This window comes from Gordonia sp. NPDC003424 (assembly GCF_053588655.1).
The window spans coordinates 1-57671 of record NZ_JBSFQJ010000018.1; the positions used below are offsets into that span (position 1 = coordinate 1).

43 protein-coding genes and 3 pseudogenes (1 of these 46 running past the window's edge) are annotated in these 57671 nt (G+C 63.8%); 24 read left to right on the top strand and 22 right to left on the bottom strand.

Annotated elements, in window-relative coordinates; translation table 11 throughout:
- Positions 1 to 552 precede the first annotated feature (552 nt).
- The 3 genes from ACWDTI_RS21430 to ACWDTI_RS21440 all read right to left on the bottom strand — a co-directional run bounded on the left by ACWDTI_RS21430 (position 553) and on the right by ACWDTI_RS21440 (position 2387).
- Positions 553 to 1823, bottom strand: a protein-coding gene (locus ACWDTI_RS21430; RefSeq protein ID WP_449740148.1) for an IS3 family transposase whose coding sequence is annotated in 2 segments (ribosomal slippage) — positions 553 to 1544 and positions 1544 to 1823 — 1272 coding nt in all. Because the reading frame shifts where the segments join, the coding sequence is not laid out codon by codon here.
- Between the two features lie 48 nt (positions 1824 to 1871).
- Positions 1872 to 2234, bottom strand: coding sequence for an ISAs1 family transposase (locus ACWDTI_RS21435; RefSeq protein WP_449740149.1), 363 nt, complete (start codon positions 2232 to 2234; stop codon positions 1872 to 1874).
- Positions 2235 to 2264: 30 nt separating this feature from the next.
- Entirely contained in the window at positions 2265 to 2387 is a 123-nt protein-coding gene (locus tag ACWDTI_RS21440) for a transposase family protein (RefSeq protein ID WP_449740150.1), read from the bottom strand.
- Between the two features lie 1730 nt (positions 2388 to 4117).
- Between ACWDTI_RS21440 and ACWDTI_RS21445 the strand changes: the two genes are divergently transcribed.
- The 7 genes and pseudogenes from ACWDTI_RS21445 to ACWDTI_RS21475 all read left to right on the top strand — a co-directional run bounded on the left by ACWDTI_RS21445 (position 4118) and on the right by ACWDTI_RS21475 (position 12191).
- Complete coding sequence (locus ACWDTI_RS21445; RefSeq protein ID WP_449740151.1) at positions 4118 to 5887, top strand: ATP-binding cassette domain-containing protein; 1770 nt, start codon at positions 4118 to 4120, stop codon at positions 5885 to 5887.
- Between the two features lie 140 nt (positions 5888 to 6027).
- Positions 6028 to 6765 (top strand): vWA domain-containing protein, encoded by a 738-nt coding sequence (locus ACWDTI_RS21450; protein ID WP_449740152.1) that lies wholly within the window; start codon positions 6028 to 6030, stop codon positions 6763 to 6765.
- 497 nt (positions 6766 to 7262) lie between these two features.
- Positions 7263 to 8594 carry a protein phosphatase 2C domain-containing protein gene (locus ACWDTI_RS21455; RefSeq protein WP_449740153.1) on the top strand — a complete coding sequence of 444 codons (1332 nt, stop codon included), beginning with the start codon at positions 7263 to 7265 and terminating at the stop codon, positions 8592 to 8594.
- Entirely contained in the window at positions 8591 to 10135 is a 1545-nt protein-coding gene (locus tag ACWDTI_RS21460) for a hypothetical protein (RefSeq protein WP_449740154.1), read from the top strand. Before ACWDTI_RS21455 ends, ACWDTI_RS21460 begins: the two co-directional genes overlap by 4 nt.
- 517 nt (positions 10136 to 10652) lie before the next feature.
- Positions 10653 to 10807 (top strand): annotated as a pseudogene (locus ACWDTI_RS21465) (IS1634 family transposase); the annotation flags it as partial.
- Between the two features lie 327 nt (positions 10808 to 11134).
- Positions 11135 to 11494 (top strand): hypothetical protein, encoded by a 360-nt coding sequence (locus ACWDTI_RS21470; protein WP_449740155.1) that lies wholly within the window; start codon positions 11135 to 11137, stop codon positions 11492 to 11494.
- A gap of 7 nt (positions 11495 to 11501) precedes the next feature.
- Positions 11502 to 12191, top strand: a complete 690-nt coding sequence (locus tag ACWDTI_RS21475) for a Fic family protein (RefSeq protein ID WP_449740156.1) — start codon at positions 11502 to 11504, stop codon at positions 12189 to 12191.
- Positions 12192 to 12258: 67 nt separating this feature from the next.
- Here ACWDTI_RS21475 and ACWDTI_RS21480 read toward each other — a convergent pair whose 3' ends face one another.
- Positions 12259 to 12705: a hypothetical protein gene (locus ACWDTI_RS21480; RefSeq protein ID WP_449740157.1), complete on the bottom strand. Its 447-nt coding sequence runs from the start codon at positions 12703 to 12705 to the stop codon at positions 12259 to 12261.
- Positions 12706 to 12910: 205 nt separating this feature from the next.
- A complete protein-coding gene (locus ACWDTI_RS21485) occupies positions 12911 to 13129 on the bottom strand; it encodes a hypothetical protein (RefSeq protein WP_449740158.1) in 219 nt (72 codons plus the stop codon).
- Positions 13130 to 13326: 197 nt separating this feature from the next.
- Here ACWDTI_RS21485 and ACWDTI_RS21490 point away from each other — a divergent pair, with 197 nt between their 5' ends.
- The gene (locus ACWDTI_RS21490) at positions 13327 to 13842 is read left to right on the top strand and encodes a hypothetical protein (protein WP_449740159.1); all 516 of its coding nucleotides are present in this window, start codon (positions 13327 to 13329) and stop codon (positions 13840 to 13842) included.
- A gap of 62 nt (positions 13843 to 13904) precedes the next feature.
- Here ACWDTI_RS21490 and ACWDTI_RS21495 read toward each other — a convergent pair whose 3' ends face one another.
- Together ACWDTI_RS21495 and ACWDTI_RS21500 are read right to left on the bottom strand one after the other, a co-directional pair.
- On the bottom strand, positions 13905 to 16259 hold the full coding sequence (locus ACWDTI_RS21495; protein WP_449740160.1) for an SGNH hydrolase domain-containing protein: 2355 nt from the start codon (positions 16257 to 16259) through the stop codon (positions 13905 to 13907).
- An 11-nt stretch (positions 16260 to 16270) separates the two neighbouring features.
- Positions 16271 to 18112: a glycosyltransferase family 2 protein gene (locus ACWDTI_RS21500; RefSeq protein WP_449740242.1), complete on the bottom strand. Its 1842-nt coding sequence runs from the start codon at positions 18110 to 18112 to the stop codon at positions 16271 to 16273.
- Positions 18113 to 18273: 161 nt separating this feature from the next.
- Between ACWDTI_RS21500 and ACWDTI_RS21505 the strand changes: the two genes are divergently transcribed.
- The 6 genes from ACWDTI_RS21505 to ACWDTI_RS21530 all read left to right on the top strand — a co-directional run bounded on the left by ACWDTI_RS21505 (position 18274) and on the right by ACWDTI_RS21530 (position 25554).
- Positions 18274 to 19428 (top strand): alpha/beta hydrolase, encoded by a 1155-nt coding sequence (locus ACWDTI_RS21505; protein WP_449740161.1) that lies wholly within the window; start codon positions 18274 to 18276, stop codon positions 19426 to 19428.
- 137 nt (positions 19429 to 19565) lie between these two features.
- Positions 19566 to 20402 (top strand): SGNH/GDSL hydrolase family protein, encoded by an 837-nt coding sequence (locus ACWDTI_RS21510; RefSeq protein ID WP_449740162.1) that lies wholly within the window; start codon positions 19566 to 19568, stop codon positions 20400 to 20402.
- 258 nt (positions 20403 to 20660) lie between these two features.
- A complete protein-coding gene (locus ACWDTI_RS21515) occupies positions 20661 to 21971 on the top strand; it encodes a nucleotide sugar dehydrogenase (RefSeq protein ID WP_449740163.1) in 1311 nt (436 codons plus the stop codon).
- A gap of 135 nt (positions 21972 to 22106) precedes the next feature.
- Complete coding sequence (locus ACWDTI_RS21520; RefSeq protein ID WP_449740164.1) at positions 22107 to 23318, top strand: glycosyltransferase family 2 protein; 1212 nt, start codon at positions 22107 to 22109, stop codon at positions 23316 to 23318.
- Positions 23315 to 24829: a polysaccharide deacetylase family protein gene (locus ACWDTI_RS21525; protein ID WP_449740165.1), complete on the top strand. Its 1515-nt coding sequence runs from the start codon at positions 23315 to 23317 to the stop codon at positions 24827 to 24829. Before ACWDTI_RS21520 ends, ACWDTI_RS21525 begins: the two co-directional genes overlap by 4 nt.
- Entirely contained in the window at positions 24826 to 25554 is a 729-nt protein-coding gene (locus ACWDTI_RS21530; protein WP_449740166.1) for a hypothetical protein, read from the top strand. The genes ACWDTI_RS21525 and ACWDTI_RS21530 overlap by 4 nt, the downstream gene beginning before the upstream one ends.
- Here the strand turns inward: ACWDTI_RS21530 and ACWDTI_RS21535 are convergent.
- The gene (locus ACWDTI_RS21535) at positions 25532 to 27478 is read right to left on the bottom strand and encodes a flavin-containing monooxygenase (RefSeq protein ID WP_449740167.1); all 1947 of its coding nucleotides are present in this window, start codon (positions 27476 to 27478) and stop codon (positions 25532 to 25534) included. The two genes, ACWDTI_RS21530 and ACWDTI_RS21535, sit on opposite strands and share 23 nt — an antisense overlap.
- A gap of 142 nt (positions 27479 to 27620) precedes the next feature.
- Between ACWDTI_RS21535 and ACWDTI_RS21540 the strand changes: the two genes are divergently transcribed.
- The 3 genes from ACWDTI_RS21540 to ACWDTI_RS21550 are packed head-to-tail and all read left to right on the top strand — an operon-like array spanning position 27621 to position 30480.
- Positions 27621 to 28259 carry a nitroreductase family protein gene (locus tag ACWDTI_RS21540; RefSeq protein WP_449740168.1) on the top strand — a complete coding sequence of 213 codons (639 nt, stop codon included), beginning with the start codon at positions 27621 to 27623 and terminating at the stop codon, positions 28257 to 28259.
- Positions 28256 to 29860: a class I adenylate-forming enzyme family protein gene (locus ACWDTI_RS21545; protein WP_449740169.1), complete on the top strand. Its 1605-nt coding sequence runs from the start codon at positions 28256 to 28258 to the stop codon at positions 29858 to 29860. The genes ACWDTI_RS21540 and ACWDTI_RS21545 overlap by 4 nt, the downstream gene beginning before the upstream one ends.
- Positions 29861 to 29865: 5 nt before the next feature.
- Complete coding sequence (locus tag ACWDTI_RS21550; RefSeq protein ID WP_449740243.1) at positions 29866 to 30480, top strand: TetR family transcriptional regulator; 615 nt, start codon at positions 29866 to 29868, stop codon at positions 30478 to 30480.
- Between the two features lie 115 nt (positions 30481 to 30595).
- On the opposite strand, the gene ACWDTI_RS21555 is transcribed toward ACWDTI_RS21550, so the two are convergent.
- Positions 30596 to 34525 (bottom strand): DUF3376 domain-containing protein, encoded by a 3930-nt coding sequence (locus tag ACWDTI_RS21555; protein ID WP_449740244.1) that lies wholly within the window; start codon positions 34523 to 34525, stop codon positions 30596 to 30598.
- 294 nt (positions 34526 to 34819) lie between these two features.
- Here ACWDTI_RS21555 and ACWDTI_RS21560 point away from each other — a divergent pair, with 294 nt between their 5' ends.
- The 3 genes from ACWDTI_RS21560 (at position 34820) to ACWDTI_RS21570 (ending at position 40604) form a co-directional block, all read left to right on the top strand.
- Positions 34820 to 35689 (top strand): 1,4-dihydroxy-2-naphthoate polyprenyltransferase, encoded by an 870-nt coding sequence (locus ACWDTI_RS21560; protein ID WP_449740170.1) that lies wholly within the window; start codon positions 34820 to 34822, stop codon positions 35687 to 35689.
- A gap of 29 nt (positions 35690 to 35718) precedes the next feature.
- Complete coding sequence (locus tag ACWDTI_RS21565; protein ID WP_449740171.1) at positions 35719 to 36279, top strand: YdcF family protein; 561 nt, start codon at positions 35719 to 35721, stop codon at positions 36277 to 36279.
- A 362-nt stretch (positions 36280 to 36641) separates the two neighbouring features.
- On the top strand, positions 36642 to 40604 hold the full coding sequence (locus tag ACWDTI_RS21570) for a DUF3376 domain-containing protein (protein WP_449740172.1): 3963 nt from the start codon (positions 36642 to 36644) through the stop codon (positions 40602 to 40604).
- On the opposite strand, the gene ACWDTI_RS21575 is transcribed toward ACWDTI_RS21570, so the two are convergent.
- Positions 40534 to 41307 (bottom strand): glycerophosphodiester phosphodiesterase, encoded by a 774-nt coding sequence (locus tag ACWDTI_RS21575; protein WP_449740173.1) that lies wholly within the window; start codon positions 41305 to 41307, stop codon positions 40534 to 40536. The genes ACWDTI_RS21570 and ACWDTI_RS21575 overlap by 71 nt on opposite strands.
- 305 nt (positions 41308 to 41612) lie before the next feature.
- Positions 41613 to 42212 carry a LuxR C-terminal-related transcriptional regulator gene (locus ACWDTI_RS21580; RefSeq protein ID WP_449740174.1) on the bottom strand — a complete coding sequence of 200 codons (600 nt, stop codon included), beginning with the start codon at positions 42210 to 42212 and terminating at the stop codon, positions 41613 to 41615.
- Between the two features lie 177 nt (positions 42213 to 42389).
- On the opposite strand from ACWDTI_RS21580, the gene ACWDTI_RS21585 reads away from it, so the two are divergent.
- Positions 42390 to 43115, top strand: a complete 726-nt coding sequence (locus tag ACWDTI_RS21585; RefSeq protein ID WP_449740175.1) for an MSMEG_1198 family transcriptional regulator — start codon at positions 42390 to 42392, stop codon at positions 43113 to 43115.
- A gap of 158 nt (positions 43116 to 43273) precedes the next feature.
- Here ACWDTI_RS21585 and ACWDTI_RS21590 read toward each other — a convergent pair whose 3' ends face one another.
- On the bottom strand, positions 43274 to 43426 hold the full coding sequence (locus tag ACWDTI_RS21590) for a hypothetical protein (RefSeq protein ID WP_449740176.1): 153 nt from the start codon (positions 43424 to 43426) through the stop codon (positions 43274 to 43276).
- Between the two features lie 219 nt (positions 43427 to 43645).
- Here ACWDTI_RS21590 and ACWDTI_RS21595 point away from each other — a divergent pair, with 219 nt between their 5' ends.
- Positions 43646 to 44386, top strand: a complete 741-nt coding sequence (locus ACWDTI_RS21595; protein WP_449740177.1) for a hypothetical protein — start codon at positions 43646 to 43648, stop codon at positions 44384 to 44386.
- Positions 44387 to 44399: 13 nt separating this feature from the next.
- Here the strand turns inward: ACWDTI_RS21595 and ACWDTI_RS21600 are convergent, their stop codons facing one another.
- The 3 genes from ACWDTI_RS21600 to ACWDTI_RS21610 form a co-directional block, all read right to left on the bottom strand.
- The gene (locus ACWDTI_RS21600; RefSeq protein WP_449740178.1) at positions 44400 to 45521 is read right to left on the bottom strand and encodes a ThiF family adenylyltransferase; all 1122 of its coding nucleotides are present in this window, start codon (positions 45519 to 45521) and stop codon (positions 44400 to 44402) included.
- The gene (locus ACWDTI_RS21605; RefSeq protein WP_449740179.1) at positions 45518 to 46585 is read right to left on the bottom strand and encodes a diguanylate cyclase; all 1068 of its coding nucleotides are present in this window, start codon (positions 46583 to 46585) and stop codon (positions 45518 to 45520) included. The genes ACWDTI_RS21600 and ACWDTI_RS21605 overlap by 4 nt, the downstream gene beginning before the upstream one ends.
- Before the next feature lie 183 nt (positions 46586 to 46768).
- Positions 46769 to 47290, bottom strand: a complete 522-nt coding sequence (locus tag ACWDTI_RS21610) for a sugar transferase (protein WP_449740180.1) — start codon at positions 47288 to 47290, stop codon at positions 46769 to 46771.
- 216 nt (positions 47291 to 47506) lie between these two features.
- Here ACWDTI_RS21610 and ACWDTI_RS21615 point away from each other — a divergent pair, with 216 nt between their 5' ends.
- Entirely contained in the window at positions 47507 to 48409 is a 903-nt protein-coding gene (locus ACWDTI_RS21615) for a LysR family transcriptional regulator (protein WP_449740181.1), read from the top strand.
- A gap of 13 nt (positions 48410 to 48422) precedes the next feature.
- Here the strand turns inward: ACWDTI_RS21615 and ACWDTI_RS21620 are convergent, their stop codons facing one another.
- The 6 genes and pseudogenes from ACWDTI_RS21620 to ACWDTI_RS21645 form a co-directional block, all read right to left on the bottom strand.
- Positions 48423 to 48683: a hypothetical protein gene (locus tag ACWDTI_RS21620; RefSeq protein ID WP_449740182.1), complete on the bottom strand. Its 261-nt coding sequence runs from the start codon at positions 48681 to 48683 to the stop codon at positions 48423 to 48425.
- A gap of 142 nt (positions 48684 to 48825) precedes the next feature.
- A complete protein-coding gene (gene ltrA / locus ACWDTI_RS21625) occupies positions 48826 to 50199 on the bottom strand; it encodes a group II intron reverse transcriptase/maturase (RefSeq protein WP_449740183.1) in 1374 nt (457 codons plus the stop codon).
- Positions 50200 to 50977: 778 nt separating this feature from the next.
- A pseudogene (locus ACWDTI_RS21630) lies at positions 50978 to 51641 on the bottom strand (LuxR C-terminal-related transcriptional regulator).
- A 13-nt stretch (positions 51642 to 51654) separates the two neighbouring features.
- Positions 51655 to 53928 (bottom strand): sensor histidine kinase, encoded by a 2274-nt coding sequence (locus ACWDTI_RS21635; protein WP_449740184.1) that lies wholly within the window; start codon positions 53926 to 53928, stop codon positions 51655 to 51657.
- Between the two features lie 163 nt (positions 53929 to 54091).
- Entirely contained in the window at positions 54092 to 55000 is a 909-nt protein-coding gene (locus ACWDTI_RS21640; RefSeq protein WP_449740185.1) for a Clp protease N-terminal domain-containing protein, read from the bottom strand.
- Positions 55001 to 55002: 2 nt separating this feature from the next.
- Positions 55003 to 55271 (bottom strand): annotated as a pseudogene (locus tag ACWDTI_RS21645) (helix-turn-helix domain-containing protein); the annotation flags it as partial.
- An 11-nt stretch (positions 55272 to 55282) separates the two neighbouring features.
- On the opposite strand from ACWDTI_RS21645, the gene ACWDTI_RS21650 reads away from it, so the two are divergent.
- Entirely contained in the window at positions 55283 to 56386 is a 1104-nt protein-coding gene (locus tag ACWDTI_RS21650) for a hypothetical protein (RefSeq protein ID WP_449740186.1), read from the top strand.
- A gap of 54 nt (positions 56387 to 56440) precedes the next feature.
- Here the strand turns inward: ACWDTI_RS21650 and ACWDTI_RS21655 are convergent, their stop codons facing one another.
- A protein-coding gene (locus tag ACWDTI_RS21655) for an FtsX-like permease family protein (RefSeq protein ID WP_449740187.1) crosses the window boundary here: on the bottom strand, positions 56441 to 57671 show its end. It continues 1313 nt past the right edge of the window; 1231 of the gene's 2544 nt are visible here — the last part of the coding sequence; the start codon falls outside the window, past its right edge — the gene reads right to left on this strand; its stop codon occupies positions 56441 to 56443.

Sequence of the window (57671 nt, forward strand, 5' to 3'; positions counted from 1 at the left end):
CATCACTACGCACCCAAACACCGAAAACTACAGACCACAACACAATTCAGGCCCCAACACAATCAGCCCGAATCAGCGCGAAAAATCTAGGCTAGCCTCAACCTTGAAGACCAGCAAATCCCTGTTGACTAGCTTGTGATGGAAGTCGAAGGACCGAAATTCCCGGCCTGGGATTTGTGGGTCACCGAGACGCGGTAAGCATCGGGGTTCACGGCCCGTGGAATAGGCTCTTTTCTGGGTCGAGTGACAGGCCAGCCTGGTGTTCACGCTGCCGCGGGAAGCGCTGCGAGCCTTGCTATCCCGTCGAGTAGAAGTCCACGTAGGGTCTGTGTCGCCAGTCTTCGACCGGACACGCCAGGAGTGGTGGCTCATCCTGGCAGCGATGCTGAACACGCGCTGGCGCAGTCGTCTGAGCTGCGGTCGGCGGGCGGGGTCCCATTGAACGCCAACCGCTGGTCAGCCAACCGACTCACAGACGAGCGCCACGATGGCACACCAGACCAGGTCTGGTGTGCATCGGATTGAATCGCCCCGGGTTTGGTGCACACCTGGTTACTGGTGTGCCTCCACGGATGTGACGGCACGTTGAGTGTAGTAGTTCTGCTCAGCCTCGATCGGCGGGATACGCCCGAGTCGATGCATGAGCCGACTGACGTTGAACCAGCCGACCCAGACCGCGGTCAGATGCTCGACATCCCCGACATGACGTAACGGACCACTCCGAAACGGCGAATCATCCCGTACCGCTTCAGTTTTGAACAAACCTATGGTCGTCTCCGCGAGGGCATTATCGTAGGCGTCGCCGACCGATCCGATCGACGGCATCAACCCGGACAGTTCCAGCGTTTCCCCACACCGCACCGAGGTATACTGACTACCTGCGTCCGAATGATGAATAGTGTTGCCGAACAACGGATTACCTTCCTGCTGTCGTAGTTGTGCAGCCTGCCGGATCGCATCACGGACGAACCGGTCAGTCTTGGACGCCGAACACTCCCATCCGACGATCCGGCCGGCGAACGCGTCAATCACGAACGCGGTGTACACATGCGTGCCGTTGGCCAACGGAACGTAAGTGAAATCCGCCACGACCAGCATGTTCGGTGCCGGTACCCGGAACTGGCGGTCCACCAGATCCGGAGCCCGCGACGCGCCCGGATCCGGAATCGTGGTGCGGACCTTCTTCCGCCGAGTCACCCCGCGCCAGCCGTTGGCCCGCATCAGCCGTTCCACCGTGCACCGGGCCACCTCGATACCCTCCCGCTGCAGGTGCGCCCACATCTTCACCGCCCCGTACAGCGATTCTGGGCGGCGTTTACCCTCCTCGTCGGGTTCGTAGTAGCCGGCCAGGATCTCGGTGATCGTGGTGTCCCACAGGACCCGTTTCGACGGTGGCCGCGCCACCCAGGCGTGGAAGGTTCTCGGGGAGATCGGTGCGCCGTGCGCGGTGAGCACACGGCAGATCTGAGCGACCCCGAACCGAGCCCTATGCTCGGCAATGAACTGGCAGATCACTGGTGTCGCGGGTCGCTCTCCCGCGCGAAGAAAGTCGTTGCCGCCTTGAGGATTTCGACCGTATCCTCCAACTCGGCCACCTTGCGTTTCAACGCCCGAACCTCCGCGGCCTCCTCCCGCGTCACGCCCGGCTTCTGACCTTCGTCGACCTCCTGCTGACGCACCCACTTGCGCAGCGTCTCCGGCGTCAACTTGAGCCGTTTGGCTGTCGCGGTGATCGCCGCATACTCACTCGGATACTCATCACGATGCTCGATCACCAACCGCACAGCCTTGGCCCGGGTCGCCTCGTCGTACTTCTTCGGCATGATGCCAACCTTCCCTCACAAAGAGGTGTGCACCAAACCCGGGGACGTTCACCCCGGCCGGACGATGTAGTCGGCGGTGGCGCGTTGCGTGTGCAGTGCATCGAGGGTGATGAGGGCGTCGGTGATGTCGATCGGGTCGAGCAGATCGATGAGTTTGGGGATCTCGTTGGTCTTCGCGCCCACGGCCACCTGACCGATCACCGCGGTGCTGGCGTGGTCCATCGCCGCTAGCAGATGCGGCCGATCCCCGGCGTCATCGACACTGCCACGCAGCGTCTTGCCGTCGGCGGCCACGATCCGGCGGCCATCACTAGCGTTGAACGCCAGCATCATCCACGTGTTGACGACGCGATCGAAGTCATCACCGTCGAGGCGCTCGAGGGTGCGGCGAATTGTGGACTCCGAGGGCACACCACCAATGCTGTCCAGGGCGGCGAGGACCTAGTCGCCGATCGCGGCAAACGAGCGCGCACCGCCCAAGACCGCCGCCGCGGCAATAACCAAAATCTCGAGCAGCGGGTGCCGGACACCGCGAGGATCGCGCGGGTCGGGAATCCTCGCCAACGCATCGACGATCTCCCGCGGCGCTGCGGGGCCAACTCGCCGAGCAGGGGGTCGCTGTCATCAACGACATGGATAGGGGACACTGGAGCGGCGAGCATGACCGGCTTTCGTCAGGTGGTTGTGTAGGAACTCTCATCCTCGAACACCTGGTCATGCTCGCCCCACACGACACACCGGTCACACACAACAGCAGGTCAGCAGGCCCTTGAATCTACTTTGCCAGGATCCCTGGCTACCCGACCCTGTTATCCCCCAAACGGAGGAACATAGGAGATCGTGAGAGAATTCGCGGGCGCGTGACTGCGTGCTGGATTAGACTAGCACGCATTCAAACGTTCCTATTCTGGAGACTCCCATGGCAAATCTCAAACTCCGACCGCTCGCAGTTATATTTGCCACCCTCGTGGTTGCTTTTTCAGTGATATGCACGGCTGCTCCAGCGAATGGCGCAATCCCAACAAATCTGTCCGGAATTTGGAGGGGCACGATCAGTTGGCGAAACGGAGCGGAGTCACATCCCGTTGTCGTGACAGTGACACGGTCGAATCCTTTGTCTGCCACGATTGACGTCGTAGGTGTGTGTCGTGCCGACTGGACGGAAAGAAGCCGATCGGGCGACTCGATCGTCGTTCGGGCCCATGTGGTCGCCAGCGGTCGATGCGGTGATAACACGTGGAACTTAAGGGTCACAAGCCGGCAAATGAGCGGACCTGATGGAGGTGGTTCATTCATTAGCATCAGTCGCGCCGTGAACGAACCAAAGTCGGGTGGCTCAGGTCCTACGTTCGGATCTCTGTCCGGGTTCTTTGGCAGCTAGCCTCGTTCGAGGGCCATGCGGCAAGTGTCGACTTCTGGCCCATAATGCCGTAGCGCGAAGATATTGGCAGGCGGATGGAAAGATCATCACGGACCAGATTCCGCCAGGATGTCGGCACGCCCCCTTCTCAGCGGCCTCTAAAGGTAAGTTGCGTAAATGCTAATTCACGCCAATCTCCTCCGGCATCAGGTGCACTGATCACACAACACACGCGGAGCGTAACGCATTTATGGGATCTGTCCATTGGGCACTGACTACAGACCAGGTTGTCTTCATTGGGTACGGGACGGCAGGACCGAATATCGGGGCCACCGAGTCCGACGTGGCAAGTCCACGAGTGTCGGCGCGCTGGGATGGACGTGTGCTTGAGATCCGTGCCGTTGGACGAACCCAACGCCCGCTCGTGGACGGCCTCCCGGTCTTACATGCACGGGTGAAGGTCGGCGACGACTTCGTACTCGGTGACTATCGTTTCTCTCTACCGCAACCAGCTTCACTCTGTGCCGAGCGCTTAGTTTCACCGCAAGCCCCATCGTCAAATCGGAACTCGAAGCCCACGGGTGTCGGAACGGCCACCCGTGTACCCCGTCAGTGGGTGTCGGCCGAGGGCCAAGCGAGGGGAAAGGGCCGACTGGGCACGCATCGGCAACAGTCCGGGCAGGTGGTACACACTGCTCTCAATCAATCGTCTTCACAACAGGTTTGGCATCTTCCTCAGAACTCTTGCTTGACAATTGGCCGGGACGACGGCCCAGCCGAGATCGCACTGAACGGACTAGATCTCGCCCAGCGGCATGCCACCGTCATGTGGACGGGTCGCACCGTCGAAGTCAGATCCCTCACCCCCCATTCTCGCCCGTTCGTCAACGGCGGTCCCATCCTCCATGCCCGTGTCCCTGTCGGCGGTCAGTTCATGGTTGGAAAATACATCTTCGCCGTGGCAGCACCGGCGCGACTCGAACTCGTACCAGTTCGAGTCGATGCCCGGGCACCGTTACTGCGGTTTGTTGACGTCAGCCTGCGATACAAAAGGCGCCCAGAGGCGACCTTGAAGAACATCTCGTTCGAATTGTCCAGCGGAGAAGTGATGGCCATCATCGGACCCTCGGGAGCGGGGAAGTCGACAATGTGCGGCGGCTTGCTCGGTGAGGTCGGCGTCGAGTCGGGCGTGATGCTTCTTGGCCAAGCCAATCTCGGTGTCGCCGGCGCCCAGACGAGTCATCTGGTGTCCTTCGTTCCGCAACAACCTGCCATGTTCAGCAATCTCACGGTCCGGCAAACTTTGTCCTGGGTGGCGAAACTGCGTCTTGCGACTGACGTTAATCAGCGTGCAAGAGACGCACAAATCTCTGACGTGGTAGCGGCAATGGAACTGACGAATGACACTCAGAAGCGAATCGAAGAACTGTCCGGAGGACAACGCAAGCGCGTATCGACCGCGATGGAACTTCTGAGTGATCCGCTTCTGCTGGTACTCGACGAGCCGACATCGGGCTTAGACGAGGGGCTTGATCGCAAGATGATGGAGTCGCTTCGATCCGTAGCCCGCAGCGATGGGCGCGCCGTCATTGTGGTGACACATTCGATGGTGAACATCGACCGCGCCGACAAGCTTCTCGCACTGACGCAACGCGGTGGGCTTTCGTACTTCGGTCCTCCCGCTGGCTTGCTCGAGGCCTTCGGGGCCGGCAACTATGCAGAAGTCATGGACATGCTGAGGGCGAATCACGTTACCACCGCTCTACCGCCGGTCCCACCTGCACCATCGCTGAGTGCGGACGTCGCGCGAACCCCACCAAAACGCAGTTCAGTCAATCGCCATCTGGTGACTCTGGTGGGTCGGGAATTTGAGCGTCAATGGAATAGCAAGAACCACCTCGCCGCCAGCCTTGGTGTGGGTTGCGTGCTTACCGCACTGCTCAGTGCCGCCGCATCGACCGACGGCCTCGCCGCGAATCCGAAAGGAATCAGCTCAATGCTGATCGCCTTCATCGTGTGTTTGACCTTCTTTTCCATGGCACAATCGTTCGCCGCCATAGTCGATGACCGCGAGACCATTGAGCGCGAGTCACGTTGGTCAATTTCAGCGACTTCAATGGTGCTGGCGCGCGCCATCACATGCACTCCGTTGGCGGTCGCGCTCGGCCTGTTCTCGACGCTGTTGTACCTCCTTCTCAAGGAGCAGGCTCCCGTCGATTCAGTATTGCCGCACCCGTTTGGGCTTCTACTGTTCGCGGTGTTGCTACCCATCGCAGCTATGTGTTCCGGGATACTTGTCTCGACAGTTTCGAGATCCTTGCGGCAGGCCGTCTTTGTTCTGATGGGCGTTCTGGCGCTACAGGTCGTGATGACTGGTCTGGCACCACCGTTCGAAGGAAAACCGGGTGATGTACTTAAAGCAGTTGCGTATCTGACGCCATCACGTTGGTCATCGGCTGGTCTTGGCGCCGATCACGGGATCACCCGTTCCTTCTTTGTCGATTCGAACACCGGCAAACCCCTTGCTGCCGGGGTCGCTCCGAATCAACTGAGCCAGAGACAGCCGAGCCCCTTTCAGGATGGCATTTGGTCGCACGATGCAAGTCACGTCTATACCGCCGCCGTCGCTTTGGTGATACTGGGGATAGTGGCCCTGATCGTCAGTACGTGGTTGCTGCGTAGGCAACTCGCGCGGACGCGCTAAGAGCACGAGACCGAAGATTAGCTGGGTTCCCCAGCGAGCTTGGTCTGAGTCTAATTTGCGCAAAGGCACTAACCCATGTTTGCTTCCACTACCTGCTCTGTACTCGATGTCGGATAGCCTTGACGACAGGATCATCAGCGATGCGATCTGAAAACGGGTTTGGGATAATCCCATCCGAAAAGAACTCGACGAGAGTGTTCGCCTTCTACGTCGTGTGCGACGTTTCCCGATCGATGTGGGACCCACAATTCACGGAGAGCCAACACCTCACACCGATCAGCGTCATCGAGGACGCGCTCCCCGATATGCTCAGCGTCCTGGAAGACGACCCAACGGTTCGAGATACAGCGCACCTGAGCGTACTGGCATTCGGCGACACAGCTAAGGTCGTGGTTCCGCTGACACCGCTGAGTGATGATCCATCAATTCCTGCGTTACCTCGGCAGACGAGCACGGACTACTCGGCGGTGTTCGGCTTCCTGGATCAGCAGTTGCGGTCCGATCACCGTGCTCTCCAGCAGTCCGGCCTCGCCTTCTACACGCCGGTGATCTTCTTTCTCACAGATGGAAACCCACAAGTCAACGGGCACGAACAACCCGAGTCGGTTTGGATGGGTTCCCGCGTCACGCTTGAGGCCGAAGACCATCCATTCCGTCCTGTCGTGGTGGCACTCGGTATCGGATCTGTGTCGGAAACGACGGTTGCAAAACTGCGGTCGACCAAACCCGTCGGTATCGCATGCGTGGCCGATCGGGGTGTCGCACCCGGTGACCTGCTGCGCGCCATCATCAATAGCATCCGATTCTCGATCAGCCGCAGCGCCGGCCAGGGCGAGTTCGAATTCCGGACGCCAAAGGGAATGCGCAGGTTGGCATAGTAATGTCGGACAACGCCGGCCGTGGAGGCTCAAGTCAAATTTCTCTCATACCTGTGGCCTTGGGTGTGGCAGCGATCTTGGCACTACTTTTCGGTTCGGTGGCATCGTTTCTGGCGCCTGGGTCACAGGTCCAGACGATGGCGGAGGCAATGGCTGCAGTGCAGACCAGTGGCTGCGCCCAAGAAATGGGAGCTACTCCTTCGGAGGGATTGGCGCACTCGGCGACGCCGACAGTCGTTGCCGAGAGTTCAGAACCTCCCGCCGAGGACTCATCAGCGACCCAGGAAGCGTCAGGATCGCCGACTTCCACCACGTCGAGCACTGAGGAAAAATCGCACCCGACGGCCCAGGAATCTTCAGGGAATTCGTCTCCGGACCAACGGCACCCCGTCACTTCTCGCTCTTCGGTCCAGGCAGAAACTTCGCCCGCGGTTCAGCATGACGTCACCGCGTCCTCCTCGGACGGAACCACGGGCGGTCAGCTGGATGGCGGGACTGTGGTGGTCACCCAGATCGTCGATGGCTCCGGCCACAGGGTCTGCCGCATCTTGCTTGGCTCAGGTTTCGACCCAGCCGCAGCCGATGCCCAGGCCCCAATCGCGGGCACACGGGATTCGCTGCAAGTTCAGGTCGACGGGTCCATGAAGAACTCCTACAAGTTTAAGGCGTTCTCCGTCACGTTCATTGCAACTCTGGTGACCGGATTGGTTTGCGTAGCGCTGCTCTTCATGGACCAGCAGAATTCAATTGTGAGGCAGAGGCGATCAGCCCGTGTGTTCACGCGCAGCGAGGCATCCATCTTGGAAGGCCCTCGAAATGACCGTGCCCCCATGCCCGTCCAGCAGACACCTTCGGTGCGGCCGGATGACCGGTCGGCCAGGGGTAACCGTCCGGCGTACCCTGGCGTGAGACCGGACTTGAGCCCAAAGACGGCGCGGTCCGTGGAACTCGCTTCACTGACTACCTCAGGAGTCAGCGGCCTGACGATCGATCGCGGAAGCTGCGGGCAATTTGACGTATATGCCGCGACGCAAGTCGGACTGCAGCACGCGCACGAGGGTGGCACGCGCGAAGATGCTTATGCAGTCGGAGGTCTTCCCGACGGCAGTTGGGTCTTGCTCGCCGTGGCCGACGGCCTTGGCGGAGCCCGAGACTCCCACGCGGCAGCACAGCTGGCAGTCCGCGCCACGCTGCAGATACTTCACACGAGACTTGAGAGCGCCGCGCCACCTGAGATAGCCGAACAGTGGAATTTGATAGCGGCCAACCTGGTGGACACCGTCGCGGGATTACTCAAGCCTGAGGCAGTTCACCAGCTCGCCGTCGGTTTGGGATATGTGTCGCCTCATCCTACTGACAGTGGAAAATCCTTCGACCCAGCAACAACCCTTGTATTCGCCGCGCTCGGCCCCGTGACCGACGGCGCCTACACAGTGTTGTGGGGATCAATCGGCGACAGCGACGCGTTGACTGTAGACGTGGGTTCAGGACAGATCGATTGGCTGACCAGCAACCCCACGAAGCAGACAGGTGGGCTGGTAAGCAATGTGACTCACTCACTCCCACGCAGTACGAGGCAATTGGTGACGGGCGCGGTTCGAATTGCCGCAAACAAGATGGTCGTGTTGGCCACCGACGGCATGGCCGACGCGATCAGGCAGGAACCTCGGCAGTTCGGTGCCCTACTGCCGCGAGTGGCGGGGCCGAGTCCGGCAGAGTGGGCATTCGGTGAGCTCGTCGGATTCGAACTGCCGGGCTTGCACGATGACAGGACGCTTGCGGCCGCATGGCCGAGGATCGCGGCGAACAACCGCGGGCGCACGCCGTGACCAACAACATCCCTAGCTTCCAGCTAGACAGTATTCGATACGATACCGACGAGGTGCTCGGCGAAGGTGGTACCGCAGAGGTGTACCGCTGTGTCACGCCCGATGGGCAGCATCGAGTCCTCAAGTTGTACCGCGAGGAAGATCTTGACGACGTGGACGTCGATGCACTCCGGGATAACATCACCTGGCCGTCCTCACTGTGTGATGAAGACAGGACCGTACTCGGGACCATCAGCGCATGGCCCCAAGCGCTGGTGCTCCTTGACGAAGCAGTAGTCGGGATTATCCTGCCTGAAGCCCCCGGCAAGTACTTCATGCACCACAACGGGGTAAGCAAACCCCGTCATTTGGTCCGCCTGGCAGTCACCAAAGAGGAAGCAGACAAGAAGGGCTACGAATATTTCGACTTCCCACACAAGATAGCCCGCCTGGGGCACGTCCTTGCGGGCCTCCAGTTCCTTCACGATATCGGCATCGTCGTCGGCGACCTGCAATTCAACAACCTACTGACCACGGGTCTGAGTCCATTCGACGGCGAAATCCGATGCGAGGTCTACTTTCTAGACTGCGATTCGTTCATCATCGACGGACGCGCGGGATTGGCCAATCGAGACCCGTTGTTATGGCGTCCAGACGAAGCAAGCGATGGTTTCTCAACGAGCCTTGATCTGTTCAAGTTCGCATTGATGGTTATTAGAAGTTTGAGCGAGCGGACAAACCATTTTTCGATTGCGTTCTCCGACTACCGGGAACTCTTACCCTCAGCCGATTTCAGGACGCTGCAAGAAATCCTCACCGCGCGCTCACAGAAGATTGCTACACAGGATCTCAGCGCCATGGCCAGAGCCTGGCAATCATCAGTCCGGAACGACGGTAGAATGTACCGCCGAACCGACGAATACGCACACCAGAAGTGGACACCACAGATCCGTGCCACCCATCTACAGGCCGTTGCATCCGCAGCTTCGAACGTCGGCGGGGTCCCTGGAACAGAATCGGTTACCACCAGTTCCCCGCAACTGGCTCAATCGAAACCTGATCTGACCCCAACGTATCCACCACCGAGTACTGGCCGCCGCCGAACTCGCCTTACCGCTGCGCTTGTCGTCGCCGCAATGACTGCATTACTTGGATTCATCTGGCTTGCAATGGTTTTTCACTTCAACTTAGGCGCCGAATCCTCCACCCCCACCGCTCCGAGCGCAGGTTTCCCGACAACGTCAACGACTACGGCCCAAATGACAACGACTACGACTCCAGCCCAAATGACTAGGGCAACGGCGCCAGCGGTCTCACCACCGGTAATGACCTACCCAGTTCGGAGTGCCCGAGTCGGCGACTGCATACATCGTGAACTAGGGGCCCCGAATGGAGACGGCAGCTATAAGGTCGACGTATATACGGCAACCTGCGGAACGAATTACGCTACGGACCGGATAACCAAAGTGGGCTCCTCGACCTCAAATTGTGGTTCAGCAGGGTGGATTATGAACGCGTCGCCCACCGTGATCGTTCTATGCCTCGCCCCTGACGTAGCCTGATGAGTCCCGTTGCTCCCAGCTAGGACCCCTAGTCACCCACTGGCGTGAGATATTGTCAAGACCTGTGGATGAGCGAGTTTCACCTGACTTTTATCAATTAGTGCGCACATCCCGGATGGCGTCGAGGGCGTCCTGAAGTTCGACGGGGATCGGATCGGCGGCGGTGACGATTTGTTGGCCGGCTGCGATGCTGATGGTGCGATACCTGCGAGTGGTGGTGACGAATGACGAGGCTCAAGAAAATTCCCCAGGTGTGCTCACTGAAATTCCCCACCTGTGGGCGGTTTCTAGGCTCTTCCGGAATGACGGCTCTTCAAGGTTGAGCGGGCAATGCCTGGTCAAGCTTGAAGAGCCGGTTTCAGGGTCTGCTCCACTCTGAGGAATTGGCAGAACACCTGGATGCCTTCTGGCAACCTGACTTGGCTCATCTTCCAGAAAAATCGGAGACAGATGGGGTCTGAGCTGGGGTGATGGGTTGGCGTGTGGACACTAACCGGAGCCTCGTAGGCTGGCGGGCGTGGCATTTGTGCGCACGGTGAAGACCAAGTCGGGGGCGACGGCGGTCCAGATCGTGCACGCCAATCGCCGTGGATCGCGCACGATCGAGCACATCGGTTCGTCACCCACGACGACCAGGAGCTGGCGGCATTGAATCAGAAGTGCGAGGGCCGTCCTGATTGGCGGCACTCGGAATCATGAAGAGCCGATTAACAGCCCCGTACACATCGCCGGCAGCTGCGTGATCGGATGATCAATACGCGAACGGACTTTCCCGCTACACCACCTCCGAGCCCTGCCAGGCAGCTGCCAGTCACGGGTGCTGTCACCATGCCGAAAGGTAATGGGTCCTACGACCTTAGTGCTGCCGATAGGTGGTTCCGCCAACTGTCATGTCGATGCCTTGAACGAACCACAATCGCGACCCAGCCCTGGCCTGGTACCATATATGCTACTTTGGTATCACTAGCCGCAGCGATGCCACCGGCTGAAGGGTTTGTCATGTCTTCTAACCAGTTCCACCTTCGTCTGCGCAGTCCAGAGCTCCGCGAGCTGGTCCGGGAAGTTGCCGAACACGCCAACATCAGTCAGAACCAGTTAATCGAGGAAGCCGTCGCTCACGAAGTGCTGCTCCGCGGCGCGACGATCGCCTCGGACTTGGAGCGTGCAGCAGACCGCATCGCCGAGCTTTCCAACGCCGAATACCAACGAATTGTTGCGCGGAGTGTCGCGGAATATGCCGACGGCGAGGGTACGCCACAACTGCTGCAAGAGAGGATGATCAGAATTGACACGGCCGTCGACGAGTCAGCAGTTGACGGCCTAGGAGTAATGGCGGCCTTCGATTCGCCGCAGGTCTGACACCGCGATGCCGGGGCCGTCGTGGGATGGGGATCGCCCATCAGACCTTGGGCGTATTGGAGCCAACGCCAAAGCGCTGATCAGCGAAATCATGAATAACGCGCACGACTGGTCACGCAAGCCCGACACCGACACTCCTCTGCGCTGGCACAAGAGTCTATTCGCGGGGTGCAGGGTTCCTGTTGTTGGCTACGTCGGACACTATCGCGGCGATCCCACCGTAACCGAGCTCGTCGGGTATGAGGTTGGAATCGGAAGTGAGTTGCAAGCTGACGGGCTTCCAGAGAAGGTCGGTGTGTGGTCATACCAACTCAGTCGAGAAATACCGGCGCTGATACAGCGTATTCGAGCCGGTCTCGAGCAATTGGATTCGCTACTGATACCCGGTGAGCGGCCCCACCACGAAGCGGTCGAGTCAATAGTGCTACTCGCCGCGCGCGTGCACGCCGAGTGGATCCGTCTTCATCCATTTGCAAACGGAAACGGCCGCACGGCGCGTGTGTGGGCGAACTATGTCGCGCTGCGCTACTCACTGCCGGCTTTTGTTCAGGTCAAGCCGCGCCCAGAGGTTGTCATGTACGGACGGACCGCACACATGGCGATGGGCCGACCACCTGGCTTCGTCGGCGATCCAGCGCCGACCGCCGCACTATTCGCACGGATGTTGAACGATGCGCTTGGACCTGGATCGACGTGATCTACAAGAGTTTCCTTCGCACCTGCGGGCTCAACTCGCTACAGAAGTCCGACGCACCTCGCACCCATCAGTCCGCACGAAATACGGCAGCAAACGCACCAGCGAGCCAACCAAGAACGCCGAGCGCAAAGGCACTTATCATGTCATTCGCCTCTGACGACTTTGCGAAGTACACAAGTAGAACGAAAATCCCTACTACCGCATAGGCAGCGATACCCGCGAACAGCATCCATGAGTCCTGCGCTGCATGGCCGATGCGGACCGCAACCGTTTCAGCCTGCCCCGTGGCCCCGGTTGTCGGCGCCTTCTGGATTTCGATCCCGAGAACCGACGCGGTTCCAGCGCCAACAGCCGAGGACAAAAACCCTGCAATCATGACCTGCGCGTCTGCAAACTGAATTTTGGGCTCCGATGAGGTTGGATGGAAGGCCAACATTTTGAACCCAATCCAAATCCAAACAGCAGCGAACAGAATGAGAACAAGCGAAGCCAATATCTGTACCACTCGGCTCATCTAATCAAACCTCGACGAGACGTCAGTGCGTAAATCCATGTCATGGTAGAAACTTACAACACCGCGTCGTAACCCAACCGCAAGTCCTTCGAGATGGCCCACCTGCTCAGTTCCAAACTAGCTAACTAGCTAGCGGCGTTCGTGGACGCGTGTGCCTATTGTTACGTCAATGTCTGGAGTTGACGTAACAGCGAGCCGATGCCAGTTACAGATCGTCCTTGAGCGTAGCGATCCCCCGGCGCAGCCGATCACGTTGCGCTGCAAGTTCACACTCGATATCGCTGGGCGACTGGAGTCTGAGCATACCGTCGTTGACCAGCCGATGTGACAGATCCGACATAGAAACGTCCAGCACGTTGGCCAGTCGCCGAAGAAGTTCGTAGTCACTCGGACTGATCTTCAAAACGTACGTCGCGTCATCCATCGAATAGCCTCACTGCCGGAAGTCACATTCCTACCATGAGGCGACGCGTTCTTGGCCCAACCGGACCAGCATGTCGCCTAGTATCGTCAATCAGAGCTGGTCTCAGCGGATCACTGGCCCAGTCCTCGTCATACCGATGCATGGGAGTACCACCGCCGACATGGGTTGAGCGCCACTACAAAGAGAAATGATGTCCAGTGTCCGATGACAATGACCGCCTTTTTATTGAATTTCAGCCAGATGACGAAGGTGCGAGATACGTTTACATGCCCATTGGCATAGACCTGTACGAGCTCCTGAAAACGCTGCAGTCCTTTTACAACAATGACTTGAAAGACCTGGCCACGAGCGATTTAAACAATCTTCCTTCGTCCCTGGCGACGCATATTGACAAGCTGGGCGTGCTGCGGGCCGTCGATATCGACAAGCTGAAAGAAGTACAGAGTCCGGGCATGCGGAGGATGATCGAGGACTGGATCGAGGAGCTACTGAGGCGCGTTGCAACCGATCTGCCGATCCTATTACTTGCCAACATAGTCGCGTTGGAAATGTTGCTCGCGATCGACGACGTGGTTGTTGCGAGTCTCCGAGAGATCGATGATGAAGAACTGAAGGTTGCTCTCATCGACCGCCTCGAATTCCTCGTCGGTGACGGGTTCGAGTCGTGCCGAGAAGAGATCGTACGGCAGTTGAATCAGCAATTGAATGGCTGACTCACGACGGTAGAAGTAATTCGGATTCAGGAAGTTTGACTCGCCGATGTCATTGTCGGTCATCACCCCGCCCGATAATCAAACCCCGCCGCATCCAACCGATTCACCAGCGCCGGCTCCAACACCCTCGCCGCAGTCGCCGTCAGATGCGACTCGTCCCGATAGAACATGATCTTGTTGCGCGCCGGAAAGCACGTATTGCCCTGGCACAGGAGATCATTCACCGAGATCGTGACAATCCTCCGCTTTCCCCGCCCGGCCGGCATCTCAAGCACCGGCTCGAAACGCGGCACGTCGTCGAACGCGAAGTCGCACTTGCTCCAGTTGTCGAGTGACCCCGACATACAGTCGGCCACTTGGAAGTTCGGGTATGGGGTGTCGGCGATGTAGACCAGCCGCGCTCCGGTGGCGCGCAGGGTGGTGAGTGTGTCGTTCCATGCCGTCTCGGCCATCGCCTTCGATGGCACGTAGGTCGAGAGCGACGACACGATGATGATCTTCGGGTGCAGTGCGGCGATCTGCTCGAGCGAATCTCGGCGCCAGTCAACGCAATCCTGCTTGGCGTAGGGATCGGGCATGCCGTGCGGCGGCAGATTCTGTGCCGGACAGGCGGCCTTGGTGAACTGGTGGATTTGCCAGTTGTGGTTGGAGCCGATCTCCCGGATGGACTCGACCCACTGCTCGGCGTGGCTGTCGCCGAAGAGCACCACGGGGATTCCGTCGTCGGGGCCGAATGTGCACGACCTGGTGGGTGTCCGCTGGCTGACCGGTAGGAGGCACTCGTTGGGTGAGGGTCGGTCGTCGTAGGCCTGGAAGGGGTTGGGCACCACGGCACCTGATGTCGTTTGGTTGTCGGTGCCGAAAACAGATTGGTAGGTCAACGCCGCGTTCGCGACAGTGTCGCGGCTGGCTACCTTCACCGTGAGGATGCCGGCGGTCATCGTGACGGCTAGTGCGACGACGAGGCCGGTGATGCCGACGGAGATGGATGCGGAGGTGTTTCGGCGGAGTTCGCGGTTGGCGATGATCGGTTCTTCGAACCAGAGGGTTGAGGCGGTGGCTATGAGGAATGAGACCACGGAGACGGCTAGGAGGGCTGGCCAGGCGGAGATACCGGTGGCTTGTTCGAAGAGGACGATCGCCGGCCAGTGCCAGAGGTACCAGGCGTAGGAGATTCGGCCTAGGAAGCGGAGGGACGGGAGGGCGAGGAGGGTGGTGGGGGTGAGGGTGGTGAGGAGCCTGGTTGCGGCGACCCTTCGTGACGCACGCTCGCTAGCGCTCGCGGGCTCCTCAGGGAGCGGGGAAGGTCGCGTTTCTGGGCTCGCGGGGTGGTCAGGGGGCGTGGGGTCCGTGCCTTCGACACGCACGCTCGCTGCGCTCGCGGGCTGCTCAGGGAGCGGGGGGTGTGCGCTGGCTGGCTCCGGCTGGGGGTCTCGATACGCTCCCTCCGCTAGCGCTCCGGGTGCTACTCGACCAGCGGAGGGGGGCGTCGCGGTGGGCCTTTCGACGGGCTCAAGGGTCGAATGGAACATCTGGCCGGCGGCGATGATGAGGACGGCGGCACCGGTGGGGAGGAGGGCGGCGGTGCCGGGGTAAGGGGTTTGGGGGGTGATGGCGAAGGCGCCGTAGAGGAGGCCGGCCAGGCCGAGCCAGCCGAGGGTGAAGGCCAGCGGGGTGGTGAGTTTGGCGGTGCGGCCGTGGCCGACGAGGGCGGGGGCGACAACGGCGAGGAGGGCGCCGGCGCCGAATTGCCAGGCGCGGGTGTGGGTGGCCATGTAGGCGAGGGACGGGTCCGTCGACGTGAGGCGGACGGCGGCGAACAAGGATGCGGCCGAGATCAATCCGACGACGATGCCGACGGCCATGCGCATGGACAGATACCGGCGCAGCGGGGTGCGCGACACCAGCGCGGCCGCCGCGAACACCGTGAGCGGCCAAACGAAGTACAGCTGCTCCTCGATGGACAGCGACCAGAAGTGGGTGGCGAGGCTGCCGTCGATCGAGCCGGACAGGTAGTCGGCGTTCTGAGCGATGAAGTGCCAGTTGGCCATTTGCGCGGCAGCGGCCAGGAGGTCGATGGCCTGCTTGAACACCTTCAGCAGCGGCATCGTCAGCGCGGCACCGATGATCGACACCACGATCACCAGTGCGGCCGCCGGAATGATGCGTCGGGCGCGGCGGGCGTAGAAACCCTTGAACGACACCGTGCCTCGGCGCTCGTACTCGCGGACCAGCAGCCGCGTGATAAGGAAGCCGGAAATCACGAAGAAGACGTCGACGCCGATGAATCCGCCGTCGATGAACGGGACGTGCGCGTGGAACAGGACGACGAGGAGGACTGCGATCCCGCGGAGTCCGGCGATGTCGTCGAAAAAGGTTGCGCTGCTCGGCTGACGGTCGGTGGTCGGTGGCGACATTTCAGCGAGGGTCACGAAACGTCCCACGGCAGCATGATGTCGAACCAGCCGAGGGCGAGTGCAGCGATGAAGCCGATCGCCGAGGTCCAGCCGATGACCTCCCACACGGTGATGCGATTCCAGTTCGGTCCGATCGGGCGACGGTCGGTGAGCTGGGGGCGGTCGTCGTAGGCCAGGGCATGGCGTCGCAGTCGACGGACCGGCAATTCCATCACCGGTGCGGCCTCTTCACTGGGGAGCAGCACCTTGACGAACTCGACCAGCAGCGGCCCGGCGAGATAGGTGTAGGCCAGGACAAAGCCGAGCATCATGAAAAACGGCCACAGCCCGACCTGGCGGACGTCGCGGATGATGAACACCCAGAACGCCGCCAGCGATCCGCCGAGCGAGACCACCCCGAGGACGGCGATCGAGCGGGCCAGCCGGTTCGACTTGCCGATCGCGCCGGTCGGCACCCACCCGATCTCGCGTCCCAAGATCTTGTGCCAGATGGCGACCACGTGAGCGAAGCTGTACGCCAACTGAATCCGCAGCACCTCGAATCGCCACCGTGTCTGGGACACCATCGGGAACAGCACCACGTACACCCATAGGCCGAGCAGGAACGGCACCAGCTGTCGCGGCTGCACGTCGTCGGGGAAAAACGCGGCCATGATGATCCCCGGCAGGAACAGCAAGAACACATTGAGCGCGGTGGTGAGGTAGTAGAGGATGCCGGCCCACAGCGCGAGGAACTGCCGGACGCTCAACCGGCGCGGACGGTCGATCACCGTCTCGGTCTTGGTGAGCCGTGACAGCGACCCCTGACACCACCGGTACTGCTGATTGAGGAAGCCGGCCAGGTCGGTCGGGCACAGCCCCCGGGAGAGCACCACCGGCACATACCGGATGTTGTAGCCGGCGCGCTGGACATGACGGCCGGTGTGCAGATCCTCGCTGTGCTCGATGGCCGCGAAGCCACCGACCTCCTCGAGCGCGCTGCGCCGGTAGACCGCGGAGGTGCCCACGCAGTTCGCCGCGCCGATCCGGTCGCGCGAGGGCTGCACCCATCGATAGAAGTACTCCTGGGTGGCGCCGGCGGTCCGCTGAATCCAGTTCATCGCGACGGTGGTGGCGAAGACCTGGGGGCTTTGCACGATGGCGACTGACGGGTCGTCGAGGTAGGGCACGAGGTGCTGAAGGAAATCGGGTCGCGGGCAGAAGTCGGCGTCGAAGATGACGATGAACTCGCCGTCGCTGATCGTGCAGGCGTGCCGCAGGTTGCCGGCCTTGCGCAGGTGTCCGCGGTCGTGTCGGACGATGTAGCGGAATCGGTAGTCGGCGGCGAGCTCGGCGACGGTGTCGCGGTCGGCGTCGTCGAGCACGTAGACCCGCACCCGGCCGGGCCAGGCGAGTTCGCTGACGTAGCGGTAGGTGTTGTTGAGGATGTCGAGGCTCTCACCGCAGGTGGGGAGGAAGATGTCGACGCTCGGATAGTCGTCGTCGGCGGGCTGCCACCCGGCCACCGTCTCCTGGTGCGACCGCCAGGTGATGCGCCTCGAGTTCACCCCGGTCACCGTAGAAAATGTGGTGCCAATCACATTGAGGGCCAACACGATCAGCACCGGCAACAACAACGGATGGCCCATGGCGAAGACGAACAACGACCACCCGGCCAGCACGAACGCGGCGATCAGGAACAGCTGCACCCACCGCATCTGCGGGCCGAGATAGGCGTAGACCTCGTCGTCGTCGGGTGCTCTGACCGCGAGCGGATTCGATTCGGCTGCAGGCGGTTCGGCCCCTCGACGTCGCACGATGGTCGTGGCGCCGGTCTGCTCGAGGTCCGCGGTGTCGGCGTCGGCCGGTGGCATCGACGCGGTGGCGCCGATGCCACGCACCCCCGCAACGACATCCACAAGTTAAAAGAATCAACTACCGGATACGCCAACGCAAACCCAGGGACTCCTGTCGGTGGCGGAGCGGTTACCGTCATCCGGTGAGAATTCGGTGGGTCCGGGTCGGGGTGGTGTGCGTGACGGCAGCCATCGCTGCCGCGTGCTCACCGTCGCATTCGCCCACCGACACGACGAGCTCGCCGGCGATGAGCGCGACCGCCGAACAGGACCGGGGCCAGGTGATGAGCTACGAACCCGGCCTCGATGCCTGGGCGCCGGCGCTGCCCGCGGGCACGCGGACCACCCGCATCGTCTACCGCTCGGTGTCCGGGGTGACCGGGGCGGCCACCACGGTCAGTGGAGCGGTCTTTGTGCCCCGCGCCGGACGACCGGCCGGTGGCTGGCCGCTGATCGCCTACGCGCACGGCACCACCGGCATCACCCGCGACTGCGGCCCGTCCGATCAGCCGGACATGTTCGGCGACCTGCACGCCGTCCGCAGCTTACTCGACGCCGGCTATGCGGTCGTCACGACCGACTACCAAGGTCTGGGCCTGCGCACCGACGAGCCGCAGCCGCACCCCTACCTCGAACCCCGCACGGCCGCCTACAACGTGATCGACGCGGTCCGTGCCGCACGGTCGATCGAACCGACCGTGGGAACACGGTGGCTGGCCGTCGGCGCGTCGCAGGGTGGGGCGGCCGCGTGGTCGACGGCCGAAACGTATGCGTCGTACGGGAAGGACAGCGGCGACCTGGTCGGCGCGGTCGCGGTGTCTCCCCTGCTCGACGGGCGATATCTGGTGGACCGGGCGCAGACGTCGTCATTGACGGTGGCACAGCGCTACCTCTATCCCCTGCTCGTCGCGGGTGTGGAACAAGCACAGCGCGGCGACACCGCCGAACCGGTCGGCGGCACAGACCCAGGCCGCTTTCCCGCAGCTCCCTCGTGTACGAACGGGAAGACCGCGCTCGCCGGTCAGGTGAGCCCACCCGCGCCCTCGGTGCTGACGGTGACCGCCGGCAAGGCCGACGGGCTGAGCGCCGATTTGGGTGCGGATGCGCTACCGAAGGTGCGCACGGATGTGCCGATCCTGGCCATCTACGGCAGCGCGGACGACGTCATCCCGGTGGACGTGATGGAAGTCACACTGGCGCGTGGCTGCGGGCTCGGCGATCGGCTGCAGCGCATTCGCCGTGATGGACAAGGACATTCGCTGGACCCCGGCCCACAGATGGCCACGTGGATGCACGATCGGGTGGTTGGCCGCCCCGTCACCAGCGACTGCTGATCGCCGACCACCATCGTCGGCTTGCACCTGTCCCGTGGATGCCCGCTATGGTGACTGCGTCGGATACAGTTTCGAGAATTCTGGCGTCACCGACACGAAGATGACCTGGGACGTTCGAGTCGGGAGAGATGCGCGCAATGTCGAATGTGGTCAACCGGATCTACCGGTCTGCTCCGCTGTGGGCGTGGATTGTGATGGCCGTGTGCGTCGTCGTGTTGGTCGTCGGGTTGATCATTTCGTCGAATCGGACCGCGCCGACCAGTTCGTCGTCCAACGCGGCCATGACCAGCGCGCCGGCGGCCGCACCCGCGACCCCCGCGACCGTCAGCTTCATCGACGACGCCAAGGCCAACCCCAGTACTCCGAAGACTCTCGTCCTGCTCGGTGACGGCAGCGGCTCGGCGAAGGACGGTTGGGCCCCCGCGCTCGGCACCGCGATCAGCCAGAACCTCGACCGCCCGGTCGCCACCAAGTTCTGGAACCCGACGACCGGCAGCTACGGCGCGATGGTCGGGCTCGGCGACGGCAAGAACGGTCCGGTCGGATACTGGAATGCGAGTGCGGCCGGTAAGGACGTCGCCTACACGCAGCAGCATCTCGACACCATGATCGCGACCGATGTGACCCCGGATCTGATCCTGCTGAACTTCGGGCACACCGAGGATGCGAACAAGCCGCTGGCGACACAGGTTCAGCCGTTGATCGATCAGCTCAAGCAGAAATATCCCAACGCCGACATCGCGGTGATCAAGCAGAACCCGACGCCGGGCGCCGCGTCGTCGGACCAGATGGCCGGCTACGCCGCGGCGATGGACGCCGAGGGTGTTCAGGTGATCGACGTGTACTCCGCCTTCCCGACCGATGCGGCTGGGCTGTCGGCCGTCGCCGGCACTGACGGCAATCCGACGGCGGCCGGGCAGAAGCTGTGGACGCGAACGATTCTCGCCGCTTTTGGGTTGCCGACGGGGCAGTAGCCCTCAAACACGCGGGCGGCAAGTCAACCGCTCGTAGTCAGCAACGTGCTCCGGGCGTACGTCACGGGGCGGCATTTGTCGGTCCAATCGCCACTTCGCCTGCGTAGCATTTCCGATATAACCGAACCCGAGTCCGGATGTACTATAGCAAACCGCTAACACAATCTGGTACTGTCTGGGACGCACGCGTCTCACTTGTCGGTTCTGAGAAGTGCCGTGCTCAAATGCAGGCACTCTCAATCATCAGAGGTGAACGACGTGACGTACCGCGATGCCTCGGCGTCTCATGCCCAAAACACAGTCGCCGGCATTCGGCAACGCCGCCAAGTCGCGGTGGTGGGACTGGGCTACGTCGGGCTGCCGACAGCACTGTCACTTGCCGAGGCCGACGCCGAGGTGGTCGGACTCGATGTGGACGAGACCCGACTGATGGCCATCAAGAAGGCGGCGGTCGACCTCCTTCCACGCGACATCCGCCGGCTCGAAACCGCACTGAGTGACCAGTCTCTTCATCTGACCACCGAACCGAGTCACCTCAGTGCCGTCGACGGAATCGTGATTTGCGTACCCACCCCCGTCGACAGTCACATGACACCCGACCTGACGGCACTGGCCGCCGCCTGCTCCACGGTCGTAGAGCATGCGCGCGCCGGACAGACCATCGTCCTGACGTCGACAACGTATCCGGGATGCACTGCCGACCTCCTGGTGAAACCGTTGAAGGACCGAGGTTTTGAACCCGGCAGAGAAGTCTTCATCGCATTCAGCCCCGAGCGGATCGATCCGGGCGTTGCCGCGCACAACCCCGAACTCACGCCCCGCGTACTCGGCGGCGTGACAGCCGAATGTAGTCGGCACGCCGCCGCTCTCGTCGAGCACACCGCAGCATCCCTACACATGGTGTCGTCGCCGGAAGCCGCCGAGATGACCAAACTCGTGGAAAACTCCTTCCGCGCGGTCAACATCGCGTTGGCCAACGAGTTCGCCGACGCTGCGCGCGAGCTGAAGATCGACGTTATGGAGGTCATCTCTGCGGCGGCAACCAAGCCGTACGGCTACATGCCGTTTTACCCAAGCGCCGGCGTCGGGGGCCACTGCATCCCGTGTGATCCGCACTATCTGCTGTGGCATCTCCGGTCCCGCCGGACAACCTCTCGAGTGGTGGAGGCCGCGATGTCGGCCATCGCGGCTCGCCCGCGCGAGGTCATCGCGCGTGCGCGGGAGGTCTTGGGGGATTCGGGTCGATCGCTGCGTGATTCGCGCATACTCGTCGTCGGTGTCGCCTACAAGCCGGGCGTCGCGGACGTGCGGGAGTCGCCCGCACTCGAGATCATCGACGGCCTGACCGAGTACGGCGCGATGGTGTCGTACTTCGATCCGCTTGTACCCCAGATCATCACGAGTACGGGCCTGATGGACGGCGAGACCGAGCCCGACGATGACGACTGGGATCTCGTGGTGGTGCACACGCTGCACCCCGACGCCGACATCTCGTGGATCGACGATTCGGCGCTCGTGTTGGACACCACCCACCGGCTTGCACGCACTGCGCGTACTCACCTGCTCTAGTCGAGCGCTTTCCAGTATCAGGAGAATCCCTTGTCCGACATCATGACTGGCGCTGAGCAGCACACACTGCCAGACGCGCCGGCGCCGCATCGCCGTCCTACCGGCTCCCGGCGTGGGGCGCTGGTGGGTGTCATCATGTTCCTGGTTGTTGTCATCTGCGCGGTCAAGCTGCTGTCGTACAGCTTCCTGCTCACCGAACCGGTGTGGGCCGTGTACAGCCTGCTGGTGACCGTCTTCATCCTCTCGCGATTCGGGCTCGCACTGCTCTATCGACCGCGGCTTCCGGCGACTGCAGCCACCTACACGCCCACTGTCGCAATCGTGGTCCCGGCGTTCAACGAGCCGGTGATCGCCGAAACCCTGCGTTCCTGCCTGTCTGTCGACTACCCGGCCGGCCGGCTGCGGGTTGTCGTGGTCGACGACAAATCGACCGACGACACCCTCGCTCGAATCTACGAAGTGGCAGCCGAATATCCGGAACTGACCGTCGTCGAACAACCTGTGAACCGCGGGAAGCGACACGCCATGGCGGCCGGAATCGCAGCCGATGCCGACTCGGAGATCTTCGTCTTCATCGACTCCGACTCGCAGGTCCAACCCGAAGCGGTGCGAAAGTTGGTCGCCTACTTCGCCGATCCCGACGTGGGTGCCGCCGCCGGTCACACCGACGTCGCAAACGCAGACACCAACATCCTCACCCGCATGCAGGCGATGCAGTACTACATCGCCTTCCGCGTGTACAAGTCGGCCGAGGCATTGTTCGGCTCGGTCACCTGCTGCTCCGGCTGCTTTTCCGGCTACCGCCGCGCCGCGGTCGACCCGGTCCTCGACAAGTGGTCCAATCAGCAATTCCTCGGTCAGGACAGCACTTTCGGTGACGATCGCAGCCTCACCAATTTCCTGCTGCCCAACTGGCGCGTGCTGTATGCGCCCGACGCCCAGGCGTACACCGAAGTTCCCGACCAACTGCGCAAGTTCCTGCGACAACAGCTGCGCTGGAAGAAGAGCTGGCTGCGAGAATCAGCTCGGGCGTCAAAGGTGATGTGGCGCAAGCCCCCTGTCATGGCGGCGATGTTCTACCTCGGCTTCCTGCTGCCGTTCATGGCGCCCCAGGTGCTGTTTCGCGCGTTTGTCGTACAGCCGACCTTCGCGAGTCAGCTGCCGTACTGGTACCTCGGCGGGGTCACGCTGATGTCCCTGATCTACGGGCTCTACTACTGGCTACACAAGGGCGACCCGCACTGGTACCGCGGAATCTATTTCACCGTGTTCTACACCGTCATCCTCGCGTGGCAGTTGCCGTACGCGGTGCTCACCATCCGAGACTCCAAGTGGGGCACCCGATGAGCGGGCGACTCACCCGGCCACTCATACCGGTCGCACTGGTGATGATCGTTGTCGGCTTCCTCATTGTTCCGGCCGCATGGCAGGTGGCACACGCGGCCAACAAGATGAACAAGCCTCTCGAACAGGTCACCACCGTCGCGAATCCCAGCAATCCGGAGTTGGTCGCGAAACTCACTGCGGCCGAGACGAGTACACAGTCATCGCCACTGATCCTCACCTATCACGACATCGGCCACAACAACAGTCGCTACACCGTGACACCGGAGGTCTTCGCCGCCCAGATGCAGTTGTTGGCCGACGCGGGCTGGACAACGGTCACCGCCGCGCAACTGTCCGCCTGGCTACACGGGACCCCGCTTCCGCCGCACAGTGTGATGATCAGTTTCGACGACGGTACGACCGGGGTGTGGCGATATGCTGACCCGATTCTCGCGCGCAACAACCAGCACGCCATCGCCTACGTCATCACCGGGTCGGTCGGCACGCACGCCCCGTACTACATGACCTGGGATCACATTGCCCAGCTTCACTCGAGCGGCCGCTGGGACTTCGGCTCGCACACCGACGCCGGACACGGCCAGGTCCCGATCGATGCAGCCGGTGCCGAGGGCCCGTTCCTGACCAGCCATCGGTTCCTGTCCGGCCAGAACCGCTTCGAGTCGCCCGACGAGTACCGCGACCGCGTCAGGCGTGATCTCGTCGCTTCCGAGCGCACGCTTGTCGAGCACGGGCTGCCCGAACCTGCATTCCTCGCATTTCCCTTCTCGTCCCACGAGGAGTATCCGCCCACCGCGACGACCGAACCGGGAGTCCTCAATGCCGTCGTGAACGAACTGTTCCAAGCGGCAATGCTGGACAGCCCGGACACCGTCGCGACGACGACCATCAGCGATCTCACCGACCGGTATCTGGACCGCATGGACATCACCACCGACGTATCACTCGAGAGTTGGGTGGGACGGCTGGTCGGCGCGAGCCCGATTAATCCCCCCGCCGCCCGCCCTTTCAAGCGTCTCGACGACTGGCGCACGGCCGACGGAGCCGAGTTACGTGCCGTTGCCGCAAACGAAGTGCAATTCGGCCCGGGTGCACACACCTACGTGTCCAGCCGATTCGCGCCCGACAAGACCAGCATGTGGCGTGACTACACGGTGAGCGCCGACCTGCGCGGGTTCAGCGCACCGGGCGACGGCACGTCCACCGGGCTGATCGCGCTGTCCCGCGATCCGTCTCACCAGGTGGAGGTCACTGTCGGGAGCGGGAGCTACCAGATCGTGTATGCCGGCAGTCCGCACGCAGTTCAGTCCGGGGCGCTGCCGCCCGCATCGTCGTACCACGCCGAGATCGCCGTCCGAAACGGCCGGATCTCCGTCCTGATCGATGGCGTCAGAATCGCTACTTTCCGTGTCTCACAAGGATTTCCCGGAGCAGCGGGCGGAGTTGCGTTGTCCGGGATTCGGTTGCACCCAACGAGCCCGGCGCCGCGCATCGCGAACCTCGAGGTGCGATGAACCGACTGCGGGCCGTCATCGCCGTCACCGCGATAACCCTGGCCGCATGTTCGACCGGATCGGATGAGGGCAACTTGGATGACAACTTCTCGGGCCCCGACGGCGTGATCGCGTCGGAGAAGTCACGCACCGCACCAGATTCGCCCTGGCTCATCACCAGCGGAACCTTGTATCGCGATGAGAACGTCGGATGGACCGGGACCCCGGACGATGGACGCTCACCGGGCGGCACCGGGTCGGCGGTGTTTCGAATGGTGTCCAAGGAACGCGGATTTGGCGACGTGGCCGTCACGATGCGCCTGCGGATCGACGAACTCGTCGAGACCGCGCGGACGCCAGAACAGGACTACGACGGCGCGCACGTCTGGCTGCGCTACCAGTCCGACCGCGAGTTATACGCGGTGAGCGTCGACCGCCGCGACGGCGTCCTCGTGATCAAGAAGAAATGCCCTGGCGGTGACGAGAACGGCGGAACCTATTTCGACCTCGCCAACGAGGTGCATGGAGCACCTATCCCGTTCAAGAAGTGGCAGGACGTATCGGCCACCGTGCGCAATCTCCCGGATGGGTCGGTCGAAATCATCGCCCGGCGAGACGGTTACACGCTTCGCGCGACCGACACCGGCATGGGATGCGCGCCGATTCGCGCAGCTGGCGGGATCGGGCTGCGCGGCGACAACGCCAACATCCGCTTCGACGACATCAAGGTACGACCTCTGTCATGAAGTCGCCGCGGTCCACATCACGCGTCATCCGCCAGTAATCCACGATCCGCCACGGCAACACCGCCACCACGCGGCCGGCATCGTTGCGATACCAGTTGCTCATCGCCGGATGCGTCCACACCATCCGGGCGTGCGCGTCGTCGACCGCCCGGTTGTAGTCGGTGGTGACGTCGCCGCGGACCTCGAGCGCACCGAGATGCTTACGTGCCATCAGTGAAATCGCCGCTGCCACATACCGAACCTGGCATTCGAGGATCGTGATGAAGCTGCCGCCATGGCCGAGTGCGGTGTTGGGTCCGGTCAGGATGAACAGGTTCGGGAAGTCCGGCGCGGTGATGCCGAGGTAGGCGTACGCGTCGTGATCGCCCCACGCCTGCACCGTCGAACGGCCACTGCGGCCACGCACCTCCATCGGGTACAGGAACCGGTCGCTGTGGAAGCCGGTGGCGAGGATGACGATGTCGAATTCTCGTGCGGCACCGTCGGTGTCGATCAGCCCGGTCGGAGTGACCTCGCGCACCGCCTGCGGCACGAGTTCGACGTTGGGCCGGCGCAGCATCGCATACCAGCCGTTGTCGAGCAGCATCCGTTTGCCGAAGGGCGGGTAGTCGGGGGTGGACAGCTCGATCAGGTCCTGGCGGTCACCGAGTTGCTCGGTCAGGTAGCGCAGATAGAACCCCCGATGGCCATGGTTGGCGGCATTGATCGACGCGGTCTCCTCGGACCAGTCCGGGTCAACTTGCAGGGTCGGGTGCACCTTGTCGTTGAAAATCCAGGACAGCCGCGCCCGATACCACTCGCGATACCCGGGCAAATGATCCATCAGCCAGTGCACATCGTCGCCGACGGGCGCGAAGTAGTCGTCGTTGGGGGCGATCCACTGCGGGGAGCGTTGAAAGACGGTCAGCGACTTCACTGTGTCGACGATGGCCGGCCCGATCTGCATGGCGCTGGCGCCCGATCCGACGATCGCCACCCGCTTGCCGTCGAGCGCACCGGGTTCGTCGAGTTCGGCCGGCCACTGCGCCGAGTGGAACAGCGGCCCGGCAAAGGTGTCGAGGCCCGGAAGATCGGGGATCTTCGGTCGATTGAGCAGTCCGACCGCACTGATCAGCAGCCGTGCCCGCAGCGTGTGGGTGGTGCCGTCCCGGTCCCGCGCGGTGACCGTCCACTGCTGGGACCCGGCGTCGTAGGTGGCGGTATCGACTTCCATGCCGAATCGGATCCGCTCGCGTAGCCGATGCTGATCGGCGTAGGCCTGCATGTAGTCCTGCACCTCGTCGCGCTTGCCGAAGTGCGTCGACCAGTCGTGTTCGAACCCAGAGATCGAGTACAGGTAGCTCGGCGTGTCGACGCCCGCGCCGGGATAACGGTTCTCCCACCAGGATCCGCCGACCTCGTCGTTCTTCTCCAGCACGGTGTGCTCGATGCCGAGCTCGGTCAACCGCACCGACATCATCATGCCCGCCACCCCGGCGCCGATCACGATCGCCGACAAATGCTCGACCGCGTCCGGATCTTGAGTGTCGACCGTCGCGTGGGTGGCGCCGTGCACGATGTCGGCCATCATCGGCGTGAACTCATGCGGGACGGGCTCACCGGCGGTGAAGTCGAGGATGGCGGCGATCGTGTCCTCATCGAGGCGGCGACGCACCGGCCGGCCGGCCGCATCCCAGGTACGAACCGCGTCGACGACGGCGGTGGTGATCTCGTCCCGAACCGCCGGGTCCAGTCCCCCGGTCCGGTTGTCGTCCATGCCGCGCGGGCGGGTGGGGCGATACCGGTCGGACAGCCACCGCTCGTCGCCGGTCAGCTCGACCAGCACCGCAATCAGCGTGGGAATGTTGCCGGCTGCCACCGCGTGTCGCAGGCGGTCGACATCGGCGGCAGCCCGACCGGCGGCAGAGGTTGCGGTGGAGACCATGACCCATGCTAACCATGGTTAGCCATCGGCCGTCAACGCCTGCACAGACCTGTGACGCAAGTGCTTGACACCACATCACGGCTGATGCAGTGTGAGGTACATCATGCTAACTGCGGTTAGTGCCAATGGAGGAGGAGTGGTGATGGAACTCAGCGAAGCCATGCGGTCGACCGGCACGTGCCGGTACTTCAGCGACAAGCACGTCTCCGACGAGGTGCTCTATCAGGCGTTCGACCATGCCCGCTTCGGTCCGCAAGGCGGCAACCGCCAGCCGGTCCGGTGGGTGGTGGTGCGCGACGACGCCACCAAGAAGCGGCTCGCCGAGCTGTATCTGCCGTACTGGGAGGCGTATTACGCAGCGGTGCAGGAAGGCAGCAAGGCGGTGGGCGCGGTGCCGAAAACGGTGGAGAGCGCCAACGACTTCGCCCATCACCTCGGCGAGGTGCCGGTGATGATCGTGGTGTGCGCCGAGCTGGAGGGGCTGCATCCCACCGACCACGAACTGGGGCGGCTGAGCGTCGTCGGCGGCGCATCGATCTACCCGACCGTGCAGAATCTGACCCTGGCGCTTCGGGAGCACGGTGTGGCGTCGGCGCTGACCACCCTGCTGTGCGCCGAGGAACCCGCGGTCAAGGAGTTGCTGCACATCCCGGACGGCTACCTCACCGCTGCTCATGTCGCTGTCGGCTATCCGCGAGATGGCTTCCCCAGCAAGCTCACTCGCACTCCGGTCGACGAGATCGCCTTCTTGGACACCTTCGACAAACCGATGTTCGCATGAGTGCACCGGCCAGCCACGTCGCTCACCGGTCCCTCACCGAGGCACAGACGTCGATGCTGGGCCGCGCGACCATCGGCGACCAACTCCGGCGGCTGGCGCAGTCACACGGCACCAAGCCCGCGATCATCTCCTACGGCGCCGACGGCACCCGCCACGCCACCACCTACGGTGAACTCGACCTGCTCGCCAACCGGTTCGCGAACGTCCTACTCGACCTGGGCGTCGGCCTGGGCGACGGTGTCACGGTGATGAGCCGCAACCGGGTGGAAAGTGTCGTCGCCTACTACGGGGCGTTGAAGATCGGCGCGTTCTACTCCGGGATCAGTCCCCTCTTCGGCGAGCGGGAGATCACCCAGCAGATCGGGCACCTGCGCCCGGCGGCGCTGGTGGTCGCCGCGGAGAACGCGGCCCTCGCGGGACCGATCGCTGCCGAAGCCGGCGCCCGCGTGGTCGTCGTCAGCGATGCGACGGACTCACCATGGCCGTCATTTCACAACTTGATGGCCGAGGCGTCGGATGTGGAGCCGACAGCCGAGGTCGACGAGCACGACCTCGCGATGATCGTTTACACCAGCGGCACCGAGTCGGCACCCAAGGGCGTGCAGATCGCGCACCGCAACTTCCTCATCTCCACCGCCCCGGCGATGATGTGGGGACTGCGCTGCCTGCCCGACGATGTGTGGTTGTACATCATGCCGTTTCACACCATCGCCGGTATCGGGTCGCTCACGTCGCTGACCCTGCTGGGCGCGACCCTGGTGTTGCCAGCGTCGGTCGATCCGGGCGAATCGTTGAAAACGATTCGTGACGAACAGATTTCGGTGCTCGCGCAGACCCCGACCTTCTATATCGCGTTGGCCGGTCACCCCGATTTCGGGGCGGACACGGTCGGCACGGTACGACGGTGTCTGACCTATGGCGGGCAGGTGTCGCCGTTCGCGGTCGACGCGTGGGCCGATGCCACACCGTCGTCGGTGTGGGGTACCTACTGGGGCCAGTCCGAGCTGACCCAGCTGGGGTCGGTGGGCTGGTTCAAACGCCTCGAGGACGTCCCCGACCAGGACCCGACCTGGATCGGCAAGCCGGTGGGACATCTGGAGATCCGAGTCGTCGACGCCAACGGCGACGACGCGACCGAGGGTGAATTACTCTGCCGCACACCGTCGGTGATGCTCGGCTACCACAACGACCCGGAACGCACCGCAGCCGTGCTGGCCGACGGGTGGGTGCACACCGGCGACATCGTCCGGGTCGACGACGACGGCAACCTGTTCTTCCGGGACCGCCGCAAGGACATGATCAAGACGGGCGGCTACAACGTGTCCTCGCAGGAGGTCGAACGGACACTGCAGAGCCATCCCGACGTCATGCGCGCCGCCGTGGTCGGGCTTCCGGACGAGTACTGGTCGGAGGCGGTGACCGCGTTCATCGTGCTCCAGGATGGGGCGACGACGACCGCCGAGGAACTGCGCGAGTTCTGCCGCGGTGATCTGGCCTCGTTCAAGGTGCCGAAGACGGTGCACCTGTTGGCCGAGCTGCCGACCGACCCGCAGGGCAAACTGTTGAAGCGGGAATTGCGGAGGCAGTACGGAGAGAGTTGATGTCGATGGATCGGGCGGTGCCGCTACCGGAGGGTGATCGGCGGGCGGCGCGCACCTCGGTGCGGCGCGAGGAGATCGTCACCGCAGCCGCGGTCTACTTCGCCGAGCATGGTTATGCCAGCGTCGGAATGCGCGACATCGCGCAGGCCGTCGGCATCAAGGGCGCCAGTCTCTACAACCACTTTCACTCGAAGGAAGAGATCCTCTACGCGATCGCGTTGCGGATGACCAAGGACCCGCTGGAGCATCTGCTGGTGTTGGATGAGGCCGGGTCGCCGGCCGAGCGGCTGGTGCGTCTGGTGGAGATCCACGTGCGCCATCTGGCCGAACATCGGGTGGAGCATCTCGTGTCGTTGCGTGAGATGTCCGCGCTGCTGCCGGAGCATCGGGCCGTCGTCAAGGACCATCGGAAGTACTACCAGCGGCGCGTCCGCGACGTGATCGCCGCGGGTGCCCGGGCCGGGGAGTTCGTGGTCCGCGACGCGGGACAGTCGGCGATCGCCGTGCTGGATTTGATGAACGGGATCAGCTGGTGGCTGCGCGACGGGGCCGACGTCGACTTGTTGGTGGCCGACTACGTCGGATTTGCCCGGGGGGTGTTGGGCTACCGCGTCGGGTGATGCTTGCCTGAGTACGTGTGGGCGTCAATTGATGTGCGAATGGATAACTCAGCGATATTCCCGACCATTCAGTCGACAATCAAGGTCGCGGTGGAGAGCACACGCAAAGCCAATCTCACCCTCGAGTGCCGAGGTCGCCGGGGCGATCTCTGGGTGGCCACCATGCGCGTTTCCATGCGCGGCAATCTATTGCGATGCGCTGTAGGAGATCTTGGCGAACTCGAAGCCACTCGCGCCACCCGGTTGCCGTCAACAAGTCGGTACTGAGCGGTATTGCGCACTGCTGCAGGAGGCCGACTCCGACGAGCCAGATGACAAACGGGAGGAGATCGACGAAACCGCTCTCCATGCATCCATGGCTGTCCAGCAGTTTGACGACAGCGATCGCGGCGCCGATCAGCAACGCGGAAACCGAAAGCAGCCAGTACCACGGCGTCCAACCCCAGAAGCTGACCAAGGTCAGTGCGACGACGGCCAGAACTACGATCAGTGTGCGCGATGTCCAGAGGCCCTGCCGCGCAGTGGCTTCGGCAAGGTGGATGGAACAGCTCATCGGTGACGAATCAGCATCGCGAGACGGGGTGATCGAGGTGGCAACCGCCGCCATTGCATACAGGACGCCGGTCGCGATCAGCGTCCCGATCCGACCTGGCGGCGGTCGGCGGTGCGGCTGCGCGCTCACCGACCGCCAGTACAACCACCACGTCAACAGCGCGGCGGCGGCGACCAAGAGAACCATGAACTCCCAGCCCACCTGCCGCCAGGCCTGCGGCCACACCAGCCCGAAAGCAATTGATAAGACAACGATTACGACCCCGCCAACCATGGCAGCGACATAACGCTTCGCGGCACGCCGCCGCGAAGCGCCAATGACGTCGCTCCACTCTGTGTTGCCGGGCCTGACGGTGGCGAATCCTCGAACCACCCTGCGCCAACGTCGCCAAACCATGAAGCCGAGCCAGGCCATCACCACTCCGACCACCAGAAGCAGACCCGCGAAAACCCGCTGTTCGACAATCGACGCCGGAGACGGTCCAAGTAGGGCGGCCGCGGTGAGACCGACGGCGAGAGCCGCAATCAGTCGGAGTGGATCGGCAACCAGCGACGCCACCGCGATCACGAGACGAAGAACAACGGCAACAATCCATTTGAGGACATTGACCACAACTCCACCCGAACCCGTTTCGGGCTGCAACCCCCGGGCAATCAACGGCAACGCGCGCGAGATGAGCGCGAATTTGTACGTGGCCGAAAGGTTTGCGAGTGACTCTCCGCCGACCCTCTCGAGTCGCGATGACAGTGGGTCGTCGGTGGGACGCGATCGATATCCCCGGCAATCCGCTTCTTGGAGAATCAGGCGTGTCACCGCATCAGAGGACGGTGGCGTTTCGTCCCGACCCGATGAACGCTGCAGAAGTGCCGGTACGCGTGTTGCCGCGTCCAGACGACCCCAGTACCAATCGTTCTCCCGCCACCGTGAATTGAGGAACCCGGCGAACCGTGCCAAATCGGTACCGGCGAGCTTGATGTCGGCGCGCGACAGCTCGCGGGTGGCTTTGACGTCGTCACTGATCTGCTGGTGAAGCCTCGACAGGTCTGCGTTCTTCCGGACCCAGGACTCCACCTGCTTCTGAATCGCGGCCTCACGAAGCGGCTCCAGATCCACGCGATCCTCTGCTGGTCCCACGCACAACCCTTCGAGGCCGTCTGCCCGCGTGTCACCGGTGATCTCGAAGTACCGAATCCGCGTTGCACTGCCGGGGATTCCGATGCTGAGAAACAGACGCGCAAGCCCGACTGCGTCGATGTCGGACGAGTGGACCGAAGTGAAAATCGATGGGCTCGAGACACTCTGAACGGATATGGGCCACTCTCGGATAGAGGCAAGTAGGTCGTCGAGAGCCGGCCACATGTGGAGCAGGAGCGGCCCGATCGTCGGCGGCCTGGTCGAATTCGGCGGCGGAGAAGCTGGTGCCAGCGCGATGAACAGCGCTGCGTCGCCGGCCACCGACTCGTCGCGCGTCGCGTCGATCTCTGCCTGCGAGATCATTACTTCGTTCTGGCAAACCAGACCTTTGGCGAGACGTTTACTCAGCGATGGCGGCTCGTCCCCGGGCGTGCCGCCCGGCTGCATCAACTGTCGGAAAACCGTTTCGCGGCGATAGTAGTAGAGAAGAGTGAGCCATCGATAAAGTCTGCGCTTCACCGCTCCCGTCTCATCGGTGGCATCGAACGTTTCACGCCACCGCACCCAGGCGATCATAACCATCACGGCATCGATGGCCGCCTGGATATCACCTTTTCCCAGGCAGTTTTTGGCGTCCGCATCCTTGTACGCGGAGGCGAGATCGCAAGACAGGCTGGAGACGTCGGTCTCCGAAAGGTCCAGCACGGCGACGGCACCGAATGGCGGTGCGCTGTACCAAGGTTGAGGGTCGCGCAGGAAGTCGGTGAGCAGATCGGTATCGCGGCCTACTCGTGCGGCGAAGTAGCCGTCGATCGACTGTCGTTTCAACGCCGCCAACGGAACACCAGCCAGCGCGGCTAGTCGTCCCTCGACAGCAGCACTGTTCGCGTTGTACTTGTCGACGAGATGCCTTTCGTCAGCCGCGGTTTCGGTTCGTTTCTGCAGAGCCCGGGACTCCGTGATACCGCGGAGCCAGTTGATGGTCGGCGTGGATCGATCCCCGTGGTCAGCACGATCGGGCGCATTTGGCGGTGGTGATGACGTCGGATAGACGGGTGCGGGTGGCTGCGGGTCCAGGTAGACCAGATAGCGCTCCGACGGCTGGTCGGTCGCCGAACGTTGGATCGCGCGTACCGCTCGGTCGATGGGGATGTTGTCGAACACCCCGCCGTCGACCACGTTGAAGACTTCTCGTGGCCGCCCGAGATCGGTGGTACCCGTGGGGGATTTGGCGACGGGCACGGCCGGTTGATGAGCAGCTGGGCTCGATGCCGTGCGCGCTGCGCCGGCGCGTGCGCCGCGCGCATACGTAAATACGGGATGCATGTTCATCACGCGACGGCTGTTGGTGAGTCGATCCAGGTTTGTGCGTGGAATCCGGAGCCGCTCACGCATTCTGTATATGCGCCACGACCACCAACCAAGTGCGGTGGGGTCCCCCTCGGGTGTGAGTCGGACGCCGTCGGCCGGCGGGCCCATGATCGATTGGACCGGCGCGGGCTCGAAGGCGCCGGGGAATGCGCTTGTGGCGCGGGCCGCCAACGCCATTCGCTGAAGTTGCACGCTGGGCGGCGTTGGCACCTCCGACGGCGCTCCACCGTCGGAGGAGACAACCTTGACGACGCGGCCGTCTGTTAGCGACGCCAACGGATCTCCGGTGTCGTTGAGGCCCGGAATGCTGGTGTAGCGACTCGTCAGGCCACCGGGTCGTCGTGCGAAACTCAAACCTGCACGGTTGCCCAGCGCGGGCTCAAGCGCGTCGGGCAGAAGCGTCGCGGCGAGTTCCACCGTCAGGTGTTCGGTTGCCGCTGCGGGCTTCGCGGCTCGTGCCGGTGGCCCCGACGTCGCCGCGTTGACGATCTCCGTGATCGCACCGGCTGCCAGGGGCAGAAATCGGTCGTCACCCTTCAGAATCGACGGCACTGTCGTCACTCCGGGGTCACGCAACAGATCCCAGAGTCCGCCGTTGTCCTGCCAGGTTTCGAGAACGATGTCGTCGGTGGCGACACCGTACGACTGCGCCAACGCGAACAGCACTGCGTTCAGACCGCCGGCACTGGCGCCGGCGAGAATGTCGAATTCAACCTTTTTGTAGCCGGCCTCATCCAGCATCGAGCGATAGTGTTGCGCACGACGCCCGCGAAACGAGTGTTTGCTGCAGGTCACGCACGCACACAAGGACTTCTTCGACCAGCAACCTTTGCAGTCACACGCTTCGGCGCGTGGCTCGTTCCCGCATGTGCATTCATCGCACGCGCACTCACCGCACGAGCACGGCGAATTGAATCCCTCGACCTCGAGCGATGCCCGTCGCAAGAGATCGAGTTCGGCGATGACACCGCCGATCCACACCGCCATGCTCACGCCCCCTCGCATAGCCAGAGCAATCCGAAGGTTCTTCGTCGTGCTTGTCATCAGAGACCTCACTCCGCAACACAGCAATGGTGGAGAGAATGGTGGCAAAGGAATCGCCGACGGACAGGGTAATCAGTGCGTTTCCGTGATTTCGTGATGCGTTCGGTGTTGAGCATCGTTCATACGATCTACAGCCGGGGTGACGGCCCCCGCGTTTGCGGCGCTGGCGGTGAGCACACCCGAGCTCGTCTGGCCGCACCCAACGGTCGGCGGTGAGGGCGTGAAATGATCACCCCCGTGGCAACCCCCAAAGACTGGATAGCAGGCGGACGTCCTCGCACCCTGCCCAACGCGATCGCGCCGGTCGTGGCCGGCACCGGCGCCGCGCTGCGGCTCGGGTCGATCGAGTGGTGGAAGTTCCTGCTCGCGCTGGTCGTCGCGTTGGCCCTGATCATCGGCGTCAACTACGCGAACGACTATTCCGACGGCATCCGCGGTACCGACGACGACCGCGTCGGTCCGATGCGGCTGGTCGGGTCCGGCGCGGCCTCCCCCGCTGCCGTCAAACGCGCCGCGTTCCTCTGCTTCGGCATCGCGGCCGTGTGCGGGTTGGTGCTGGCGCTGACGACGGCCTGGTGGCTGATCCTCGTCGGCGCAGTCTGTATCGCCGGCGCGTGGTTCTACACCGGCGGTTCGCGGCCGTACGGGTATGCCGGTCTCGGCGAGATCGCGGTGTTCACCTTCTTCGGCTTGGTGGCGGTGCTCGGGACCGAGTTCGTCCTGGCCGATCGGATCGACTGGGTGGGGCTGGCCGCAGCCGTCGCCGTGGGGTCGATCTCAACGGCCGTGCTGGTGGTCAACAACCTGCGCGACATCCCCAGCGACACCGAGTCGGGGAAGATCACACTCGCGGTTCGGCTCGGCGACAAGCGGACTCGGCTCTTGTTTGGAATCCTGCTGTGTGTGCCGTTGGTGATGAGTGTGGTGCTCGGAGTGTTCGTCACCCTCTGGGCGTTGCTCGGATTGATCGCTGCGCCACTGGTTTTCGTGGCCTATCGGCCGGTGCGGGCCGGGGCCGTCGGGCCCGGTCTGATTCCCGCGCTGGGTGCCACCGGTCAGGCGATGTTGGTGTGGGCGGTGCTGACGGCCATCGGGTTGGTCGTGTGACGGTGGCGCGACGGATCCGCAGGTCACCGGTGCGGACGGCCTGGATCGTCGTGTCGGTGGTTGCCGTCGTCGTGCTTGCCCTTGGTGCCGTGGGCTATCAGCTCTTCACAAGGGAGCATCAGGACGCGCTGCGTCCCGCCGATGCGATCGTCGTTCTCGGGGGTGAGCACGACGGTCGTGAGGACTACGGTCTACGGCTGGCCCAGGAGGGGTACGCCAACGCCGTGCTGATCTCGAATCCGTATCAGCCGTACAAGCCGATCGACGCGCGGATCATGGATCGCGTCTGCAATGCCGGCACATCCACCATCGAGGTCATCTGCTTCAACCCAGTGCCGTCGACCACGCAGGGTGAGGCGATCTTCACCCAGCGCATGGCCAAGCAGCGCGGGTGGCATTCGGTGATCGTGATCAGCTGGCGCTACCACATGGTGCGGACACGCTACATCTTCGGACAGTGCTTCGACGGCGACGTCGTCATGCGCAGTGTGCCGCGCGACTATTCGCGGTCGGTTGTGCGGTGGGCGTGGCAGTACGCGTATCAATACGGCGGGCTGGTCAAGGCCGCGGTGATCGGGTGCGATAAGTAGGTCGGACCGACCGCTGCCCGACCCCAGCTCATTCGAACGACCTAACTTTGATCTCATTCGGCCACATACAGCGTCACGATCGAAGCAATAAGGCAAGGCACACCCAGGGGTTTCGCTACTGTGCTCCACACGCATATGGTCACCGGATTTCCGGAGCAGTCGACTGAACACGGCAGCGAAGGCGAAGATCGATGGGTCAGCATCGCCGTAGGAGCGACCAGTCGGACCCGACCGGGTCGACACTCCCTGATGCCCAGCAAGATTCGGCAGCAGCCGCCAAACCGCAACCGGCAGACCCCGACCCGCCCCCGAACCCCGCCAAAACCGGGCAAATCCCCCGAGAGCTCCGCATCGCCGTCACCATGAACGGCGGAGTCAGTCTGGCCGTCTACATCGGGGGCGTCGCGCACGAACTCCATGAACTGACCCGCGCCGACGGTCCGTACAGTCGGCTCGTTCGCCACGTCGGCTACACCGTCGATCCGGTCATCGACGTGCTGACCGGATCGTCCGCCGGCGGCATCAACGCGACCGCACTCGCGGTCGCGCAGGCCAACGCCAAGCCGACCGATCTGGGTCTGCTCAAGCCACTGTGGATAGAGGACGGACAGATCGGGCTGCTGCTGCGCGAACCCTTTCAGAAATCCGCGCCCTCACTGCTCAAGGGCGATGAGTACCTGTACCCGCACATCCTCGGCGCGCTGCGTCGACTCACCGAGACCTACGAGCGCGACACCGGCCTCGACATCAGTCTGACCATCCCCACCACCCTCCTGACCCCGGTGTCCCGACGGTTCAACGACGAATTGGGCACGACGACAATCCAAGCCGAGCACGCAGGACTGTTCCGCTTCGAAGGCAAGAGATCGCAGACCCCTCTGCAGGATCACGACGACTGCGGGCATGTCTGTCGCGACGACTTCAGCGACGCCAACATCGCCGACACGGTCCGCGCCCTGGCGCTGGCCGCTCGAGCGTCGGCCGGTTTTCCGGTCGCCTTCGAGCCGACCTTCATCCCGATCAAACCGTCGACCGAACGGGAAGAGCCCGACAGACGGCCCAACATGAGGAAGTACGCCGACTGGGCCGCCGACATGCCCGACACCCCGGCAGAAGATCTCTCCCGCTTCGCGGTCGACGGCGGCGTGCTCGCCAACACGCCGACACGGCCCGCGCTCGACGCGATCCGCGAACACCGCACCAATAATCGACTGGTCCGGCGTGCCCTGATCCTGGTTTATCCGCACGCCACGCCGGCGACCACGGTGGACGCCCGTCCCGACGCCTCCACCGACCCACCGTCCCTGGTGGCTGCCCTGAGCGGGGTCATGCGCGCGTCGTCGTCGATCGGGTCGCGGACGTACGTCGAGGAGATCCAGAAGTACAACAAGCAGGCCGTCCGCTGGCGCGACGGGCGCATCGCCGCCCTCGAGCAGTTGCCGGACTCCGCGACCCTCGACGCCTTTCTGGCCAAAGGGGCTCCGCCGTGGAAGCTTTTCTACACCCTGCGCCGGCAACGAGCGGCCCGCGTGCTTGCCGAGCAGGTGCAGAGCACGGTCGCCGAACCCTTCTTGACCCTCGTTCAACAGGCCAGACAAGCAGTCGAGTCGCGAACCGATCTCCCCTTCCTGCCCGCGGATCCGCCGTCGACGGAGAACCTCCCCGAGGGCACCTGGTCGTGGGGCATCGACCTGGCCATCGGCGTCACCCAACTCTCCGTCGACCTCCTGCGTGACCTGCTCACCACGCCCAGCCACGAGCTACTGCGGTGTCTGGGTACCCCAGAAGCGGTGACAGCCGTCCAGAACGAAGCGAAGACTGCGTGGCTCTCGGCCACCGACTCGCGCATCTCGCTCGACCTCATCGCCGATTGCCTCGGGATGGCGGCGGCCGCCACCTTCCGTGCGGACACCGAATCGGACTTCCGAGCGCGCTTCGACAAGGTTCTCGACGACTACGAAATCCGTATGGGCGAGCCGAAATGCGGCCAAACGATCTACACACAACTGACGACCCGCGTGTGCACGCCACTTCTCACCGTCATCACGACCATTGCGAGCTTCTCCTTCACTGCGACCGGTCAGCCTCCGGCGGCGAGCGGATTGCTCCGGCCGAATCCGCTCTCCGGCTCGCCGAACGAACCCGCTTTGTTGCAGCGGCTGTTGTCGCTGGAGATCGTCGCGTACCTGTTGACCGAGGAGACCAGCGAAACCGATTCGACGCCGTCGGCGCCGGTCGAGCTGTATCAGCTGAGCGCGCAGGTCGAACAGCACTTCGCGCCGGGATTCAGCCCCGACGACAAGCTCGCCGGGATGTCGCTCAATCGGTTCGGGGCCTTCCTCAAACGCGCCTGGCGCGCAAACGACTGGACGTGGGGTCGCCTCGACGCGGCAAAGATAACCATACTGATCCTGTTGTCGCCCAACAATATTCGAAGCATCAGCGCGGCCGGCGCGACGAATGCACAGGAGATCGTCCGCGACTTGTGTGCGAATGCCTTCCCGTCGTCCTCGAGCGCCGAGCAGATCGATGCATGGGTGGCGAAGGACAACGACCTCAACAACCTGCGCGACGAGGCGATCAAGGAGGTCAACCGGGTTCTGACCTCCGACGACGACAAACCGCTGACCCGCCTGGCCGGCCTCGTGGCGTACGGCATTCAGCTGTCCATCGCCGCCGTCGAGGTTCCCTCGCTGGTCGATGCAGTCTTCTACGACGAGGAAGAGGGCGCCGCAGGGACGCGTTCGGCGGCTCTGGTGTCGAAGTACACACGCATTCCGACGACTCCGCTCACCGAAGCCGATTCCGACATCACTCGCAATCACGAGTTGTTGAAGCTGTTCACCGCATCGAAGATTGGGCAGGAATCGGTCGAGGACGAGCTCCCCAGCGATCTCATGATCCGGACGGCCGCGCGCACCGCCGCGACATCCGCGACCATGCTCGCGTCCGATCGATCAGGCCTCGGCCTGGCCACTCCCGCGGTGAAGGTCGTCCGGGGGCTGGTGGCGGTCCCCTACTGGACACTGACCGGCCTGTCCCATCGCGGGCCGCTGGCACGCATCGCCGCCGCGACGCTCCTCGCTCTTGGCATCAGCCTGGTCGCCCTGAGTCTGGTGGCGACCCTGCCGAAATCACTGACCGCGTTGGTGCCGACGGTCGGTGTGGGTTCGATCCTGGCCGTGTTCACCTATGCCGCGCTGCGCAGTCGCTCGATAGTCCATGGGGCCGGCCTGCTCGGCCTGTTCATCCCGTTGATCGTCTTCGCCACCAACCGAATGGTCGCCTCTTCGTCGGCCGACGGAGCCACCAAGGGCGATCAGACCGCGATACCGCTTGCCGACACCAGCATCGCCATCGGGTCGCTGCTTTTCCTGATCATCGGGACGATGATGGTGGCGAACCTCAACTCCCCGATCAGCACACCCTTCGCGCTCCTGTACCTCGGCCGCGAAAAGATCATTCGCGCGTGGCATCGGATGAGACAGTGGGAATTCCGGTGGCAAACCATCATTGGCGTGGTCTTCACGATCGTGGCGGTTCTCGGGACCATCGCGTTTGCGTCATACGGCGTCTGGCTGATTTCGCGTCAGAACAATCTCTGGATCTGGGTGTTGGCGCCGATTGTCGTCGTCCACGCGATCGTCTTCGGATACCACAACTCGAAGCGGCTGCGCCCGATGATCCAGCTCGACGAGCAGTTGGAGCGAAAGGATTCCGCCGACAAGAATCGGCTTCGGCGACTCCGCCACGCGAGCACTCTCCAGCCTCCGCGCGAGTTCCTCCGCGATCCTGTCGGCATATCGATCGCCTGGTCAGGAGTCTATGGCTCCCTGTACATCGTGATCGCGATCCTATTGGACAACCCACTCGACAACGCAACCCCAGACCACCTCAGAGTGGGTGCGATCCTGTGTTTCCTCTATGGTGTCTGCTTTTCCTTTGTGGCTATTCACGTCCTCTCGGCCCGTCGCGAGCGGCGCCTGATACATCGCATGTCCATCGCGCTTCCGCGCGACTTCGAACCACCGCTCTACGCCGATCTGATGCCGCGTCGTAACGCCCAACCCGTCGCCGCCGCCATCATCGAAAGGCAGGTCATCGTGGTGCGGACCTTCGAGCGAATCGGCGAGACATCCAAGTATCTGTTCGAGAAATACGAGATGACCGCGGAGGTCGGCAAGGCTGTCCGCCTGTCAGCACGGGGTTGGACCGTCGCGATCAAGGCCGTCAAGCGCCGAACACCCCCTGCCCTCACCGATCCGCAACCCACTGCCCCCGCCGCTCCAGGACCTTCCGCAGCTCCAGGGGACGGTCGGTCATGACTCCGTCGACGCCGACGTCGAGTAATTCGTTCATCTCCTCCGGTTCGTTTACCGTCCACACGTGGACCGCCACACCCCGGTCGTGCGCGTAGTCGAGCAGTCGGCGGTCGATCACCGGGATGGGTCCGCGACGGGCCGGCACCTGGGCGCACGGTGCCTCAAACGACCGGCCGAGCCCGAGGCGCGACCCCAGATATAGTCGGGCGGCTTCCACCGGGCCCATGGACGTACACAACGTCGGGCCGAGGGCCGAGCGCACGGCGTCGATGCGTCGCTGGCTGAACGACCCGACGCACACCCGATCTACCGCGCGAAGAGCCCGCAGTGCCGCGATCAGCGGCTCGACCGCGGCATCCGACTTCGGATCGATGTTCACCCGGATAGCAGGCCACGACGTCAACAACTCGTCGAGCGACGCGACCTGTTCGGAACCCCCAATTCTGATCTGCTGCAACTCGTTCCACGTCATGCTCTCGACGGCCTCATCCACGTCGGCGAGGCGAGTCAACCTGCTGTCGTGGGAGAGCACGGGCCGGCCGTCGGATGTGGCCCGGACGTCGGTCTCCAGGTACCGGAAGCCCGCGGCCACCGCGGCGTCGAACGCCGCCATGGTGTTCTCCGGCGCCGACGCCGAATAGCCGCGGTGCGCGAACGGGATTGGCGTGGGCCAGTCCAAGAACTCGTACTCGGACCGTGTTGCCATCTGCGCTGCATCCCTCCACCGGTGGTCCTCCGATGGTGGCACGGCTTCGCGTGGTGAACCAGCGTCGTCTTCATCGTTTTGGGGGACTCCCCCGGCCGCGGGGCGTCGCTAGGCTGAACCGAGAGATCATCGGCGAGCAGGGACAGACACCATGGGCACATGCGAACACTGCGCCCAGCGGCTCGTGGAGTGCCCGCATTGTAACGGCCAGGCCGGCACCTACAGCATCGCCGGGCAACTGCGATGTACCCACTGCGACAACACCGGGTCGATCTGCGCCACGCACGGCCGGCAATGCACCGCGGTCACTGCGTCAGGCGCGCACGATCCACCCAGCCGTCGACGATCAGCGCAATGAGCAACTGCGACTTGTTGTTCACTGGCCGACCGGCCTCGGCGTAGCGTGTCATCACCCGCCGGAAGTGCGACCGGACCGTCGTCTCGGCGATGAAGTACTGTCGCGCAGTCTCTTTCACGGTCGCGCCGAGGGTGTAGGTGACGACGACCTGATGCTCACGCGGGCTCAGGTGGACCGGGGCGTCGGCGCGTGAATCTCGTGCCATCGCGGTGCGGAGGGTCCGCCTCAATTGCTCAGCGGCGTGCGGAGTGTCGGGGATCTCGATCCCGCCGAGATGCCCGACGGGGACGCCGATCCCGACGAGTGTGCGGGGCCCGGCCGCGGTGGCAGACAACCCGCGGATGCTGCGCACGATCACCACGGTCACCGACGACGGCACGTGTTGTCCCGACGAAAGATCCACGAGGGCGGCGCGATAGCCGAATCCGTCGATCAATGCCTTCAGGGCGACATCGCCGAGGTCGCCGTCGGCGACAATCGCCACCGACGGTCCAGGGGTCAGCGGGTGAACGGGGATGTGCAGGGCGTCGTTGATGTCGGTGGTCACGGTGTCTCCTCGGCGAGGGCTCAAACATCTCGGTCTCACTCAGATTCGTCCGTTTCGACCACACAATCAGCCATCAGGAGGACACCGTTGCGACGATTTCCGGTGTACACGTTCCCGAAATCGACGCCCCGATGTGTAATCGCGCATGATCACACCACATAGGGCACGATTACGCATATGCCAGCCGGATTGCGCATCCTCATCGCATCACCTCTCGGTCACGTCGTCGCCGCGCCCCTGCAATCGGCGTTCGAGGACTCGACGGTCGTCGTCGCGGGCGAGAAGGACGAGGTGCAGCGGGCCGTGGCCGGACGGCCGCGATTCGACGTCGTCAGCGCCGACCTGGTGTTCAACCGGGCCGACCTGGAATGGACCTTCGACGGCCTCGACGTCATCGAATGTCTTCGCGACGCCGACCGACTGGCCCCGGTTCTGCTTGCCACCCAAGGACATTCGATGGAGGAAGATCACCTCGCCGAGGCCCGGTTGCGCGAGGACGTCCTGGGGGTGGTCGCGAAGTCGGCCGGGCTGAAGACCCTGGTGGAATCGCTGAACACCGTCGCGCTCGGTCAGCGCGTGCCCGACCGGGTCCCGACCAATCCGCGCGCGGCACTGTTCGAGTTGTTTGACGGGCGACGCGGCATGACCGCAGGCCGCCTGGCCGGTGCCATCGCGTCGGGCAACGCCTCGGACAACGCGACCCTCGCCGCGGTGGCGAAGGTCTCGCCCAACACGGCGAACAAGGTGGCGACGAATTACATCGGGCCGCTGATGCGTCGTCGTAACGAACACGACGATCGGCTGCCGCTGACCCAGGCTGCTGTTTACCGGTGGTGTGGGCTGCATGCGCGCTACATCGTCAGTTGGTGTCGCCGCCATGGGCATGGGGATGTGTTGGGGTGATGTTCGCTGCGGGGTCGGCTGACCCTTCGACACGCACGCGGTTCCTGAGTAAGCGAGCCTGCGAGCGCATCGAAGGGCGCTGGCGCTCGCGGGCTGCTCAGGGAGCGAACGGTGGCGACGATCACGGCCGCGCAGCTCAGGCGAGCGGTGCCAGCCGGCTAACCCGACGATCCGGGCGGCGCCTGGGAATCACCATCAACTCGTTCACGCTCGTCCCGCAGGCGTGCTGCGCGACCGACCACCAGCGCCACCACGAGGGCGACGGTGGCCCACACGGTCAGCCCCAGCACGACGCCGATGAACAAGGACATGCGCTTACCCTTGCAAAGAAGCCTTTGCGACGCAATCCTGAGCCCACTGACGGAGCTGAATCGCAATCGCTCATTCGAACGACACGGCCGTTATATCCGCGCTCGACTCGACTTTCTGGTACTTGGTTCGCTTGAATGGCTAGAGAGCCGGTCTTCGCGGTCCGGTTTTGTCGAACGTTGGATGGCCGGCCGGCACACAACTCGGGATGGGATGACGCGATGTCGCGAGCGGTTGATCGGCGGATTCGGACCGAGCCGTGCATCGGCGATCTACGACTGCCCGATGACGCGAGCGAATCGACACTGGTCATCGGGACACCTGAATCCCTCCCCACACTGTGGGCGGAGTACATCGACGGCGCGTACCGCTCCTACTCTGCGCACGGGGTGCAATCCGCGCTCAACTACGACGCAGTCCGCGACGGGCACACCACCCGCCTGTTCTGCGCAGCTCTCGACCAGGACGGCACAGTGATCGGCGGCCTGCGCATCCAGGGACCGTACACACGGGTCGAACAAGCGCACGCCATCCGCGAGTGGGCTGGACAACGTGGCGAAGCCGAACTGATTGCCGCGGTGGCGGCACGCATTCCCGGCGGGATCATCGAGTGCAAGGGTGCGTACGTCGATGCCTCCGGACTGAGGGCCCAGCACCTGGCGGTCCTGCTCTCCAGAACCCCGCTCTTCATGACGACAATCACCGGTTGCCGCTACATGCTGGCCACTGCCGCCGACTATGTGCTCGCACGCTGGGCGTCGGGCGGGGGGTGCATCGACACCTCGGTCGCCACCACCCCCTATCCGGACAGCCGCTACCGCACCCGCGCGATGTTCTGGGACCGCAGCACGATGGTGCACGACGCCGACCCCCGCGTCGGTCGTCAGATGTGGGCGGACTATCACCGCCTGTTCGGCGCACCGACCGATCTGACCGGACCGGACCACACCGAGGTCGCCTGAGCACGCAGCGTGCTCACCCGCGGGCGAGCGTCTCCACCATCTCGCTGATCTGCTCCGGGCGCAGCTCGTTCCAGCCCTCGGCCTTCACCGCAGCGGCACCGAGCAGCGTGTCCTCGACGTCAACGATGTAGCGGCCGGACACCACCGGGCCACCGCAGGCGATGTAGCGGGTCGCGACGGCCACCAGCGCGCCGGACATGGCCGCCGTCGAGCCCAATTGCGGCCACGAGACGATCCCACGTCCCAGTTCGCGCGCCGAGTAGGCCATTCGCGGGGTCAGCGTGTCCCCGACGATCGCAACCGCCATCCGCAGCTTCTGCCGGGGATCGGCGCCGTCACCCTCGGGGGTGAACCCCTCGCCGCGACCGTGGAAGATCGGATAGCGGTCGTCGAGGTCATAGCGTTCGACGTCGAGCACGACATTGTCGCCCATGTCGGTGGCGCTGACCACCGGGATGCGGGCCGCGCGGGCACGTCGTCGCAGGTCGATCTTCATTGCGACGTCGTCGATCTCCTCGACGACCACCGAGAGCGGTTGCCCGCCATCGAGACCGAGGAAGGCATCGGCATCGTCGGCGCGGTAGCCGTTCGGGAAGTCTCGAACCGAGCTGTACGGATCGGCTTCGAGCAACCGACGACGGGACAGTTCGAGTTTGGTGAGCCCGAGCTCGCAGACCGAGCCCTGGATGCGGTTGAGGTTGGTGGGAGCGAGCTGGTCGGGGTCGGCGATGTGGAAGTGGCGGGCACCGGTCAGAGCGCAGGCGCTCAACGCCGAGGAGCCGACACCGAGCCCGGCGATCCCGATCCGCGCCTGCCGCCATTGATCCTGCTCGGCGCCGGTGAGCAGGAAGCGGTTGCGGGCGGTCTTGAGGCGGTAGTAAATATCGTCGTCGGGCATGCGGACGAGGGTTGCGCGCCACGGAAAATACACGTAGCGGGTGTGGTACTCGAGGGCGTCCGGGTCGTCGACGTCGAACTTCTTCGCGGGCTCGGCATCGGGCTCGATCTGGGTGAGCCCGTCAAGTTGGCGTAGCTCGGGGAGCGCACTCGCCCAAGCGTCGACCTCTGCCACCCCGTCCGAGCGAAGCGCACGCAGTCGCCCGGCGTCCTCAGTTGGGCGCAGGATCTCGATCATCGGGTCCTCTCACTCGACGGGTCGTCGGTGATCGCGGCGGCGATCTCGACGGTGGTGACGGCAACGCGATTGCGGCCCATGCGTTTCGCCATGTACAGCTGCCTGTCGGCGATGGCCAGCAGCTCGTCGAGCATCGTCTGGGTCGAGACGCGTGAGCGTGCCGGCACCGGCACGAGGGGCGCATGGACGGCGCCCAGGCTTATGGTGGCGCGCGTTTTGGACGCCACACTGCCGCGCAGATTTTCACACAGCGCCTCGATGTCGGATTCATGAGCCACGACGTCGACAATGACGAACTCTTCGCCCCCGGTCCGCGCCACCAACGCCCCCGACGGAGACGTGTCGATCAGGACCTGCGCGATCTCGACCAGGATCTCGTCGCCGATCGAATGTCCTTCGCGGTCGTTTATCTCCTTGAAGAAATCGACGTCGACCTCGATGAACCCGATCGATCGTTGGGCACCTGTCGCGGTCCGCAGAGTGTCCGCCCAGCGTTCGGCCAGGCCCCGCCGATTGAGGATGTGGGTGAGCGGGTCGGTTTCACTGAGTGCGGCCTGTTGCGCCAACGATCGCTCCAGCGAGCGCCGCAGGGTGGTCACCAGGTAGGTGGGCACGACGATCGCCATGAGGACCGCGCCGCCGCCGACGATCAAGGGGGCGACAGACGTGGCCCGGGTGCCCACCACAAGGCACGCAAGTCCGGCGGCGACGACCACGAACATCACCACTGTGCGTGGAGGTGATTCCATCGCGGCGATCGCGGGAATGACAGCAAGCAACGCGAGTACCGCGTGAGCCGCGCCGTCATCGGTGAGCAGTGCGGCGGAGCCCGCGATGCCGAGCATGCCGCCAAAACTCAGCAACGCGAACTGCATGTCGTCGAGCGGGCTCGCGAGGATTGTCACCACGATGGAGATGACCGTGTAGATGCCGATGACCACGATGCCCCAGCGATCCCCGGTATGGACGAAATTCGGCGCCAGGAAGGCAATCAGGAGCAACGGAACCGCACCAGACTCGGCAGCGAGCACAGCCAAGGTCCGCTGATCGAAGTGGCGGCTCAACGAGCTCCCTTTCCGTGTGCGGTCGGCACGAGAACGTGCCACGCCGGCGCCGAAGTCGTACGACATCATTACCCACGATAAGGGATTGGGGAGACTCATCCCCGTGCAGGCGCGCGCGCCATCGAAAGCTGTGGGACGCGGGCGGTAAGCAAGTCGGCCGGAGCGGCCGCGCAGACAAGAATCTCAGAGGCGGGTCAGGCCGCGCAGACTCTGCCACAGGACGGTCAGATCGCGCGTGGCCGACCAGTTCGTGTCGACGTTGATGCGGCCCGGCGCGCCGAACATTCCCGGCTTCGACGACGGCGACAGGACCGGCTGCCCTGGACGCTGCGGCCGGGGACCGACCAGAGTCATCGAGCCGCTGAGCACGTTGAACAACTGGGGCAGTTCGTCGAGGCTGTACTGCTTGATCACGCGGCCGACGCGGGTGACCCTGGGGTCCGCCGGGTCGACCTCAGTCGGGTCGAACTCGACGGGGCTGGGCTCGGCATCGGCTGTCGTCGTGCGGAATCTCCACATGCGGAAGGGGGCATTGTGAATACCGAGGCGCGTCGTACCGTGGAAAATCGCTCCCCGGGAGTCGATGGCGATGACCACCGCGATGCCCAACAACACGGGGAGCGTCATGACGAGGATGAGTGCAGCGACCGACCGGTCGACGATGGCGCGACGCAACTCGGGCTCGAGCAACGGTCGAGACGACACGACAACATCGGAGCTGTGTCGATTTGCCGAGTGCGGCTGCACAGTCACGATTCCCCCACTATGCGTCGGTGTTCACCATTTATGGCGTCGCGCGCGGCGGGACCGATCGGTAGCGGCAGGTGATCAATCCTGTGGGCCTTGCGGACATCACCAATGTAAAGCTCAGAATTACAACCTACAATCACAGCAATATGGTCAACCGACAGGACATTCTTGATGATCACCGGCGCTGATGTAAGAAGCGATCTCGACCTCAGGCGATTGCGGTTGTTCGTCACCGTCGCCGAGTCACCGAACCTCCGAGTGGCCGCCGACGAGATGTTCATCACCCAGCAGGCCGTGTCGTCGGCAATCAAGGAACTCGAGCGAGGGCTCGGCGTCGACCTGTTCTCCCGCTCACGCCGCAGCCTCACCCTCACCGCGGCCGGCGAGGTGCTGTACCGCGGTGCGGTCCCGCTGCTCGCGAGTGGACGGCAGCTCACCTCCAAGGTGCAGGCGGCCGGTGAGGATCGACCCGACCCGTTCGTCATCGGGCACACCCCGGATCTGGCGCCGTCGGAGGTCTTCAATCTCGTCGAGCCGGTGGTGTTGGCCGACCCGTCCATCCCGATCACCGTGCGACCGGTCTTTCCCGACCGCATCCGCGAAGAGTTGCTCGCCGGGGAGATCGACTTCGCCCTGCGCCGCGGCATCCAGTCGCCGCCCGCGCTTGCCGGCACCGTCGCGGCACACCACAAGCTGCGCGTGGCCGTCGGCGCCGAGCATCCGTTCGCGGTCCGCGACCACGTCCAACTCGTCGATCTCGCCGACCACGAGATCGTCGTCCCCGGCGCGGTGGAGGACACCGAGTACACCCAGATCCTGGTGTCGACCTGCCAGGGCGCCGGGTTTGAGCCGAAGATCGTGGTGTCGACGTTGCGGGGCACCCCGCCGCACACCGCGGTGATCGCGCATCCGAATGCCTGCGCGTTTGTCACCAACGAGCCGGGCTGGGTATCCGGCAACCGGATTCGGGTCCTGGAGTTCACCGATCCGCCCAGCGCGCCGATGCAGGCGGTGTGGCTGCCGCACACTGTCTCGGAGGTGCGGACGCGGATTCTCGATTCGGTTCGGTCGTAGACCTCGGGTACCGTCAGGCCGACATCTCCAACGACATCCGCCAAACCGAGAGCCGGTAGCCGGGCTGTTCTACGAGGTCGACACGTTCGGGATCGTCGCCGCCCTCGGGGAGTTCGGGAATCGTCTGCGGCCCGCGGATCGGTACGACCTCACCGTCGACGTACAGCCCGATGACGGTCGGCACGCATCCGTTTGTCGCGGCCTGAACCACCAGCAGCCCGTTGAGCGGGCGCTGTCGCGCGTGATCGAAGAGCTGGACGACGTTTCCCGACATGGCAACCCCCTCGAGACGAATGGCTACGATGCATCGTTTCACGCGTCGGGGAGGGCGGGGTATCCCCCGGAAGGAGTACATCTCTTGGAATGACTGCCGCGCGAACTATCGAGTAGGAGGGCCGGGTTTCCCGGCCCTCCTCTCACACCACCGTACGTGCGGGTCTCGCATACGGCGGTTCGCTGGGTCCGTGAAATCTGGTCCAGACCTGCTGAAAGGTGAGTAGTCCCTGGCGGTGCCAGTAACTGTTGGGCAGGGCGATGGTGAGGAAGGTATTCGACACATGCCAGGAACCGCGACTGCTGTGCCCCCATCGACCAGCCTCGCCGGCCGCGATGCCCAGGGCCTGCAGGTTCGTGGCCCGGGTATGACCGCCCTTCCATTCCACCCATCGGATCTGACGTAACCGCCGCCTCATCCGGCCGTCGACTTCCCGGAACAGGCTAAGCCGGTCGGCGAGGTGAAAATACCCCATCCACCCACGGATAAACTCGTTGAGACGCATGATCCGAAAGCCCATCGACACACTCCACGTCCGCGACGTCAACCGCCGGATTCGGGCTCTCATCCGAGCCTGCGCCTTGGGCGCAACCCGGATGATGACCATCCCGGCCACCAGCGAGAACCCGAACCCCAGCAACGTTGCCGTCCGCGCCGGATGGATCGAGGACTTCGCCCTGTTCACCTTCAACTTCAACCGTTTCTCAAGCAACACCGTGCTCGTCTCGAGCACCCGTTGCGCCGCCCGCTCGGACTTCACAAAGATCCGGATATCGTCGGCGTAGCGGACAAACCGATGCCCTCGCCTCCACATCTCCTGATCGAAATCATCGAGCATGATGTTCGACAACAACGGCGACAACGGCGACCCCTGCGGGGTGCCCTGCTCCGTCGGATGCCGCACACCATCGACCATGACCCCCGCCTGCACATAGGCGCGAATCAACCTGAGCAACCGCTTATCTGACACTTTCCGCGCAACCCGAGACATCAGCATGTCGTGGTTGACCCGATCAAAGAACGCATCGAGATCCACCTCGACTACCCACCCATACCCCTGCCCGATGAGCAGGCGCGCGACTTTCACCGCATCATGGGCACCTCTGCCCGGCCGAAACCCATAAGAGACTTCGACAAACCCCGGATCAAACACCGGGACCAACACTTGCGCGATAGCCTGCTGGATCAACCGATCCAACACCGTCGGCACCCCCAACTTCCGCTGCCCGCCATCAGGTTTGGGAATCACCACCTGACGCACCGGCAACGGACGGTACGTGCCCGCATCCAACGCCGTCTTGACCTCACCCCAATGCTCCCGACACCACCCACGCAACTCCCCCGTGGACAGGCCATCAACACCGGGCGCGCCCTTATTGCGTTCGACACGTTCCACCGCGGCAGCCAGATTCTGCGAGCTAAACACCTGCGCCCACAAATCGTCACTGCCCCTGACGTCCTCCCCAGTACCCGCCGGACGGTCACTACACACAGACAACGGATCTTCCGGATTCACCGGTCAACCACCATCGCCTGCCCCACCACGGGGTTGGCTGCGATCACTGCACCCTCCGAGAAATACTGCTTCGAACCGTCAATTCCCACCGTTCGGCCCTTCCCAGCACACACGATTCCGCTGGTACTACGACCTCTGCTGACTTCTGCCCCGTCACCACCACCCTCCCGGGCGATGACGCTCCGACCACCAGGCCGACGCACCAGGACAGACCTCCCCAGATAAGAACATTCACTGTCCTCCTACTACCGCCGCATATACACACCAGCCGCTTCGGTGGAACGGGCTTCATCACGATCGGCTGACTCACCCCAACTGGCATGCCTCACATGCGATTCGTATACCTCGGTGCAGGATTTCGTCTCCGGCTTCCTTCCCACCCCACCTCACGATGACGCAGTTGCCCTCGACTAGGAGTTAAACCACCTTCCCCTCCGGAGGACTTCCACCTCCAAGCGAATGCCCATGCTGGGCGTACCGATGCGGCGCCTCGCTACGCTCGGAGCCTCACTCGATCAACGAAGAAACGCCGCGACGATCGCCACGAACCCGATCGGCGACGAAACAGCCGCGACGATCGACACGACCCGCGGGTCGAGTAAGCGACCGAGCTTGCGAGGCCGCGCATCGAGACCACCGAACGCGCGATCCCGATGCGGCGCCGCGCAAGCTCGGAGCCTCACTCGATCAACGAAGAAACGTCACGACGATCGCCACGAACCCGACCAGCGACGAAACAGCCGCGTCGAGCGCCCACAACCCGCAGGTCGAGTGAGCCTCACAAATCGTCGGCGGTGATCAAGCCGTCCTGGATCGCCCTCGCCACCAACGCCGCCTTGGTGGGCGCCTGCCGACCGGCCGCGGCGTACTTCGCGCGGATGCGACCCAGGTGGGTTTTCACCGTGCCGGGAGTGATGAACAGCCGTTTGGCAACCAGCGCTTGGGATTCCGTCTGGAACCAGCTGATCAGAACCTCCCGCTCCCGCGGGGAGAGTGTCGGCCTGTTCACGGCGTCGTCGGTGTTCATCGCCTTGGCCATCGTCGGCCCCAGGTAGGGCTGGTCGGTGACGGCGGCATGGATCGCGGCGATGAGGTGGTCGCGACCTTCGGCTTTCGAGAGGTAGGTGACCGCGCCCAGATCGAGGCATTCCATCACCAGTGGGCTGGCCGTGTGCTGGGAGAACACGATCACGCGGTAGCCGGCGTCGGACAGTCGACGGACCGGAGCGAGATCCGGCGCCCGGGTGTCGAATTTGCAGGTCGAGGATCACCACGTCGACATCGTGATCTCCCGAATCGAACTCGGCGACAGTGAGATACGAGCCTGCGATGGTGATCGGCGGGTCGGCCTCGGCGCACCATCCGGCGATACCGTCGTGGATGATGGCGTGGTCGTCGATAAGACCGATCCGAATCGGTTGAGCGGAGCCCGCTTCGGTCATCTGCTTGCACTCCTCATCGGTGTTCTGTCGCAGCGATGTCGGCGGGCAGGGCGAGGTCCTGTTCCACCCAGGTCAGGTCGCCGGCCACCGCCGGAACGATACCGAGAGCGGCCTCGATGTCGTCGCGCGTCTCCGGCGTGCAGTCACACACGACACTGATGGTCACCGTCTCATCGGTGGCCGTGAACACAATTCGCGCCCGAGATACCGTGCCCGCCAGGGCCATCGAAGCGACAACGAGCAGCTGATCCCGCATCGCGGGCGCCACGTCGGGCAGCGCGGTGCCCGCGTCGACGGTCACACTGACACCACGCTCCTCTGCCTTGGCGATCATCGACTGGAGTTCCTGAAGCAATGGGTGGTCGAGATTGTCGGTCTGGGCGAACAACCGGCGCAAGCGGGCATCCTCGATGAGCGCTTCGAGGCGCAGGTGTGGGTCGGTCGGATCGATGGTCGGCTCGCGTAGCTTCTGTAGCATCGGCACAAGGGTTTTCGACAGCGAACTGTACCGAGCTGCGACATCGTCGGCCAGTGCGCGTTCTTCGGCTTCCGCCGCCCATCGCCGGACATGCTGCTCGTTGAGCGACTGCGCCGTCCCCGCGGCCGAAACGAGAAAACCGGTGAACACCAACGCGAGCGCCTGGATCAGGGCGACGCTGACCACGTCATAACCGATCGTCACGACGACGTCGGCATCCGGCCGCAGGATCAGCATCGCCAACGAGCCCAGCGCCCAGAAGGCGACGAGTGCGGCCATGCCGTATTGAATTGGGTAGCGGTAGGTCAGCGCCACGACGATCCATCCGAGCGCCCCGTACGCCCAGTTGCTTCCGGTCGTCAGACTGGTTGGGGGAAGGAGCGATTCCTGCACTGGAACCAAGGCGACGACCACTGCACACATCACGGCGATCGCCCGACCGGACATCGGATGGGCGACCGCATACCCGGCCATGATCGCGGACACCAGCGCTACGACGACCACCACCACCTCGGCGGCGTGATGTGTGTCCTCACCGAATAGAGCCTGCTGCGACTGCAGCAGCAGGACCACCGCCGAGATCACCGCGAGCCCGTAGCCGAATCCCTTGGTCAGCCGCGTCGTCAACGCAACTCGCTCGCCGAGATCGACGCCGTCACCAGATGATTCGGCATCCCACCGAAGAATCACGGTAGTGCCCGCCCCCGGTTTGCTGTCGATACGCGCATACCCACCGACATCGGACAGTCGCGACTGGATCGAGTTGCGGACCCCGAAGCGGCGCGTGACGTCGGGAGAGGCGACATCGAAGCCGATTCCGTTGTCGGCGATCGTGACTCCGTGATCGGTCGCTGTGACGGTCACCGCCCTGGCGTGGGCGTGCCGATCCACGTTGGTCAGCGCCTCGCGGGTGGCGCCCTCGATGGCGTCCGCGATGTCGCCGTCGAGCCACAATTCGTCGGAGCCGGCGAGCGACGTGGCCGTCACCGTGTCCGCGCACAGCGCGCGCAGAGATGGGACGACGTCGCGCTGATCGACGTGCAGTGGCGCGGGCGAAGCGAAGGCGGCGATCGTCGCGAGATCACGATCCACCTGGCGGGCAAGGACTTCGGTGTTGTGCGCGGCCCCTTGTCCGACCATCAGGAGGGTCGAGGCCGCGGTGTCGTGCATGACTGCGCACTGTCGACGTGCAAGGCGGTGGCGGGCAACGGCGACGGTCCGGGCGATCTCGTCGTCGGCGGAACTGATGAGGATCTCGTCGGTGACGACGGCGGCCCGCACAACCAGCCTCCGACACACCGACACGAGCGCCCACTCGACGACGAGGAAGTCGAAACCGAATACCTGCCAGGGCTGGACGGCGCCCGGCACTCGGGCGATGCCGACGCCCCACGCCGCCATCACGATCAGCAACGCGAGACCCGACCACCGGCGTGGGTAGGCCAGACCGTAGGCGATGACAGCTGTGCCCGCCACGGCCAGCATCGGACTCGCGCCCGTGGTGAAGTCGGTGCCCGACACCAGCCAGGGAGTCTGGATCAGATAGGTGGCGACGACGACGAGGTCGGCGGCGATCCAGCCCACGCGCACCCGACGCGTGAGGAGCCGTCCGATCGACCACAGCGCCATCGCCACGCCCAGCGCACGACCAAGCGCCGGGACGCCAGGGTCGATGAAGGTGAACACGACCACCGCGATACACACCGCATGCAGCGCGTAGAGCGAGATCGACTGTGCATGGCGATTCAGCAGCCGATAGGTCTCCCCCATCGCGGCGTCGTCGGGCTCTCGTCCCCACTTGCTCGCCACGTGCGTCCTCCATCGCCGGCCACATCCGATGCGTGCCCCGGTCAGGGGATTGTATGGCGCCGCAGTCGAGTCGTCTGTCCGCCCCGCGGGAGACATCTACCCGACATACGACGATCGCCGTCCCACCGGGGAGGTGAAACGGCGATCGTGTGGGGTCAGGTGATCAGACCTCGGATGGGAGTTCCGGAAGGCTGGCCACCACAGCGGCTTTCAGCGTTTCCGCGTCGGTCACCGAGTTGATCACCGCGCGCGAGGCGTCGTCGGCGACGTCGATGATCCCGAGGAGCAGGTACTCCGGGCGCAGCTGACGGTCGCCCCGGTCGCGGGCGAACTCGACGGCCTTGCCCAGGGCTTGCTTGCTCGCGTCGGCGAAACGCGGACGCGATCCCCGGCCACGCGGACCACGCCGGCCACGGCCGGGCTCCCAGGGGCCCTCGTCACCTAAGGGTCCCGGTCCGAACCCGCCACGTCCGAAGGGGCCCGGTCCGAATCCGCCGGGTCCGAATCCTCCGGGCCCGAAGGGACCCGGGCCGAATCCCTCACGGCCGACCTCGCCGAAACCCTCGGCACCCTCGGGCCCGAAGCCCTCAGGGCCGAACGCGCCTCGACGTGGTCCACGGCCGTGATGATGGCGATGTCCACGCCCGCGTCCCTGCGTGCCACCGCGTCCACGGCCCCGGCCGAAGCCACGGCCACCGCGGTCGGCCCATCCTTCGGACAGGTCGTCGCCGAAGCGGTCGCGCACGGCTTCGCGCACCTTGTCCAGGTCGATCCCGATGGCCTTCAGGGCTTCCCGGTCCTCCTCGTAGCGCTGAGCGGCGGTCTCTTCCGCGGCATCCGCGGAATCGTCTGCCGCCTCGGCATTCTCGGCATGGTAGGCGCGCACGGCCTCCCGTGCGCCGGCCAGGGTCAGCCCCTGTTCCCCGAGCAGGGTGAACAGCGGACTGCGGGCATTGCACAGCATGCCCAGGATGATGTGATCGTTGCCGAGTCGGGTGTGCCCGAGATCGGCGGCCTCCTGCATGGAGAAGGCAAGCAGCATTCTGTCGTCGCGGTTGAATCGCTCGAACATGGTTCTTCGTCTCCTTCTGGCCCGCTCAGCGGGCCTCTCGTGGTGAATGCTTCTGGTGCACGGCCTGGCGGCTGATCTGCAGCACATCTGCGATCGCCTGCCAGCTCCACCCGTTGGCGCGGGCATTGGCCACCTGGACGTCTTCGAGGCGGTCGGCCAGCGTGCGCAGGGCACGCACCGCGGCCAGGCCGCGGGCCGGATCACCACTGGCAGCGGCTCCGGCGAGGTCGTCACCGTTCATGTCCTCGGATACCTCAGGCTCGTCGTGCATGATGTCAGGTTATGTTGACATCTGTTGTTTGTCAAGAATTATTGACAGCGGATTATTCCGGGCGTTGGCTGGCTGCGAAGCAGCGTGTCGGACAATTCAGTGGGCGGATCGGCCTGCACCAGCGTCACCTCTCCAAGGCGATAACCCGGGTATCGGACCAACGGATGCGTCAGGTGATACCCGTGCGGATCTCCGCCGGCACAGTTATCCACAGACCTGCTTCTGGCCCCGGAAACGCCCACAATTCGGGTCACACTCGTCCGATGAAGTACATCGGGGTGTTCACATATGCCGAACTGATCGCACAAGACCTCTCGCGCAAGCAGATACAGCGTTCAATCAGGGCCGGCGAACTGATCAAGCTGCGTCACAACTGGTACGCGACAAGTAGCGCCGACCAAAACATCTGCGCCATCGTCAAGAAGGGGTGGGCGGTGAGTTGTCTGATGGCCCTCGAACTGCACGGGGTGTGGGTGCTCGACTCCTCGTCCACAACACACGCTCGGGGGAACTCGGCGGCGTACCGGAAACCGAACTCCCTGTGCAGTCAGTATGGGCGCCCGCAACCGGTGGTCACCGCGGTAGATGATGTGCGCACTGCCTTTCGGCACGCCGCCAAATGCATCGATGGCGAGGACTTCATCGCGGTCAGTGACTCCATCCTCAACAAGGAGCTCATGACGATCGACGAGATGCGCACCGATCTTGCGTCGGCGCCGATGGCCAAGCAACGGCTGCTCGACAAGTGTGATGGCAATGCTCAGTCCGGCACCGAGTCGATGGTCCGGGTCCGACTCCGGGCGCTCCGGCTCAAGCTCCGGATCCAGGTGCAGATCGATGGCATCGGCCGGGTCGACATCCTGGTCGGGAACGCGCTGATCATCGAAATCGACAGCAAGAAGTACCACTGGACCGACCCGCAGTACCAAGAGGATCGTCGCCGAGACCGAAAGGCGGTCGAGCTCGGATACTACCCGCTGCGCTACACCTACCAGGATGTCGTCGCAGGATGGGATGTGTGCGAGACACAGATCCTGAATGTGGTTCGCCAAGGACGACATCGACGGCTGATACCAAAGAAGATTGACATCACCGACACCTACGAAGCGTGTTGATCGAATAACTTCATCAACGCCGCGCACAGGTGACGCTCATGTCAGCGCCGGCACCTACTCGTTCAGAATCGACTCGCTGATGTTCATCCGCGACGCCCGCATCGCCGGGAAAAGCGCCCCACCGACGCACAGCAGGCACGCAACGCCGACGAAGATCAGCGTCGACGGTTGCGGTGAGTAGTGGATGTCGATCGAGGTGGTGGCGGCGAGGATCTTATTGGACAGGAAATGCAGTGCGCTGCCGAGGATCACGCCGGTGACCGAACCGACGATCGCAACGGCGGCGGCCTCGGCGATCACCATCCGCGAAATAAATCGTCGTGAGGCGCCCATGGCACGCAGCACACCGAGCTCCCGTCGCCGTTCGATCACCGACAGCAGCAAGGTGTTCAGCAAGGCGATCGCCGCCGCGACCGCGACGATCCACTGAATGGCCACCGTCAGCGAACCTGCTTGTTGCGCTTGGGACTGCGCCGACTCGAGAGCCTCGGCACCGGAATGCACGTAAACCTTGCGGCCGCCGACCGACGGATTCGCTGCGGCAATCGCCTCGAGTTCCGCATGGATCTGCGCCTGGTCGGCGTGCGGGTTCGTCGTCACCTGCAGATAGGTGTCCCCGGGCCGGTCAAACCACTGTGACAGCACCGAATTCGCCATCGCCGCGGTCCCGGATCCGACCGAGAGGTAGTTGACCGTGTCCCGGACGACCACATCGTGGTAGCCAGTGGGGGTGGCCATGGTCAGCGTGTCACCGACCCCGACGCCGAGGGTACGTGCGAGCACCCTGGACAGGAGGATGCCGTCGCCGGCGAGCACCTGCTGCAAGGCGGCGGGGCCGGCCTTCTTCATGAACGGCGCCAATGATTCCGGTTCGAGACCCTGCACCAAGATGGCATCACCGCCGACGTTGACGTTCGCCCATTGCAGGCCCACCACCTGGGTGACGCCGGGGATCTTCTCAACCTCACCCTTGATCGCGGTCGGGAGCGCGGGGCCGGTCGGCACGTGGCCCGAGTCCGTCGACGACACATAGAAGTCCGGGTCGGCGAGGCCGTCGAGGGAGCCAGAGATGGAGCTGACCAGATTGTCCAGCGCGCCAGAGGTTCCCACGCCGACGGCCACGGCGACAGCAACGGTCATCAGGGTGGCCCATGCGCGGCGCGGCGCGCGCTGTGTGTTCACCGCGGCCAGCTGTCCGGGCCCGCGGAAGCGTTGCGCCAGCAGCACGACCGCGGCGACCAGCGGCCGGGTCAGCGCGTAGCAGAAGAGCAGCGCACCGACCGCG

Bases quoted from the DNA above. Each gene is read 5' to 3' on its own strand.
- ACWDTI_RS21570 (WP_449740172.1), top strand. From the start codon at position 36,642: ATGAACGGCGGAGTCAGTCTGGCCGTCTACATCGGGGGCGTCGCGCAC.
- ACWDTI_RS21600 (WP_449740178.1), bottom strand. From the start codon at position 45,521: ATGATCGAGATCCTGCGCCCAACTGAGGACGCCGGGCGACTGCGTGCG.
- ACWDTI_RS21590 (WP_449740176.1), bottom strand. From the start codon at position 43,426: ATGTCCTTGTTCATCGGCGTCGTGCTGGGGCTGACCGTGTGGGCCACC.
- ACWDTI_RS21485 (WP_449740158.1), bottom strand. From the start codon at position 13,129: ATGGATGACGCGACGTACGTTTTGAAGATCAGTCCGAGTGACTACGAA.
- ACWDTI_RS21500 (WP_449740242.1), bottom strand. From the start codon at position 18,112: ATGCCACCGGCCGACGCCGACACCGCGGACCTCGAGCAGACCGGCGCC.
- ACWDTI_RS21470 (WP_449740155.1), top strand. From the start codon at position 11,135: ATGTCTTCTAACCAGTTCCACCTTCGTCTGCGCAGTCCAGAGCTCCGC.
- ACWDTI_RS21445 (WP_449740151.1), top strand. From the start codon at position 4,118: ATGGTTGGAAAATACATCTTCGCCGTGGCAGCACCGGCGCGACTCGAA.
- ACWDTI_RS21475 (WP_449740156.1), top strand. From the start codon at position 11,502: ATGCCGGGGCCGTCGTGGGATGGGGATCGCCCATCAGACCTTGGGCGT.
- ACWDTI_RS21595 (WP_449740177.1), top strand. From the start codon at position 43,646: ATGTCGCGAGCGGTTGATCGGCGGATTCGGACCGAGCCGTGCATCGGC.
- ACWDTI_RS21480 (WP_449740157.1), bottom strand. From the start codon at position 12,705: ATGAGCCGAGTGGTACAGATATTGGCTTCGCTTGTTCTCATTCTGTTC.
- ACWDTI_RS21530 (WP_449740166.1), top strand. From the start codon at position 24,826: ATGAACCGACTGCGGGCCGTCATCGCCGTCACCGCGATAACCCTGGCC.
- ACWDTI_RS21640 (WP_449740185.1), bottom strand. From the start codon at position 55,000: ATGTTCGAGCGATTCAACCGCGACGACAGAATGCTGCTTGCCTTCTCC.
- ACWDTI_RS21650 (WP_449740186.1), top strand. From the start codon at position 55,283: ATGTTGACATCTGTTGTTTGTCAAGAATTATTGACAGCGGATTATTCC.
- ACWDTI_RS21575 (WP_449740173.1), bottom strand. From the start codon at position 41,307: ATGGCAACACGGTCCGAGTACGAGTTCTTGGACTGGCCCACGCCAATC.
- ACWDTI_RS21540 (WP_449740168.1), top strand. From the start codon at position 27,621: ATGGAACTCAGCGAAGCCATGCGGTCGACCGGCACGTGCCGGTACTTC.
- ACWDTI_RS21615 (WP_449740181.1), top strand. From the start codon at position 47,507: ATGATCACCGGCGCTGATGTAAGAAGCGATCTCGACCTCAGGCGATTG.
- ACWDTI_RS21510 (WP_449740162.1), top strand. From the start codon at position 19,566: ATGTCGAATGTGGTCAACCGGATCTACCGGTCTGCTCCGCTGTGGGCG.
- ACWDTI_RS21585 (WP_449740175.1), top strand. From the start codon at position 42,390: ATGCCAGCCGGATTGCGCATCCTCATCGCATCACCTCTCGGTCACGTC.
- ACWDTI_RS21520 (WP_449740164.1), top strand. From the start codon at position 22,107: ATGTTCCTGGTTGTTGTCATCTGCGCGGTCAAGCTGCTGTCGTACAGC.
- ACWDTI_RS21555 (WP_449740244.1), bottom strand. From the start codon at position 34,525: ATGGCGGTGTGGATCGGCGGTGTCATCGCCGAACTCGATCTCTTGCGA.
- ACWDTI_RS21450 (WP_449740152.1), top strand. From the start codon at position 6,028: ATGCGATCTGAAAACGGGTTTGGGATAATCCCATCCGAAAAGAACTCG.
- ACWDTI_RS21620 (WP_449740182.1), bottom strand. From the start codon at position 48,683: ATGTCGGGAAACGTCGTCCAGCTCTTCGATCACGCGCGACAGCGCCCG.
- ACWDTI_RS21525 (WP_449740165.1), top strand. From the start codon at position 23,315: ATGAGCGGGCGACTCACCCGGCCACTCATACCGGTCGCACTGGTGATG.
- ACWDTI_RS21495 (WP_449740160.1), bottom strand. From the start codon at position 16,259: ATGTCGCCACCGACCACCGACCGTCAGCCGAGCAGCGCAACCTTTTTC.
- ACWDTI_RS21545 (WP_449740169.1), top strand. From the start codon at position 28,256: ATGAGTGCACCGGCCAGCCACGTCGCTCACCGGTCCCTCACCGAGGCA.
- ACWDTI_RS21550 (WP_449740243.1), top strand. From the start codon at position 29,866: ATGGATCGGGCGGTGCCGCTACCGGAGGGTGATCGGCGGGCGGCGCGC.
- ACWDTI_RS21535 (WP_449740167.1), bottom strand. From the start codon at position 27,478: ATGGTCTCCACCGCAACCTCTGCCGCCGGTCGGGCTGCCGCCGATGTC.